Consider the following 49948-nt stretch of genomic DNA (forward strand, 5'->3'; position numbering starts at 1 on the left):
TGAGGGTCATCAGCACTCCGCCGATGCCGCCGAGAAGCACGCCTCACACGGTGAGGGCGAGTCCTGCGGCTGCGGTCACCATCAGAAGGCCGAGACCCACTCTCACGTCTTCGCCGCCGACGGGACCCAGGACGCCGAGCCGGCCGGCAGCGGGCACAAGGGCTTCCTCGGGCGCCTGCTGCACCACTGAGTCCGGTCCCGATGACGCCCTGCCGTCGTCCCCGAGGGGCCGGGGTCGGGGCGTCCCGCCGGTGTCACCGGCGTCAGTCCAGCTGACCACACGAAACATCTGAACACAGGAACCTTCCGGGCGACGTCGACCCCGTCGTCCGGAAGGGGTTCCGAGAGGAATCGTCATGACCGCCACGAGCACTGACGGGCGGACCGCCGACAGGCCTTCCTCCCGCCGGTCCATCGACCTCGACATCCAGGGCATGAGCTGCGCCTCCTGCGCCGCCCGGATCACCAAGAAGCTCAACCGGATCGACGGCGTCAACGCCACCGTCAACTACGCCACCGCCCGGGCCCACGCCCTGGTGCCGGCCGGCACCTCCGCCCAGGATCTCATCGACGTCGTCCAGCGGACCGGCTACGACGCCTCCGTCCCGACCCCCGAGTCGGCCGTCCCCGACCGGGCCGCCGAGCTCAGGGTCCGACTCATCGTCTCCGCGGTGCTGTCGATCCCGGTGATGGTCGTCTCGATGGCCCCGCCCCTGCAGTTCCCGGGCTGGCAGTGGGTCGCCCTGGCCATGACCCTGCCGGTGGTGTTCTGGTGCGGGCTGCCCTTCCATCGCGCCACCTGGGCCAACCTCAAGCACGGCGCCACCAGCATGGACACCCTCATCTCGATGGGATCGCTGGCCGCCCTGGGATGGTCGGTGTGGGCGCTGCTGTTCGGCCATGCCGGGATGATCGGGATGAGGCACGCGGTGCACCTCACCCTCGCCCGGGGCGACGCCGGTTCCACCATCTATCTGGAGGCTGCCTGCGCGCTGGTCACCTTCATCCTGGCCGGCCGGTTCATCGAGGCCCGCAGCCGCCGGGAGGCCGGGTCCGCCCTCACCGCCCTGATGGCGATGGGTGCGAAGTCGGTGCGGATCCTTGGGGCGGACGGCACCGAGACCGAGACGCCGATCTCCGCGCTCGGCGTGGGAAAGCGGTTCGTGGTGCGTCCCGGTGAGAAGGTCGCCGCCGACGGTGTCGTCGTCGAGGGGTCCTCGGCGGTGGACGCCTCCCTGGTGACCGGGGAGTCGGTGCCGATGGAGGTCGGCCCGGGAGACCGGGTGATCGGCGCCACCGTCAACACGTCGGGACGCCTGGTGGTCGAGGCCACCGCCGTCGGATCCGACACCCAGCTCGCCCAGATCGCCCGGCTCGTCGAGCAGGCCCAGGTGGGACGCTCGGCCACCCAGGATCTGGCGGACAAGGTCTCGTCGGTCTTCGTGCCCACCGTCATCTCGCTGGCCGTGGTCGTCCTGGCGATCTGGCTGCTGATCGGCGAGGGGGCGACCGCGGCCTTCACCGCCGCCGTCGCCGTCCTCATCATCGCCTGCCCCTGCGCCCTGGGACTGGCGACGCCGACCGCCCTGCTCGCAGGCACCGGTCGTGGCGCCCGGATGGGCATCGTCATCCGGGGACCCGAGGCGCTGGAACGCGCCCACGGCATCGACACCGTCGTGATGGACAAGACCGGAACCCTCACCACCGGCACGATGAGCGTCGCCCAGCTGCTGGACGCCGGGGGAGCGGTGCTGGAGGCGTCCTCGGCGCAGGGGCGCCCGGCCGCCGAACGGCTGCTGGCGGTCGGCGCCGCACTGGAGTCCGGTTCGGAGCACCCGATCGCCAGAGCGGTACTGGCGGAGGCCTCCCGCATCGGCGTCCGGGTCGCGCCGGTCGACGACTTCACGGCCCTGGCGGGGGCCGGGGTGAGGGCGGTGGTGGACGGCCGCGACGGCCTGGCCGGTCGGCCGCAGCTGCTGCGCGATGCCGGCGTCACGATCCCCGCGGGTCTGGATGACGCGGTCGACAGGTCGGCCGCCCAGGGCAGGACCGTCGTGGTGGTGGCCCTCGGCGGTGAGCTGCTCGGCGCCATCCTGGTCGCCGACACCCTCCGCCAGACCTCATCGGCGGCGATCGGCCGGCTGCACTCCGACGGGATACGCACCGTGCTGCTGACCGGCGACAACGCCGGGGCGGCGCAGTACGTCGCCGACCAGGTCGGCATCGACGAGGTGCACGCCGATGTGAGGCCCGCCGGGAAGCTGTCGGTGATCGAGCAGCTGCGCGGGCAGGGCAGGAAGGTCGCGATGGTCGGCGACGGTGTCAACGACGCCGCGGCCCTGGCCGGGGCCGACCTCGGCGTCTCGATGGGCACCGGGACCGATGTCGCGATCGCCGCCAGTGACATCACCCTCACCCGAGGGGACCTGGGGCTGGCGGTCGATGCCCTCCACCTGTCGAGGGCGACCCTGCGGACGATCCACCAGAACCTGTTCTGGGCCTTCGCCTACAACGTCGTCGCGATCCCGGTGGCGGCCCTGGGCTACCTCAACCCGATGGTGGCGGCGGCGGCGATGGCCTTCTCCTCGGTCTTCGTGGTGACCAACAGCGTCCGCCTCACCCGGTTCCGCATCCGTCACTGAGGCGGACGCTCGCACTCTGTCCGCCACCGTCCTGACGCCCGCTGACGTCTGCTGACTTCTACCGACGATGCTCGCGAAGTTCGACGATGCTCGCGCTATAGCGCGAGCATCGTCGAACTTCGCGAGCATCGTCGCAGGTGTGGGCGCAGGTGTGGGCGCAGGTGTGGCCCCACGGCCGGGCGCGGTGTGGTCCCATGGCCGGGCGCGGTGTGGGGTCAGGTGTCCGGCTAGGGAGGGCTCCGGCGGGCCCGTGACTACGCAATACTGAGGTTTCTCAGGAAAAGTTTGGCTTTCTTCGGCTCTTCATATAGTCTGAAGCGGTCGTTGGTCGACACCGGCCGGCGGACAAGTTCCCAGATACCGCGGACGGGTCACCGTCCTCCCGAAATCGAAGAAGTTGCATGTCAAAAGTTGTTGCCGCAGCCATCGCCGGAGCCCTCACGCTCACGACCGCAGGTGGGCTGACAGTTGCCAAGGTCATGGATCGTGCCGATGTGACGATCTCCGTGGACGGTGTCTCCCAGCAGGTGAAGGTTCGTCCCGGCTCGGTTGACCAGGCGCTCAAGGCGCAGGGCATCTCCGTCGGCTCCCACGACACCGTTCAGCCGGCTCTGGCGACCAAGGTCGCCGACGGCACCTACATCGCCGTCAACTACGGCCGCAAGGTCAACCTCGACGTGGACGGCACCGGCAGCTCCCGCTGGACCACCGCTCGCACCGTTTCGGCCGTGCTTCAGCAGCTGAACCTCGACAACCCCAAGAACATCGTCTCGGTGAGCCGGTCGGCCCAGATCCCCCGCAAGGGTCTGAACCTCGCGGTCTCGGTCGCCCGGGACGTCTCCGTCACCGCTGCCGGCAAGACCACCAAGGTCACCACCCCGGGTACCGTCGCCGACGCCCTCGACGCCGCCGGGGTCAAGTACGACTCCAATGACATCTCCAAGCCCGGCCTGGGCACCGCCCTCACCGAGGGGATGTCCATCGCGTGGACGAAGGTCGACGTCAAGAACTCCACCAAGAATGTCTCGGTCGCCTACTCCAAGACCTCGGTGGACACCTCGAAGCTCACCAAGGGCGACACGAAGATCACCACCCAGGGCGTCGACGGCGTCAACCAGGAGACCTGGGTGATGACCTACCACGACGGCAAGCTGGTCTCCCAGAAGAGGACCGCGGTCAAGAAGGTCAAGGCTCCGGTCACCCAGGTGACCGAGGTCGGCACCAAGGCCCCGGCCCCCAAGCCGAGCTCCTCCTCGTCCAGCTCCAGCTCCAGCTCGAGCTCAAGCTCGTCGGGCGGTAGCCCGGTGACCGGCGGGACGACCTGCACCGCCTCGACCTACGGCGCCAACGATGGCACCGCCGGTGGCCCCACCGCCTCCGGTGAGACCTTCGATCCCTCCCAGTTGACTGCCGCCAGCAAGACGCTGCCGCTCGGGTCGTCGATCCGGGTCACCAACGTCGCCAACGGTCAGACGGTGACGGTGCGGATCAACGACCGCGGGCCGTACGTCGGTGGCCGGTGCCTCGACCTGTCCACCGCTGCGATGAATGCGATCGCTCCCGGAGAGGGCCTGGTCACGGTGCGTTACAGCTCCTGATCCGGATCCCGGGCCCTTGGCCCGGAACCCCTGACACAGCAACACAGCAGCGGGGCCCCACGGAATCCGTGGGGCCCCGCTGCTGCGCGCTGAGGGGAGACCACGGCCCGGGGGAACTGTCTGCGGCCGCGGGGGCCTGCCGCAGACGCAGTTCGGGCCACCCGCGAGGACGGGTGGCCCGAGAGGTCGTCGCTGCGAAGCACGCCTCCGGCAGGTGGCAGCGGCCTGCCGGAGGGCTGCCAGATCAGGCGCCGTAGGTGGCCTTGGCCTTCTCCAGTGCGGAGACGTAGCCGTTGCGCTCGTACTCGGAGCTGGAGGCGTCGGCCGGCACCGCGAGCAGGCCGCGGGCCTGATCCAGGGTGAGACCCTTGCGCTCCAGCCAGGCGGAGACGCCGTCGATGAGGTCGGCGGCGTAGCCGGCCCCGTGACGCACCAGGGAGGAGGTGGTCATCACGACATCGGCTCCGGCCAGCAGGTACTTCAGGACGTCGTCGGCGGTCTCCACGCCGGAGGTCGCGGCCAGTGAGGCCTTGACGCGCCCCGACAGGCTGGCGATCCAGGTGAGCGGGATCCGGGAGTCGGTGGGGTTGCTCAGCCAGACGCCGGGCACCACCTCCAGCTTCTCGGTGTCGATGTCGGGCTGCAGGAAGCGGTTGAAGAGCACCAGGCCGTCGGCGCCAGCGGCGTCCAGCCGGGCGATCATGTTGCCCGGGGCGGAGAAGAACGGGGAGAGCTTGACGGCCACCGGGATGTCGACGGCGTCGCGCACCGCCGAGAGGATCTCGACGTGACGGTCCTCGACCTCGTCGGCGGTGGTGTCCACCGCTCCGGGGACCATGTAGATGTTGCACTCGATGGCGGCCGCACCGGCCTCCTGCATGCGGTGCGCGGTCTCCACCCAGCCGCCTTTGGTGGCGCCGTTGAGGGAGGCGATGACCGGGATGTCGACGGCCTTCGCGGAGGCCTCCAGATGGGCGAGGTACTCGGCGGTGATCCCGCCCTTGTTGCTCTGGACGGTCGGGAAGAAGGACAGCGACTCGGCGAAGGAGTCCATGTACTCCAGCTCGATCTCGGCCTGGCGGGCCTCCTCGTGACGCACCTGCTCCTCGAACAGGGAGTACATCACGATGGCACCCACGCCGGAGTCGGCCAGCGCGCGCACCCCGTCGAGGTTCTGCTGGATGGGTCCGGCCGAGGCGACCAGCGGTGACCGCAGACCGAGGCCGAGGTACTTCGTTGACAGATCGACGCTCATTGACTTGCCTCTCGTAGTGCTGTGTGGTGACGGGGCCCGGCGGTGGGGCGGCTCGGGTGAACCGCCCCACCGCCGGGATCAGGTGAGTTCAGGACCGGTTGGAACCGGCGGCGAACTCCGAGGTGCGGGCGTCGAAGGAGAACCGGTCGGCGCTGCGGGTGGCCATGTCCTCGTACTCGGTCCAGCGGCGCTCCACGGTCCTCTGGTCGAGATCCAGGAACCTCTCGGCGGCCTCCGGATTCGTCTTGTTGAGCATCTTGTAGCGCAGCTCGAGCTTGGTGTACTCGCGCCAGCTGATGTCGGGACGGGGGGAGTCGAGAAGGAAGGGGTTGAGCCCTTCCTCGGTGAGCACCGGGTTGTACCTCATCAGCGGCCAGTGGCCGCAGTGCACGGCCTTGTACTGCTGGTCCAGGCCGTTCTTGAGGTCGTAGCCGTGGGCGATGCAGTGGCTGTAGGCGATGATGATCGAGGGGCCGGGGTAGGCCTCGGCCTCGCGGAAGGCCCGCAGGGTCTGCTGCGGATCGGCGCCCAGGGCCACCCGGGCCACGTACACCGAGCCGTAGGCGATGGCCTGCATCGCCAGGTCCTTCTTGGAGGTCGGCTTGCCGGAGGTGGCGAACTTCGCCACCGCGCCCATCGGCGTCGACTTCGAGGCCTGGCCGCCGGTGTTGGAGTACACCTCGGTGTCCAGGACCAGGACGTTGACGTCGCGGCCGGAGGCCAGCACGTGGTCGACGCCGCTGGAGCCGATGTCGTAGGCCCAGCCGTCACCGCCGATGATCCACACCGAACGGCGCAGCAGGTGGTCGGCGACGCTGATCAGGTCGCGGACCTGCGGGGTCTGCTCCATGTCGGCGAGGATCGCCTGCAGGGTGTGCACCCGCTCCTGCTGGGACTGCAGATCGTGCTCGGTGAGCTGCGGGGCGTTGAGCAGGCCGTCCACCAGCTCGGCGTCGAGCCCCTCGGCGAGCTGACCCAGGCGCACCTTGGCCAGGTTCGTCTGGACATCGGCCGCCAGCCGCATGCCGAGACCGAACTCGGCATTGTCCTCGAACAGCGAGTTGGACCAGGCCGGGCCGCGTCCGTCGGCATTCTTGCCCCACGGGGTGGTCGGCAGGTTGCCGCCGTAGATCGAGGAGCAGCCGGTCGCGTTGGCGATCTCGGCGCGGTCGCCGAAGAGCTGGCTCACGAGCTTGACGTAGGGGGTCTCGCCGCAACCCGAGCAGGCTCCGGAGAACTCGAAGAGAGGCTGCAGGAACTGGGTGCCGCGCACCGAGGCGAAGTCGACCCGGGAGCGGTCGTTGACCGGCAGCGTCTCGAAGAACTCGAGATCGCGGCGCTGCTTGGTCTTGTCGAGGTGCTCGGCGAGGTTGATCGCCCGGCGGTCGGGATGGGCGGCGGGCCGCACCGGGCAGGCCTCCACGCACAGTCCGCAACCGGTGCACTGGTCGGGCACCACCTGCAGGGTGTAGTTCGACTCCGGCAGACCGGCCGCGTTGAGGGTGGCGGTCGGGAATCCGGCCGGCGCCCCCTCCAGGGAGGACTGCGGGTAGTACTTCGAACGGATCACGCCGTGCGGGCAGACGAAGGCGCAGTTGCCGCACTGGATGCACTCCTGCGGGTCCCACTCGGCGATCAGGTCGGAGAGGGTGCGCTGCTCGAACTTCGTGGTGCCGGCCGGGTAGGTGCCGTCGTCGGGAACCGCCGAGACGGGCAGCAGGTTGCCCTGGCCCTCGATCATCCGGGCGGTGACGTCGCGGACGAACTCGGGTGCGTCGGCGGTGACCGGCGGGATCAGCCCGTGCTTGGAGGTGACCTGGCCGGGGACCGTCACCTGGTGGAGATGCTCCAGCGAGGCGTCGACCGCCGCGTGGTTCATCTCGACGATCTTCTGGGACTTCTTGCCGTAGGTCTTCTGGATCGAGTCCTTGATCCGCTTGATCGCCTCATCGCGCGGCAGCACCCCGGAGATCGCGAAGAAGCAGGTCTGCAGGATGGTGTTGGTGCGGTTGCGCAGCCCCACCTTGCGGGCCACCGGCAGGGCGTCGATGGTCCACAGGTTGATCTTCTTGTCGATGATCTGACGCTGCATCGAGTCGGGCAGGTGGTCCCACAGCTCCGAGGCGTCGTAGGGGGCGTTGATGAGGACGGTGGTGCCCTCGTGGGCCATCGTCAGGACGTCGATCGACTCCAGGATGTTGAAGTTGTGGACGCCGATGAACTCGGCCTGGTTGACCAGGTAGGCCGACTCGATCGGGTTGGGGCCGAACCTCAGGTGGGAGGTGGTCCGCGACCCGGACTTGCGGGAGTCGTACTCGAAGTACCCCTGGGCGAAGGTGTCGGGGTCGGACCCGAGGATCTTGATGGTGTTCTTGTTGGCGCCGACGGTGCCGTCCGAACCCATCCCGAAGAACACCGCGCGCAGCGTCTTGGGATCCTCGATGTCCAGGTCCTGCCAGGGCAGCGAGAGGTGGGTGACGTCGTCGTCGATGCCGATGGTGAACCGCGGCCGGGGCTGGTCGAGCTCCAGCTCGTCGACGATGCCGGAGACCATTCCGGGGGTGAACTCCTTGGAGGAGATCCCGTAGCGCCCGCCCGAGACGATCGGCATGGTCTTGCGGTTGCCGCGCGAGACGGCCTCCGACAGGGCGCTGACGACGTCCAGGAAGAGCGGCTCGCCCTCCGAGCCGGGCTCCTTGGTGCGGTCCAGGACGGCGACGGTGCGGGCGGTCTCGGGGATCGCCCTGACCAGCTCGGCGGCCGGGAAGGGACGGAACAGCCGGACCATCACGACACCGAGCTTGTGGCCCTCCTTGTTGAGGTGCTCGATGGTGTGCTGGACGGTCTTGGCTCCCGAACCCATGCAGACGATGACCTGCTCGGCCTGCGGGTCGCCGAAGTAGTCGACGAGGTGGTAGCTGCGGCCGGTGAGCTCGGCGAACTGGTCGAACAGGCCCTGGACGATGCCGGGAACCTTCTCGTAGTACTGGTTGGCCGCCTCGCGGGCCTGGAAGTGGATGTCCGGGTTCTGGGCGGTGCCGCGGATGAACGGGTGGGCCGGCGACAGCGCCCGCTCGCGGTGGGCGTGCACCAGGTCATCGGTGATGAACTGGCGGATGTCGTCGTCGCTGAGGGTCTCCAGCACGTTGAGCTCGTGGGAGGTGCGGAACCCCTCGAAGAAGTGCATGAAGGGGACCCGCGACTGCATCGTCGCGGCGTGCGAGATGAGCGCCAGGTCGTGGCACTCCTGGACGGTGGCCGAGCACAGCATGGCGAAGCCGGTCTGGCGGCAGGCCATCACGTCCTGGTGGTCGCCGAAGATCGACAGGCCCTGGGCGGCCAGCGAACGGGCCGCGACGTGGAAGACCGTGCTGGTGAGCTCACCGGCGATCTTGTACATGTTCGGGATCATCAGCAGCAGGCCCTGGGAGGCCGTGAAGGTGGTGGTGAGGGCGCCTCCCTGGAGGGCTCCGTGGAGGGCTCCGGCGGCACCTCCCTCGGACTGCATCTCCATCACCGTGGGGATGTCTCCCCAGATGTTGACCCGCTTGGCGGAGGACCACTCGTCGGCGGTCTCGGCCATCGGCGAGGAGGGGGTGATGGGATAGATCGAGCAGAGCTCGCTGCAGCGGTAGGCGACCGAGGCAGCTGCCGTGTTGCCGTCGGCGATCGTACGAGTGCGTTCCATGGCTATCTCTTTTCCGCTCAGTTCTCAGGGGTGACGGCGGTACGGGCTTCCGGTCCGTAGACGGCGGGATTGGGTTCGGGACGAACCGCCCATCCGGGGGTGGGGTTGCCCGATCCGGGAATGCTCTCGATCGGGGTCTCCTCGGGGACCATCTCGATGGCGTGCACCGGGCACTGGTCGAAGCAGGTCGCGCAGCCGGTGCACTTGTCGTAGTCGAACTCGTACCGGTGGCCGGGCCCGAGCTTGATGATGGCGTCCTCGGGGCAGGACCCGAAGCAGCCGTCGCACTCGAAGCAGTTGCCGCAGGACAGGCAGCGGCCGGCCTCGAAGTGGGCCTGGCGCTCGTCCAGGCCGCCGACCACCTCGTCGAAGTTGACGCGCTGGGTCGGGTCGAGCTCGGGCTGGTGGCGGCGCAGGTGGTCGCCGAAGTACCAGACGTTGAGGTCGTTGAACTCGGCGATGTTCTTCCGGGGGGCCGGGTAGCTGTCGTCGCGGCGCAGCCACCGGTCGATCTGCCGGGCGGCCCGCTTGCCGTGGCCGGTGCCGACGGTGACGGTGCGCTCGGAGGGGACGGTGTCGCCGCCGGCGAAGACGCCGGGGACATCGGTCATCAGGGTGGAGGGGTTGACGTCGACGACGTCGTCCTTGAACCGCATCCCGGGCAGCTTGTGCAGGAAGCCGGTGTCGGCCTCCTGACCGACGGCCAGGATCACGGTGTCGGCCTCGAGCTTCTCGTAACGGCCGGTGCCGTGCGGCTTGCCGTTCTCGTCGAGCTCCATCACCTCGACGGTGAGGTCGTTGCCGACATCGGTGATGGTGCGCAGCCAGTTCATCTGGACGCCCTCGCGCTCGGCCTCCTCGCGCTCCTCGGCGTGGGCCGGCATCTGGTCTGCGGTGCGCCGGTAGACCACGATGGACTCCTCGGCGCCGAGCCGCTTGGCGACCCGGGCGGCGTCCATCGCCGTGTTGCCGCCGCCGTAGACGGCGACCCGGCGGCCGATCATCGGCTTCTCGCCGGATCCGACCTGGTGCAGGAAGCTCACCGCATCGACCATCCGGGAGGCATCGGTGGTGGGGATGTCGACGCGCTTGGACAGGTGGGCGCCGATCGCTACGAAGACCGCGTCGAAGCGGCCCTGTGCCTTCTCCTCTGCGAGATCGGTGACGTTGTGGTGGAGGACGATCTTGACCCCCAGGTCGACCAGCCGGTCGACCTCGGCGTCGAGGACCTCGCGGGGCAGCCGGTACTCCGGGATGCCGTAGCGCATCATGCCGCCGGCGGCGTCGCCGCCGTCGTGGATCTCGACCTCGTGGCCCATCATCGCCAGGTGGTAGGCGGCCGACAGTCCGGCGGGGCCGGCGCCGATCACCAGCACGCGGTGGCCCGAGCGCAGCGTGGGGCGGTGGAACTTCCAGCCCTTCTCGATGGCCAGGTCGCCGAGGTAGCGCTCCACGGAGTGGATCGACACCGATCCGTCCAGGTCCGCGCGGTTGCAGGCGACCTCACAGGGGTGGTAGCAGACCCGGCCGTGGATGGCGGGGAAGGGGTTGTCGGCGGTGAGCTGACGCCAGGCCTTCTCCTCCTGGTGGGCGGTGACCAGACGCAGCCACTCCTGAATGTTCTCGCCTGCCGGGCAACCGGCGTTGCACGGGGGGAGCATGTCGAGGTAGACGGGACGTCGCGTCCGGACCGGGGCGACCCGCCCGGTGGTGGTTGCCAGATTCGGCAGTGTGGTGAGGTCCTGGGTGGTGACCTGGTGTTCGGGCGGGGTGACCTGGCCCTCGGTGCTGAACGGGGTGTCCGTGCTCATGCCTGACTTCTCCCTTGGATTCGGGTGCCGACTCGCTCGGTGGTGGACAGTGCTGTGACGCGATGCCACGTCCGCGGGCCCAGCGATCCGGGCACGTCGCGTCACAACGTCAACTGACAGCGATGGTAAACCCCGGTGATCGTTTGTTCAGAACCGGGGGCCGCTATTGCGATTATGTTCAGCAGGCGTTGCGTAAATAGTGTGGTAAATGCCACAAGACAGCGCTTTCCCGGGCCTGAACAGGCACCGCGAAATACGAAAGCGGCATTTTCGCTAAACGTGCTGGAATGCGCTTTCCATGGATCGTGCGGGTGCCCGGAGTCGCCTGGTGGTGTTCCGGGAGCGGTGTCGGGCGGGGGCCCGGCGGTGCCGTGCCGCGAAGCGATGGAGGGGGTGCGGTGAGCGGCCCGACGGACGTGCGGCCGGGTCAGTCCAGCAGGATCCGGTAGGCGTGCCGGATGTGCTCCTCGGTGAGCCTGGCGGCCCTCTCGATGTCGCCCTCGCAGATCGCGGTGAGCATCGCGTCGTGCTGGTCGATGAGGGTCTGGCGGACGGTCGGCCAGCTGACCAGGGCGTGCTCGGCGATGCTGATGGGGTCCTGGACGGCGCGCCGGATGGCCACCGTGATGTCGCTCATCAACCGGTTGTCGCCGGCCTCGGCCAGGGCGACGTGGAACTGGGTGTCGAGCTCGTTGAAGGGGTTGGGGTCCAGCGCGGTGCGCATCCGCTGCTGGAGCTCCCGGGCGCGGTCCAGCGGCTCGGGCTCGCGCCGGCGGGCGGCGGCGGCGCAGGCGGCCCGCTCCAGGGCCACCCGGGTCTCGGTGAGATCGGCGAAGGAGACGATGTCGAGGGCCAGCTGCAGGCGAAGGATCCGACCCATCGCGTTGGTGGAGGTGGCCTGCACCCGGGTGCCGTTGCCGCGGCCGGCCCCCGAGACGAGGATCCCCTGGGCCTGGAGCACCCGGATCGCCTCGCGCACCGCTCCCCGGCTCACCCCCAGATGGATGGCGAGGTCCCGCTCGGCGGGAAGCCGGGTGCCGTTGACGTACTCTCCGGCCAGGATCTGGGAGTCGATGTACCCCAGTGCGACGTCGAACCCGCCCTGGGGGCCGGGGTTGTCGGCGGTGGGCTGCTTCGTCGCAGGGCTGGCGGCCGGGGTGGTTCCAGGGTTGGCCGGGGTGGTTCCAGGGTTGGCGGGGGAGGCCGTGCCGGGGCTGGGGCTGGCGCCCGCCTGCGGGGCGGGGCCGGCGGTCGGGCTCGGAGCGTGATCGGCGTCTGAGGTCGCGTCGGGGTTGCCAGGGGTGGCGGGGGATGGAGTCATGGTGCGCCTGTCGTCGAGCGGCCTTGGTCGATCAGATGCCTGGCAAGGGGTGCCGGGTGGGGCCCATTCTCACCCCGATCGGGGCCGATCGGTAACCGGGAGTGTGCGAACTCGGGGGTGTGCCGAGCCGGCTGAATGTTGGTGCAGCATCCATCGGGAGAGTTTGCACGAAAGTCTTGACACCCACTCTGGCTACGACCTACTGTAGTTTTTTGGTAGGACCAGAGGCTTCCCGCGAAGAAAACGGTCCGTTTCCATGACTTAAATAACTCAGCCAACTTGGCGGAACAACGGAGTTTCCATGGTTCTTCTTGTGGTATTCAGACCAGACACCAACCCCTTGGGGCAGCGGTGGCTCTCGGCGCTGGTGGCCTTCGTCCCCGTGCTCGCGATGCTCATCACTCTGGGCGCCCTGAGGTGGAAGGCCCACTGGGCCGGCATCTTCTCCTGGGCGGTGGCCCTGGTCATCGCGGTGGTCGCCTTCAAGATGCCCTTCCTGATGGCGCTGTCGACCAGCGCGGAGGGTTTCCTCTACGGCCTCTTCCCGATCGTGTGGATCCTGATCGCCGCGATCTGGATGTACCAGCTCACAGTGGTCTCGGGCCGATTCGACGATCTGCGCAAGACCTTCTTCCTCATCAGCGACGACCCCCGGGTGCTCGGCATCCTCATCGCCTTCTGCTTCGGCGGTCTGCTGGAGGCCCTGGCCGGCTTCGGCGCCCCGGTGGCCATCGCGGCCGCGATGCTCATCGGCATCGGTTTCGGCAAGCTGCGCGCCGCCATCACCGCCCTGGTGGCCAACACCGTCCCGGTGGCCTTCGGAGCGGTCGGACTTCCGGTGATTCAGGCCGCGGCGACCGCCGGGCCGGTGCCGGGTCTTCCGGTTTCTGCTGTCGCTCCGGTGAGCGCGCGGATCTGCGCCATCCTCTGCCTGGTGGTGCCCTTCCTGATGCTGTCCATCATGGACGGTAAGAAGGGCGTCAAGGAGGTCTGGCCGTTCGGTCTGTTCTGCGGTGTCGTGTTCGGCGCCACCAAGTGGATCGTCGCCTCCACCCCGATGTTCAACCTCACCGAGGTCTTCGCGGCGGTCATCACCGTCGGCCTGGGCATTCTCTTCCTCAAGTTCTGGAAGCCCGTCGGCGGCCATGACGCCGCCCAGCGGATCGGCATCCCGATGGACACCACCCTGGAGACCGACCCGGTCAAGGCCGAGAAGGTCGACACCTCCGACCTCACCGGCAAGCGCATCTTCATGGCTCTGGTGCCCTACATCCTGGCCATCGTGATCTTCGCAATTGCCGCCGTGCCCTCTATCAAGAAGGCCTTGGCCAGCGCCGACGTCAAGATGGCGTGGCCCGGCCTGTCCGGTCTGCAGTCCGCCTCCGGCAAGGCCGCCGGTCACGCCGCGTACACCTGGCCGTGGCTCTCCCAGCCCGGGTTCCTGCTCGCCATCGTGGCGATCCTGGTCGGCCTCATCTACCGGATGAAGCTCGCCGACATTTTCAAGGAGCTGTGGGTCAACGTCAAGAAGATGAAGTTCACCATGCTGACCATCGGCATGGTGGTGGCACTGGCCTATGTCATGGGCGACTCCGGCCAGACCCTGGCCCTGGGCCTGTTCATCGCCGGCGCCGGGGCGATCTACCCCTTCCTCGCACCGCTGCTCGGCTGGATCGGCACCTACGTGACCGGTTCGGACACCTCGGCCAACATCCTCTTCTCCAACCTGCAGTACACCGTCGGTCAGTCGATCGGCCAGGGCTCGTACCTGGGAGTCGATGGCATGACGCACCTGTTGGTGGGTACCGGAGCTGCCGGCGGCGTGGTCGGCAAGATGATCTCTCCGCAGTCGCTGGCCGTCGCGGCCAGCGCGATCGGCCTGGTCGGCTCCGAGTCGGTCATCCTGCGCAAGGTCTTCAAGTACTCGATCTTCCTGATCGTTCTCATGTGCATCCTGGCCGGACTGATGTCCACGCCGGTGCTCTCCTGGATTCTCCCCTGATACCGGTACTAGCTCGGAGGCCCCGTCAATGACTACAACAACAGCTGCCGCGAGCAGCACAGCATCCCTGGCCAAGCCCGGCGACGGTATGACCGTCGGCCTGTTCATCACCTGCATCAACGACGTGATGTTCCCCCAGACCGGTCAGGCGGTCGTCAAGATCCTCGAGCGGCTCGGCTGCTCGGTGGAGTTCCCCAGGGCGCAGACCTGCTGCGGCCAGATGACCACCAACAGCGGCTACTTCGAGGAGTCGATGCCGGCGGTCAAGCAGTACGTCAAGGCCTTCTCGGGCTACGACTACGTGGTCGCCCCGTCCGGCTCCTGCACCGGTGCGGTCCGCGAGCAGCACCCCATGCTGGCCCGCAAGCTCGGCGACGCCGGGCTGATCCGCGAGGTCGACGAGGTGAGCCAGAAGCTCTACGACCTGCCGGAGTTCCTCATCGACATCCTGGGTGTGGAGGACGTCGGCGCCTACTTCCCGCACCGCGTCACCTACCACCCGTCCTGTCACGGGCGCCGCTTCCTCAAGCTCGGCGACAAGCCGGCCCGACTGCTCAGCCACGTCAAGGGCATGACCATCGTGCCGCTGCCGATGGAGGAGCAGTGCTGCGGATTCGGCGGCACCTTCTGCGTCAAGAACTCCGACATGAGTGCCGCGATGGCCTCGGACAAGGTCCGTCACATCCGTGAGACGGACGCCGAGTACGTGGTCGCCGGCGACAACTCCTGTCTGATGAACATCGGCGGGGTGCTGTCCCGCCAGAACTCCGGGGTCAAGGCCATCCACCTGGCCGAGATCCTGGCCAACACCGAGGAGGACTGACGGCATGGGTACCGAACTGCGTCGCATCACCGACGGTAATCACGGCGTCGCGCGGCTGACACCGGCCCCCGACCACGGCGGCACCTTCCTGGGAATGCCCAAGTTCCAGAAGGCCGTCAAGCATGAGCTGGAGCTCAACGTCCAGCGCAAGAACATGCGCAACGCCACCACCACGATCCGCAACAAGCGGGCTCTGCGCGTCTCCGAGTCGCCCGACTGGGAGGAGCTGCGGGAGGCCGCGACCGAGATCAAGAACCGGGTCTCGCGGCATCTCGACTACTACCTGGAGGAGGCCGAGAAGAGCCTCACCGCTCACGGCGTCCACGTCCACTGGGCCCGTGACGGCCAGGAGGCCAACCAGATCGTCGCCGAGATCGCCCAGGCCAAGGGGGTCGACGAGGTCGTCAAGATCAAGTCGATCACCACCCAGGAGACCGACCTCAACGAGTACCTGGAGGAGCAGGGGATCGCAGCCTGGGAGACCGACCTGGCCGAGCTCATCGTGCAGCTCGGACACGACCGGCCCTCCCACATCGTGGTCCCGGCCATCCACCGCAACCGCGCCGAGGTCCGCGAGATCTTCCTGCGGGAGATGAAGAACTACGGGCGTCCGGCCCCCGAGGATGTCTCGGAGAACCCGCCGGAGCTGGCCAATGCGGCCCGCCTCCACCTGCGCGAGAAGTTCCTGCGGGCCAAGATGGCGGTCTCCGGCGGCAACTTCGTGCTCGCCGACACCGGATCCCTGGTGATCGTCGAGTCCGAGGGCAACGGCCGGATGTGCCTCACCCTGCCCGACACCCTGGTGTCGATGGTGGGCATCGAGAAGATCCTGCCCTCCTTCGACGACCTCGAGGTCTTCCTCAAGCTGCTGCCGCGCTCGGCCACCGGCGAGCGGATGAACCCGTACAACTCGGTGTGGAGCGGCGTCACCGACGGCGACGGCCCCCAGGAGCAGCACGTCATCTTCATGGACAACGGCCGCACCGACGTGCTCGCCGACCAGGTGGGACGCGAGGTGCTGCGGTGCATCCGCTGCGCCTCCTGCATCAACACCTGCCCGGTCTACGAGCGGGCCGGCGGTCACGCCTACGGCTCGGTCTACCCCGGCCCGATCGGCATCTCCCTCACCCCGCAGCTGCGCGGCGTCGAGGACGCGGTCGACCGGGCGATGCCCTACGCGTGCTCGCTGTGCGGGGCCTGCAACGAGGTGTGCCCGGTGAAGATCCCCTTCACCGACATCATCCTTCACCTGCGCCACAAGGTGGCCCAGGCCGAGAAGGCCGACCGCTTCGGCGCCGATGCCGAGGGCACCGTCGAGCGCAACCTCATGAAGACCGCAGGATGGATCTTCGGCGACGCCAAGCACTTCGAGGCGGTCCAGGTGGCCACCCGCGGCGCCGGCAAGGTCCTCAAGGGCAAGCCTCTCGGACCGATCCCGGTCCCGGTGGCCGAGCGCTGGTTGAAGTACCGCGACGTTCAGGCGCCGCCGGCAGACACCTTCCGCAGCTGGTGGAAGAAGAACCGACAGGAGGGCAAGTGATGAGTGCCCAGCAGACCACGATGAGCGCGAGGGACACCGCGGCACGCACCGAGATCCTGGCCAGGATCCGCCGGGCGACCGCTGACATCACCGACAAGGATCCCGAGACCGACTCCCCCATCCAGTGGGAGTACGGCCGCGGGATCGAGATGGACGACGTCGTGAGCACCTTCGTCCAGAAGGTCATCGACTACTCCGCCACCGTCGTGCGGGTGGCTCCGCCGGACGTGCCGCAGGCCGTCGTCGAGGGTCTGCGGGCCACCGGCGCGCGGATGAGCGCGGTGGTCCCGACCGGGCTGGACGCCGACTGGATCTACGCGATGCGGGCGGCCGGTCTGGAGGCCCGGGTGGACGAGCCGGCGCTGAGCAAGGAGGTGCTCAACGACACCGAGGCGGTGGTGACCGCCGCCGCCTGCGGTATCGCGGACACCGGCACCATCGTGCTGACCCACATCGCCGATCAGGGACGCCGTGCGATCACCCTGGTGCCCGACCGCCACGTGTGCGTGGTGCGGGCCTCCCAGGTGGTCTCCGATGTGCCCGAGGCGACCCAGATCGTCAAGCCCGCGGTCAAGGAGGGTCACCCGTTGACCTGGATCTCGGGAGGCTCGGCGACCAGCGACATCGAGCTGTCCCGGGTGGACGGGGTGCACGGACCGCGCAAGCTGTACGTCATCGTCGTCGACGACATCTGAGTCTCACCGCGGCTCGCCGCGAATGATCCTGGTGCTCGAGGGGGGCGCCGTTCCGGTCCAGGCCGGGGCGGCGCCCCCCTCATGCGTGCTCAGGTCGAGGGTGTGCGTGCGAGCGTGGTGGGCCGGGCGAGTTCAGGCTTTGTCTGGTGAGCAGCCAGGCGTGTTCAGTCCGTGCCCGGTAGGCCGAACCCGTCAGTCGATCTTCCAGACCCGGTCGCAGCGGTCCATCACCGAGGTGTCGTGGGTGATGACGAGCATCGCAGCATCCTGGCTGCCGGCCCACAGGTCGTCGATCAGGGCCGCCGAGGTCTCGCTGTCCAGATGCTCGGTGGGCTCGTCGAGGATGAGCAGCGGCGGGGCGATCCCGGGCTCGGCGGCGTCCCGGTGGATCACCAGCACCCGGGCCAGGGCCAGCCGCTGGGCCTCGCCCCCCGACAGGGTGGCGCCGTCCTCCCCGACGATCCGGTCGGGGTCCATTGCCAGACCGGCGTGGGCCAGCGCCTCGGCGACCTCCCGGTCGGTGGCGTCCCGGTCGCCGATCCGGACATTCTCGGCGATCGTGGTGGCGAAGACGTGGGCGTCCTGGGCCAGGTAGCGCACCCTCCCGGTGGTCGTCACGGTCCCCGCCAGTGGCGGGATGAGACCCATCACGGTGGCGGCCAGGGTGGTCTTGCCGATCCCGGAGGGGCCCACCACCGCGACCCTCTCGCCGGCCTCGATGTCCAGGTCCAGGCCCGCCAGGACCGGCGGGTGACCGGGCCAGCCGATCGTCAGGCCGCCGACGTGCAGGCCGGGAAGCTCCCCGGCGCGCACGTGCTCGCCGTCCACCCGTGCCTTCGTGGAGTCGCCGGTGCCGACCGGCGGGGTGTCCAGCACCTCGACGATCCGGTCCAGGGACTCGGTGGCGCGGGTGTGCGCCTGGGCGGCGGCGGTGAAGTTCGCGAAGACCTCGTGGAGGGCCAGCGGGGTGAGCACCAGGACGGCCAGGATGCGGCCTCCCAGCTCCCCGTCGGCCACCGCCTGGCCGCCGATCAGCAGGGCCCCGATCACCGCGACCCCGGCCGCCAAGACCTGTCCGGCGCTGGCCAGGCCGCGCGCCCGGGCGGCCCGGCGCTCGGCGTCGCGCAGCCTGGAGTCGACCTCCAGGGTCCGGTCCAGGGCGTCCCGGTCGGCCCCCAGGGCGACCAGATCGGGGGCCAGGTGGGCCAGTTCGCGGGTCCGGTCGGCCAGTTCGCCGCGCAGCGGGGTGATCTCCCGGTCGGCGCGCAGCGAGACCCGCTGGGTGAGCCAGGGCATCAGCACCCCGGAGATCAGGGCCGAGCCGAGCAGCACCGCGGCCGAACCGATCGAGAACCGGCCCAGCAGCACCGTGGTCCCGATGATCACCAGGCTGGCCGAGCAGGCCGGGACGACCACCCGCACCACGAGGTCCAGCACCGCCTCGACGTCGGCGGTGGCGCGCACCAGCAGATCGCCGTGACGGCGTCCCAGCAGGGTGGTGCCCGACAGATGCCGGTAGACCCGCATCCTCAGGGCGCTCTGCATCCGCAGCGCCAGGTCGTGACCGACCAGCCTCTCCACGTAGCGGAACGCGCCGCGCGAGATGCCGAAGAACCGGACGCCGACCGCGGCGGCCTCCAGGTAGAGCACCGGCGGCAGTTCGGCGGCCCGCGACAGCAGCCAGCCGGCCACCCCCATCAGGGCCACCGAGGCCCCCGAGGCGCAGGCCGACAGCAGGATCGAGCCGAGCAGTCGGCGTCGTCCGGCGGGCACGTCGCCCAGCAGCAGCCGCAGCAGGCGCCAGGCGGGACGCCGGATCAGATCCGGGTGCGTCGTCATGAGCTCACCACCGACTCGAGGGTGACCACCCGGTCGGCGTCCTGGAGGACCTGGGGCCGGTGGCTCACCACCAGCACGGAGTAGCCGAGGCTGCGCAGGGTGGCCAGCACATCGGCCTCGGTGACGTCGTCGAGTCCGGCGGTGGGCTCGTCGAGGACCATCATGCCGGCGCCGCCGTGCTCGACCCGCAGCAGGGCCCGGGCCATCGCCACCCGGCGACGCTCCCCGGCCGACAGGCCCTCGGCGTCGTCGTCGATCTCCTTGTTGAGGGGCAGCGAGCGGCCGCCGCAGCGGTCCAGGCAGTCGCGCAGGACCTCCGGGGGAAGAGTCTTCACAGGTGCGGTGTGCGAGGGCAGGGCGGCGGATCCGGCGGTGCCCAGCAGCAGGTTGTCGGCGATGGTGCCGCGCAGCAGCCCGGGGACCTGCGGCACATAGGCAAGACGGCGTCGCCAGGCCCGCCAGGTGTCCGGGTCGGCGCCGGTGAGATCGAGGTCGCCGATGAGGATCCGGCCCTCGTCGGGGGCCAGGAAGCCGAGCAGGCAGTCCAGGGCGGTGGTCTTCCCAGCTCCCGAGTGGCCGGCCAGGGCGACCAGCTCGCCCGGGGCGACCGCCAGGGACAGCCCGGACAGGGCGGGGGAGGGGGCACCGGGATAGCGGTAGGTCAGTCCGTCCAGGACCAGCCTCGCCTCGCGCGGGGAGGGGACCTCGATGGGCCGGCCGGATCCCCCGGCAGCACGCGATCGACCCGACGCGCTCGGCAGGTTCGAGGGGGTCTGGGACCTCTCGATGACCGAGAAGGCCGCCTCGGCGGCCGCCATCCCGTCGGCGGAGTCGTGGTAGCGGGCCCCCACCTCGCGGACCGGCAGGTAGACCTCGGGGGTGAGGATGAGGATGAACAGGGCGGTGCGCAGATCCATCCCGCCGGCGGCGACCCGGAAGCCGATCGTCACCGCCACCAGGGCCACCGACAGGGTGGCCAGCAGCTCCAGGACGAAGGAGGACAGGAAGCTGATCCGCAGGGTGCGCATCGTCTCGGTCCGGTTGGCGCCCTCGGTGCGCCGCAGCCCCTTGAGCTGGGCCCGGGCGCGCCCGAAGACCTGCAGGGTGACCAGACCCGACATGAGGTCGGAGAAGTGGTTCGCCAGCCGGGTCTGGACCTGCAGCCGGCGAGTCATCGCCGTCTCGGTGCGCCATCCGATGAGGGCCATGAAGACCGGGATGAGCGGGATCGTCACCGCGATGATGATGACGCTGGTGAGGCTCTGGAAGCCGATCGCGGTCGCCAGCACCACCGGGACGATGCAGGCCAGCACCAGCTGCGGCAGGTACTTCGAGTAGAACCCGTCCAGGGCGTCCAGCCCGGTGGTGACCAGGGTGATGAGGGTGGCCGAGGAGACCGAGGAGTCGGTCGGCCGGGCCAGTCGGGCGCCCAGCAGGTCACCGCGCAGCTGCGACTTCACCGCGGCCGCGGCCCGGTGGGAGAGCCATTCGGTGGCCCAGGAGGTGACCGCCCGACCGGCGAAGACCGCGGCCAGCAGCAGGCACCAGCCGGCCAGCCCGTCGGTGCGGTGGGTGGTGAAGACCGAGGAGATGGAACGCGCCAGCAGCCACGCCTGGCACAGCACCAGGGCGGCCGTGACCACCCCCGTCGCGCAGAGCGCGATGAGGAAGGGCACGGTCGCCCTGGCCCGGCGCAGGAGCCGGGGATCGATGGGACCCGCCACGCGATATCAGGCCGCCGCGGTGCGCAGCATCAGTGCGCCCCGGCCGGGATGGACTCCCGGGAGATCCGCTTGCGGAACACCCAGTAGGACCAGATCTGGTAGGCCAGCACGACCGGCACCATCACGGCGGCGGCGATCGTCATGATCTTCAGCGTGTAGGGGCTGGAGGAGGCGATCCACATGTCGAAGGGGACGCCGACCGGGCGGAACCCGATGTTGCCCCACATCTTGACGAACATCGCGGCCATCATGAGGGCGATCGCCAGTCCGTTGAACAGGAAGGCGAAGCCGTCGCGCCGGCGTCCCGAGCAGACGGTCGCGATCACCACGAGCAGCACCGCCAGCAGCGAGACGATCCAGGTGATCAGGTGGGCTGTGCCGTTGGCCGGGGCGTACATCGTGTTGAACATGACGGCCCAGACGGCCATCACGATCGCGGCGGCCCAGCCCAGCCGGGTGGCGTAGCGGCCGGCCCGGTAGTGCATCCGACCGGTCGTCTTGAGGGCCACGAAGCCGGCCCCGTGGGCGCAGAACAGCACGACGAAGAGGATCCCGCCGATGAGGGCGAAGGGGGTGAACAGACCCCAGAAGGAGGTGGTCACCAGGGGGGCGTCGCCGTTGAGGGTCGGGAGGGGGCCCAGGGCGATTCCGCGGACGAAGTTCGCGAACCCGACGCCGAGCACCAGGGTCGGCAGGAAGGAGCCGATGGTGGCCATCCAGTCGAAGGAGTTGCGCCACTTGGAGGACGGGTGCTTGGACCGGTACTCGAAGGCGACACCTCGGATGATGAGGCCCAGGACCACCAGCAGCATCGGGAGGTAGAGGCCCGAGAAGAGGGTCGCATACCAGCCGGGGAAGGCGGCGAAGGTGGCTCCGCCGGCGGTGATGAGCCAGACCTCGTTGGCGTCCCAGGTGGGGCCGATGGTGTTGACCATCACCCGCTTGTCGGTCTCGTCCTTGCCGAGGAAGGGCAGCAGCATGGCGACGCCGAAGTCGAATCCCTCCAGGAAGAAGAATCCGATCCACAGCACGGCGATGAGGATGAACCACACCGGAGTGAGCGTGGAGTGGGCGATCTCGAGAATGGGGAACATGAACAACACCCCTCAGTAGGCGAAGGACAAGGGGGCGTCCTCGTCCTTATCGGTGGTGGCCGGGGTGACATCGGGCAGACCCTTGCGGATCGCCTTGAAGAACAGGCCGACCTCGACGACCGCCAGGGCCCCGTAGATCAGCGTGTAGACGGCGACCGAGGTGAACACCGATGCGGCGGAGACCCCGGGGGAGACCGCCTCGGTGGTGGGCAGCACGCCGGCGACGATCCAGGGCTGGCGACCCATCTCGGTGAACAACCAGCCGAAGGAGTTGGCGAACAGCGGGCACAGCGGTACCAGCACCAGGACCAGGGTGAGCCATCTCATGTGTCTCGGGTTTCGATCCCGGGCCAGCCAGATCAGCATCACCAGCCCGGCGGCCATCGCGATCATCCCGAGGGTGATCATGATCCGGAAGCTCCAGTAGGTCACCGGGATGTTGGGCTGCAGCTTGATGCCGTTCTTGGCGATGTGGCCGCGCAGCACCTCCGCGTAGCTGGACTGCAGGGAGGTCTGGGTGCCATCCTTGCGACGGTAGGTGTACTCGTTGAGGTCGACGTTCTTGAGGTTGTTGATCCCCTCGATCGTGCTGCCCCACTTGCCGTTGCCGAGGAAGCCGAGCAGCCCCGGAATCTTGATGGCGAAGATCTCCTGGGACCCGTCGAGCTTGCCGATGGTCAGCAGGGAGAAGTCGCTGGTCTTGTAGTAGGCGCCCTCGGCCGAGGCCATCTTCATCGGCTGGACGTCGGTCATCACCTTGCCCTGGTAGTCGGCGGAGATCATGGTGACCGCTCCGGCGGCGATGAGCACCCAGGCGCCGAACTTCGTCGCCCAGCGCCAGGTGCGGGCGTCCTCGACCTCTCCGGCGTCGGTGATCGCGGTGGTGCGCCGTCCGTTGGCGACCTTGGAGAGGTGCCAGAAGGCGGTGGCCGCGATGATCGCGCCGGCGACGACGTAGCAGGCCGACAGCTGGTGGAGCAGGGTGGCCTTGAGCACCGGGTTGGTGAGGACGGCACCGAAGTCGGTGAGCTCGGCCCGGCGGGTCTGCGGGTTGTAGCTGGCGCCGACCGGGTTCTGCATCCAGGAGTTGGCGGCCAGGATGAAGACCGCCGAGATCATGGTGCCGAAGGCGGTGAGGTAGATGGTCGCCAGGTGGACCTTCTTCGGCAGGCGGTCCCAGCCGAAGATCCACAGCCCGATGAAGGTCGACTCCAGGAAGAAGGCGATGAGCGCCTCAAGGGCCAGCGGGGCGCCGAAGATGTCGCCGACGAAGCGGGAGTACTCCGACCAGTTCATCCCGAACTGGAACTCCTGGACGATGCCGGTCACGACACCGAGTGCGAAGTTGATGAGGAACAGGTTCCCGTAGAACTTCGTGAGTTTGAGGTAGCGGTCATTCGAGGTCTTGACCCAGATCGTCTGCATGACGGCGACCAGCATCGACAGCGCGATGGTGATCGGGACGAAGAAGAAGTGGTAGATCGTCGTGATCCCGAATTGCCATCGAGCGATCAGTTGGGCGTCCATGGGGCCGAACCTACTACCACAGGTCGTAAAACGTCCACACGGAGCCGTACTGGAATCGTACTGGTGACGGGGCCGCGTGCCTCGTCGGGGGTGCCTGTTTCGCCATCAGGGGAATGGTGTACGGCACCGGCTCCCGGGGCCGCTGGCTGGCCGCGAGGATACTACAAGTTGTCGTATCAGGGGCGGCGGATGGCTACACTGTGGCCCATGGCCGTACTGGGAGATCTTGAGCACCGCATCATGGAGGTGCTGTGGAACGCCGATGGGCCGATGTCGGTCCGCGACGTCCACGACGTGCTCCTCGCCGACGGCAAGATCGCCTACACCACCGTGATGACGGTCCTCGACCGGCTCGCCAAGAAGAACGTGGTCTCCCGCCACCAGGAGTCGCGGGCCTGGATCTACCGTCCGGCACGGTCGAAGGCCCAGTTCATGGCGGGCGAGCTCGGCCAGGTGCTCAACGAGGCCGGTTCGGACCGCTGCGAGGTGCTGGCCGCCCTGGTGCCCACCCTGGACCCCAGCGAGCTCGGGGCGCTGGCCAGCGCCCTGGACCGGGCCGCCAGCAGTTTCCGCTCCGGACGTCGGGGCCCCGTCCCGGCCGGCAGCCCGGCGTCCCCCGACGAGGACGCCGCCCTGGTCGAGGAGTCGGGGAAGGGTGCCGACGAGAGCACTGCCCCGGTGGTCGCTGCTGGGCTCGAGGGTGGTGCTGTGCTCGAGGGTGGTGCTGTGCCCGAGGCCGGTCGCGTGCCGGTGGTCGGTGCTGAACCGGTGGACGTGGACCGTGGCTGACCATGGGGACCGCAGGGCTTGAGTCGATCGCGGCGCTGATCAGGCGCGCCTGGTTCGGGCTGACCCCCCACGAGGCGGTTGCCGTCCACGACGTCCTGTTGAGGGCCACCGACGCCGAGATCCTGGCGGACCCGTTCCTCATCTACGGCCGCATCATCGGCCACTACCTGGCGGTGCGCGCCGACCTGGGAGGCGATCAGCACGGCCCCCTGATGGCCAGTGCGGGTCTGGTCGAGTACTGCCTCAATGCGGTGACGACCTCCCACGACATCGACGAGGTCATCGGCTACGGGACGATCCTCATCGTCGGCACCCGGATCCGCGGCGATCTGGCCGAGGCCGACCGGCTCGGCGAACTCGTCCAGCGCCGGGTCCGCGAGGTCCAGGACCGGGCGGCTCGCCTTCCGGACCAGGACGAGGTGCTGCGTCCTGGCCAGCTGGAGATGCAGCGCGGACTCACCTTGACCCTGATGGGCGAGCTCGGGGCCGCGATGAGGTGCTACGACCAGGCCTGGTCGAGTCGCGGGGAGTCTCCCTATCGACATTTCGCCGGGGCGAACGCGGCCGCGAACGCCGCGATGCTGGCGGCCTTCGAGGGCCACTACGAGCTCGCCGAGACCTGGCTGGCCCGGGTCGGGGGGTACCGGGACCGGGTCCTGTGGTCCTCCCATCTCACCTACCTGGGGGAGTACCTCGCCCGCGCCCTGCTGGCCGCCGACAGCCTGGATCCCGAGGCGGCGTCGGCGGCCTGCCGCGACGCCGGGGACGGCAGCCAGGCGGTGGAGCTGTGGCCCTTCGTCGCGGCCGCCGGCTGCGCGGTCGACCTGGCCTTCTCCGATTCTTTCCGGGCCTATGAGAGGTTGCGGTCGGCGGCCTTCGCCCACGGCCACGAGTTGGCCCACAGCACCGCTGCCGGAGGCCTGCTGCAGCGGGCCTACCTGGACTGCCTCATCGCGATGGGGGACGGCGCGCGGGTGCTCCATCTGGTGGGGCAGGAGGAGCCTCCGCCGCGCACGCTGGTGCCGATCGTGCGGGTCCATCTGCTGAGCGGGAGCAACGAGGTCGCCGCGCGGGTGGCCATCCGGGCCGTCCGACGCGATGACATCTCACTGCGCGACCAGCGCGAACTGGCCCTGGTGAGATCGGTCGCGCTGATGCGGATGAATCGGGTGGCCGAGGCGCGGCAGTGCTTCTCCGCCCTGCACGCCTGCCGGACGAGGTACTCCGCCGGCGCGGCGTCCCGGATCTCGCCGAGCGCACTGGCCCAGCTGCGCGATCTGTGCGGCCCCGGCCCGTCCCGCGAGCCGGCGCGAGAACTCCCGCTGCCCTTGGAGACGGTGAACCTCACCCGCGCCGAGACCCAGGTGCTGCGACTTCTGGCCCGCGGGTGCACGGTCGCCCAGGTCTCCGCGGAGACCTTCACCTCGGTGAACACGGTGAAGACCCACGTCCGCTCGATCTATCGCAAGCTCGGCGTCAACAAGCGGACCGAGGCCCTGTGGCGGGCCGACGAGCTGGGACTGCTCGGATCCGACTGAGGAACGGCGTCACAGCGTCCGGTAGCGGCCCCGGATGTGGTGCAGCGGGGCCGCGTCGTCGGCGATCTCCAGGTGGTCCAGCGTTCCGGTCACCTCGAGCAGCCAGCCCAGCGGGCGGGTGTCCTCGACCCGGACCCCGGCCCAGGTGTGCCCGGCCAGCCGCGGTCCCCACTGCGAGTCCAGCCACCGGCCCCTGCGGAAGGGGCCGCCGAGGCTGGGCAGGGCGCCGGCGAAGGTCTCGGAGATCTCCTCGTCGGGGCCGTTGAGAAGGGTGATCGCCAGCCGGCCGGTGGTGGGGATGAGCTCGGCCAGGTCGGAGTCCACATTGATCAGCCCCGCCACCCGCCACGGGTCCCCCGGCACCGTCATGAGGGAGGAGACGGTGAGGCCGGCGGCCTCACCGTCCGGATTACTGGACTCCAGCTCCCCGGCGGTCCAGACGGTGACCCGGGAGCCCAGTCGGCCGCGCAGCTGGCGGGCCGGCTCGTTGACCGGGTCAGCGAAGGGGTTGGTCGAGTGGATGCTCATCGGGCCGAGGTGAGGGACTCGCGCAGGTCGGCGTCGGGGACGCTGGTGAACCGCGAGCGCAGCCGGGCCCCGCGCAGGTAGCCGACCAGGGACAGCGCGACGATGAACCCGATGGTGCCCAGGGTGAGCGCCTCGAAGGCGCCGTAGGAGACCCCGGAGGCCTGGGAGAAGTCGTGGGGCAGGCCGAGCAGCGCCTCCAGGGTGCCGGGGAAGACCGTCACCCAGGAACCGAGGGCGACCAGGGCGGTGGTGATGACGCACATGCCCACGAAGACCCAGTTCGGGCCAGGAACCCGGAAGGGGCGCTCGGCATCGGGGAAGCGGGTCCGCAGCCGTGCGGCGGCCGGGATGATGAGCAGGTAGCTGAACAGGTAGGTGGTGATGGCCACCCCGAGCACCACGTTGAACAGCGAGGCCGAGGAGCCGGTGAGCTGCATGGCGGCCAGCATGAAGGCCGTCGAGACGGTGCCCGACAGCAGGTTGACCCGCACCGGGGTGCCCAGGGTGGGGTGGAAGTGCCCGAAGAACCCGCCGAAGAAGGAGCCGTCGGCGGCGGCCATCGCCTGCATCCGGTCGGACATGATCATCCAGGCGGCGCCCTGGCCCACATTGGCGCCCATGAACAGGGCGACGGCCAGGGTCATCATGGCCCCGGAGGCCGGGCCGTAGACCGAGAAGACGGTGGACACGGCGGTGAGCAGCCCGGAGACGCCGTCGATCATGGTCGGCGGGATGACCAGCAGGATGGTGAGCACCGGGATGAGGTAGAAGATGCCGGCCATCGCCGAGGAGCGCAGCACCGAGACCGAGACGTCGTGCTGGGCGTTGTGCATCTCCCCCGAGGCGCTGGAGGAGCCCTCGAAGCCGAGGAAGGCGAAGAGCAGCAGCGGGGTGAGGGTGACGAACCCGGACAGGGTGGGGGAGAAGCCGGACATCGGCAGGTGCTGGACGCCGTGCCGGGTGGCGTAGAAGGCGGCGGTGAGGATGAACAGGGCCAGGAAGGCGATCTTGAGGAAGGCCCCCGCGGTGGGGATCCACTTGGCCTTCTTGAGCGAGAGGATCGCGGCCAGCACCGTCAGCCAGATGAAGACCAGCTTGAAGAGGTAGTCGGGGGTCGACCCGGGGGCGAAGTGGACGACGTGGTTGCGGGCCGCCTCGGCGTTGAGGAAGGCCATCGACCCGCCGACCCAGACGGGCTGGGTGATCCAGGTGAGGGCCGAGGCAACGGCGGCCGCCGGGCGCCCGAAGGCTTTGCGGGTCCACAGGTAGACCCCGCCCTCGCCGACGAAGGCCGATCCGGTCTCGGCGAAGATCAGCGCGTAGGGGACCAGGAAGACGACGATCAGGATGACCAGCCAGGTGAAGGTCTGCGGACCCTGGGCCGACACCGAGCCGAGCATCTCCAGGCCGACCACCGCCGAGACGATGAGGAAGACGATGTCGAACCGGCTGAGGGTTCGTTGCAGGACCTTCGTCTGGTCCTGCGCCATCTCGGTGTCGGTGTGTGCGGTGACCTCGCGGGTCCTGACCTCGGCCATGGGTCTCATTTCAGTAAGAGGACGTGACGCCTCGACTGGGGGCAGGCCGGGACGGGGACCTCGCCGGAGGTTCCGGGCGAACAGTCTAGACGCGCCCCGCCGGTGGCCCGCCGGGGGTGAGACCGGTGGTCAGCGGGCCGTCTCGGGTGCTGGGGTGCGCTGCCGGCCCGGTGCAGGTGCTGCTCTGGTGGTCGTGCACCGCCGGTCAGCCGCCGGTCAGCCGCCGGTCAGGCGTGGAGACGCCGTGTGCGGGCGGCCTGCTGGAGCACCAGCGGGCGCAGGGAGGCGATGACGCACAGCGTCCAGGTGCCCAGCAGGACGATCCAGGTCAGGGTGCTGGCGAGCGAGTAGCCCGCCAGGTCGGACCCCTTCGACAGATTGAGGGCGCCCAGCGAGAGGGTCCCGATCGGGAAGGTGAGGGCCCACCAGCCCGGCGAGAAGGGCATTCCGTTGCGCACCCCGTGGAGGGTGACGCTGATCGCGAGGAGGACCAGCGGGACGGCGATCGACAGCATGAGGTAGCCGTAGCCGTCGGCGACGGCCTGGGCGGCAGGCACCGATTCCGGGGTGAGGAACCGTCCGCTCTGGGCGGCGATGGCCTGGGCCGCGGCGGTCGACTGGCCGACCACCCCCAGCGGGATCCACGCCGAGATCGACAGCGGGACAGGGATCGGCTCGATCCGCAGATGGTGGTGGTAGGCGGCGGTGAAGATCACGATCCCCAGCGTCAGGGAGCACACGAAGCAGGCGATCAGGAAGGCCAGCAGGCCCAGGGACAGCAGCGGGGAGGAGATCTGGGCGACGAAGGGGGCCCCGGAGGTGGCCGAGACCATCGGGGGCACGATCGCCAGACCCCAGGCCGGACGGGGCTCCTTCGGGCGGTGCCTCAGCAGCCCGACGGCGAACCCGAAGGTGCTGAGGAAACCGATCAGGGTGCCGATGACCCACAGCGTCCGGTCGGCGGTCCAGGCCGCGCTGGCCAGGGCCGGGCTCCAGGCCGGCAGCACGGTCCCGGTCGCCGATCCGACGGCGAGGATGCCCATCGCCACCATTCCCCAGGCAGAGGAGCCGACCCCGCTCACCGAGTCCCGCCAGACCTGCGCGCTGCGGCGCACCCTGAGCAGGAAGAGGGTGGCGAAGGACACCATCAGCAGCCATCCGGCGACCAGTAGGCACCGGGCCAGGACGGCGCCGGGGGTCGAGGTGCCGATGTGGAGCTGGGTGAGGGTCGACAGGATCCCGGTACCCATCACCGCACCCCACCACGGCGGACCCATCGGGACCAGGGCCGGGGCGGGCAGGGGCTCCACCGCGATGGGATCAGAGGGAGTCGTGGCGACCGAGGGGGACGGGTGGCGGGTGGTGACCATATGTCTCACCCTGCTCCTGGCTCCGCCGCTCCGGTAGCCGCCACCTGCCCATGGGGGCATATCATTCGCGCATGTCCCGATGGCCCGATCTGAGCGCCCTCGAGGTGCTGGTCGCGGTGGTCGACCACGGCAGCCTGTCGGCGGCCGCCCGCGCCCTGCGGATCGCCCAGCCCAATGCGAGCCGATCGGTGACCAGGCTGGAGCACAGCCTGGGACTGCCCCTGCTGCGCCGCTCCACGACCGGATCGGCGCCCACCCCCGAGGGACTCCTGGTGGTCGAGTGGGCCCGCACCCTGCTGGGTTCGGCCGACGACCTGCTGTCCAATGCCCGGACCCTCAGCCACCGGGGTGCCGGGACGATCGCCGTCTCGGCGAGCCAGACGATCTCCGAGCACCTCCTGCCGGGATGGCTGGCGGCCTTCCGGGCCCTCAGCCGCGAGGTGCGGGTCACCCTGCGGGTCACCAACACCGCCGCGGTGCTCGAGGACCTGCTGGTGGGCGGGTGCGACCTCGGGTTCATCGAGGGGCCGATCCCCCGGGGCGCCGCCCACCTGGCCACGGTCGGCCAGGACGAGCTGGTCCTGGTGGTCTCGCCCGGCCACCCCTGGGCCCGCGGACACCGGGCGGTGGGCCCCGAGGATCTGCACGACGGCGTGCTGGTCACCCGGGAGTCCGGCTCGGGCACCCGACGGGTCCTCGACGACGCGCTCGGCCGACCGGTCACCCCCCAGCTGGAGCTGGGCAGCAATGCGGCGGTGCGGGTCGCCGTGCTGTCGGGGGCCGGCCCGGCGGTGCTGAGCAGGCTGGCGGTCGCCGAGGCGATCGCCGGCGGATCACTGGTCGAGATCCCGATCGACGGGGTGAGGCTGAGACGTCGCCTGTGCGCGGCCTGGACCGGGCCGCAGGCCCTGGGCGGGCCGGCCGGGGCACTGGTGAGGATCGCCACCGAGCATCGGGGATCGCGGGTGCAGCCCGGCAAGGGCTGGCAGGATTGAGGACGGACCGGCCCGGGGCCGGCCGCGCCGTCACAGGAGAGGCACATCATGGAGTTCGACTTCGCCACCGCCGGGAGAATCGTCTTCGGACCGGGCCGATTCGCGGCCCTTCCCGCCATCGTCTCGGGGTTCGGCCCCCGGGTGATGATCGTGGCCGGCGGGCACGCCGCCAACCTCCCCGGACTCGACCTGCTGGGATCCGAGCGCCTGGTGGTGCGCACCAGCGGCGAGCCCTCCATCCCCCAGGTCAGCCAGGCGGTCGACTCCGCCCGGCAGTTCAAGCCCGACGTCATCGTGGCGGTGGGCGGCGGCTCGGCCATCGACACCGCGAAGTCGGTTGGCGTGCTGTCGCGCAACTCGGGCGACATCCTCGACCACATCGAGGTGGTCGGGCGCGGGATGGCCCTCAAACCGGAGACGATCCCGGTGGTCGCCTGCCCCACCACCTCTGGGGCCGGCGCCGAGGTCACCGCCAACTCACCGATCATCTCCCCCGAGCACGGGGTGAAGGCCAGTCTCAGGTCACCGGCGATGCTGCCGGCGATCGCTCTGGTCGACCCGGAGCTGACGGTGAGCGGTCCGGCCGCGGTGACGGCGTCCTCCGGATTCGACGCCCTCACCCAGTGCATCGAGCCCTTCGTCTCGGTGAAGGCCAATGTGCTCACCGACCAGATCGCCGCCGAGGGGATGCGCCGGGCCGCCTCCGGGCTGCGCCGCGCCTGGACCGACGGCGCCGACATCGAGGCGCGCACCGACATGAGCCTGTGCTCGCTGTTCGGCGGGCTGAGCCTGGCCAATGCCAAACTCGGCGCGGTGCACGGCCTGGCCGCCCCGATCGGCGGGGTGACCGGCGGCGCCCACGGCGAGATCTGCGCGGCGATGCTGGCGGCGGCGACGAGGGTCAATGTGCAGTCGATGATCCGGCGCGACTTCGACAACCCGGCACTGGCCCGCTACGACACCGTCGCGAAGCTGCTGACCGGCCGACCCGAGGCGCGGGCCGCCGACGGGGTCGAGTGGCTGGCCCGGATCGTGGCCGACCTGCGGGTGCCCGGCCTGGCGGCCCTGGGACTGAGGCGCTCCCAGGTCGACGAGGCGGCCGAGGCGGCGATGAGGGCCTCCAGCATGAAGGGCAACCCGATCGTGCTGACCCACGACGAGGTGGCCGAGATCATCGAGACCTCGATGTGACCTCGGGCCGTCCTGTCCCTGCCCGTCCTGCCCCGACGGCCCTCAGCGGGCCGGCTCGGCGGCGTCCTCCTCGATCGCGGCGTTGAACTGGGTCTGGTAGAGGTCGTAGTAGGCCCCTTGGGCCTCCAGCAGTTCGGCGTGACTGCCCTGCTCGATGATCGCGCCGTGCTCCATCACCAGGATGAGGTCGGCGTCGCGGATCGTGGAGAGCCGGTGGGCGATGACGAAACTGGTCCGTCCCGACCGCAGATTGTTCATCGCCTGCTGGACCAGCACCTCGGTGCGGGTGTCCACCGAGCTGGTCGCCTCATCGAGGATGAGCAGGTCGGGGGCGGCCAGGAAGGCCCGGGCGATGGTGATGAGCTGCTTCTCGCCGACCGAGACGTTGGACCCCTCCTCGTCGATGACGGTGTCGTAGCCGTCGGGCAGGGAGTGCACGAAACGGTCCACATAGGCGGCCCGGGCGGCGTCCAGGATCTCCTCCTCGGAGGCGTCGGGGCGCCCGTAGGCGATGTTGTCGCGGATCGTCCCGGAGAACAGCCAGGTGTCCTGGAGGACCATCCCGATCCGGGAGCGCAGCTGCTCCCTGGGGACGGTGCGGATGTCGGTGCCGTCCAGGGTGATCCGGCCGCCGTCGATCTCGTAGAACCGCATCAGCAGGTTCACCAAGGTCGTCTTTCCGGCCCCGGTCGGCCCGACGATGGCCACCGTCTGGCCCGGCTCGGCGACCAGGGACAGGTCGGTGATGAGCGGCTTGTCGGGGGAGTAGGAGAAGTCGACGTGCTCGAAGCAGACCCGGCCCCGGGTCGGGGGCAGGACGCCGTCGGCCTCGGCCGACAGCTCCGAAGCGTCGAGGACCTCGAAGACCCGCTCGGCCGAGGCCACCCCCGACTGCAGCAGGTTCGCCATCGAGGCGATCTGGGTGATCGGCTGGGTGAACATCCGCGAGTACTGGATGAAGGCCTGGACGTCGCCCAGTGGCATCTGGCCGCTGGCCACCCGCAGGCAGCCCACCAGGACCACCACGGCGTAGTTGATGTTGCCGATCAGGAACATCACCGGCTGGATCATCCCGGAGATGAACTGGGCCTTGAAACCGGCCTGGTAGAGCTCCTGGTTGCGCTCGTGGAAGGTGGCCGCGACGGCCTTCTGGCGTCCGAAGACCTTCACCAGGGAGTGACCGGTGTAGGCCTCCTCGACCTCGGAGTTGAGGTCGCCGGTGGATCGCCAGACGTGGGCGAACTGCACCTGGGAGCGCTTACCGATGAGCGCCGAGACCACCCCGGCGATCGGGATGACGACGATGCTGATGACGGCCAGCAGGGGGGAGACCCAGAACATCATCACGATGACGCCGATCACCATCAGCGCCGCGTTGAGCAGCTGCTGGAGGGTCTGCTGGAGGGTCTGGGAGATGTTGTCGATGTCATTGGACATCCGGCTCATCAGCTCGCCGTGCGGCTGTTTGTCGAAGTAGCTCAGCGGCAGCCGGTCCAGCTTCGCCGAGAACCGCTTGCGCAGCCGGTAGATGGAGTGCTGGACGGCGGTGTTGAGCAGGAATCCCTGCAGGAAGGACAGCACGGCCGAGACGACGTAGAGGGACAGCGCGAAGATCATCACGACGCCGAGCCGGTGGATGTCGATGCCGTGGCCCACCACGATGTCGTGGTACTGGCGCAGCAGGTCGATGACCCGCGACATCTGGTCGGCCTGGCCGCTGGACTGGAGCATCGCGATGAACTGGTCGCTGGTCATCCCGGCAGCCTGGGGGACCCGCGCCCCCAGCTGGTGGCCGATGACACCGGCGAAGATGATGTCGGTGGCGTGGCCGAGCACCTTGGGGCCGATCACGTTGAGTCCGACCGAGACGGCGGCGACCACCACCACGACGGCGAGCACCGTCCGGGAGATCGCCAGCTCGTGGAGCAGGCGGCGCAGCGAGGGGCCGAAGTTCACGGCCTTCTCGGCCACCCGTCCGCCACTCATCGGGCCGTGCGAGGCGCGGCCGCTGCGGGAGGACTCCCGGGCGATCCGGGCCCTTTCCTGGTCCGACATCGCCGGCTTCTTCCCGGCGACCGGTGATTCCTGACTCATGCTGCTGCCTCCTCGGCGGAGAGCTGGGAGTTGACGATCTCGACATAGGTGGGGCAGCTCTCCAGGAGCTCCTCGTGGCGGCCCCGGCCGACCAGCCGGCCGTCCTCGATGACCAGGATCTGGTCGGCGCCGCGGATGGTGGAGACCCGCTGGGCGACGATGAGGATCGCGGCCTCGGAGACCGTCTGGGCCAGGGCGGCGCGCAGCCGGGAGTCGGTGCCGACGTCCAGGGCCGAGAAGGAGTCGTCGAAGACGTAGATGTCGGGCTTCTTCACCAGGGCGCGGGCGATCGACAGCCGCTGACGCTGTCCGCCGGAGACATTGGTGCCTCCCTGGGAGATCGTCGAGTCCAGCCCGTCGGACATCTCGGAGACGAAGTCGGCGGCCTGGGCGGTCCGCAGGGCCTCCCACAGCGCCTCGTCGTCGGCGTCGGGATCGCCTTGGCGCAGGTTCGAGGCGACCGTCCCGCTGAACAGGTAGGACTTCTGGGGCACCAGTCCGATGGCCCCCCAGAGGGTCTCCGGGTCGAGCTCGCGGACGTCGACCCCGTCGACCAGGACCTGGCCGCCGGTGACGTCGAAGAGCCGGGGGATGAGGTCGACCAGGGTGGTCTTGCCGGAGCCGGTGGAGCCGATCACCGCAGTGGTGGTGCCCCTCTCGACGCTGAAGGAGATGTCGGAGAGCACCGGGGAGGTGGCCCCGGGGTAGCTGAACTCGACGTCGCGGAACTCGAGGTGTCCGCGCTCGGGGAGCTCGGTGACCGGGTGCTGCGGGGCCGCCACCGAGGAGTGGGTGTCCAGCACCTCGGTGATCCGGGTGGCGCAGACCGAGGCGCGCGGCCACATGATGATCATCATCGTGGCCATCATCACGGAGAACAGGATCTGGATGAGGTAGGTGGTGAAGGAGGTCAGCGCGCCGATCTGCAGCAGTCCGGAGTCGATCCGCGGGGCGGCGAACCAGAACACGCCGATCTGGGAGAGGTTCATCACCAGCATCACGATCGGGAACATCGCGGCCATCAGCCGTCCGACGGCCACCTGGATCCGCATCAGCTGGCCGTTGGTGCGGTCGAACCGGTGGGCCTCGTAGGACTCGCGGACGAAGGCGCGGACCACCCGGATGCCGGTGATCTGCTCGCGGGTGACGCGGTTGAGGTCGTCGATGCGCTTCTGCAGGCGGCCGAACAGCGGGCCCATGTTGGCCACCACGACGCCGACGCAGATGGCCAGCAGAACCACCGCGGCGACGATGATCCAGGACAGCCAGACATCGGCGCGCAGCGCCATGACGACGCCGACGATCATCGTGATCGGGGCCCCGACGATGATCGCCAGGGTCATGAAGACGAGCATCTGGACCTGCTGGACGTCGTTGGTGGTACGGGTGATGAGGGAGGGGGCGCCGAACCGGTTGACCTCCCGGGCGGAGAAGGACAGCGTCCGGGTGAAGACGGCGTCGCGGATGTCGCGGCCCATCCCCATCGCGGTGAGGGAGGCGAAGTAGACCGCGATGATCTGGCAGACGGCCTGACAGGCGGAGACGGCCAGCATCAGCGCCGAGCGGGACTTCACATAGCCGGTGTCGAGGGCGACCACCCCCTTGTCGATGATGTCGGCATTGATGGTCGGCAGGGTCAGTGCGGCGACCTGGGCGCCGGCCTGCAGGACGAGGATGACGACGAGCTGGGGCCAGTACCGCCGCAGATGGTGGCTGACGAGTTTCACGAGCACGGCGACTCCTGACAGGTACGGGATTCAAGGGTGGGGTCCGCATCGGCGATGCCGTTGAGCAGGATGTCGGCGAGCTCGGCGGCGGAGAACCGGTGGGGGGAGATGGCGATCGGGCGGGCGTTGATGGTGACCGCCGAGAGGAGGACCGCGCAGGCCTGGTCGGCCGGGACGCGCAGCTGGTCGGCGTAGGGCGCCATCAGGCGGCCCAGGGAGGAGGTCACCGCGGAGTACCAGGCGCGGATGCCGGCGTGCGGGTCGTCGTCCCGGCCGTTGTGGGGGCCCGGGCCGTGGGTTCGGGTGCGGTCCTCGCCCGGTGGGCGCATCCGGTGCGGGTGCAGGGCGGTCATCACCGCGGTGATGGTGCCCAGCTGGGAGGCCATCAGCTCCAGGGCGGCCTCGACCCGCGGCCGCAGTCCCAGATTCTCGGGCAGGGCGTCGATCCCGGCGCACAGGTCGGTGGGGTCCAGGACGTCGTCGATGACCGCCTGGAGGAGGTCGTCCTTGGTGGCGAAGTGGCGGAAGATGGTGCCCTCGGCGATGCCGGCCGCCCGGGCCACCTCGCGGGTGGTGAAGGCGACGCCCGTGCTCACGAGCAGGCGGCGGGCCGCCTCGACGATCGAGAGGCTGCGTTTCTGGGCGGACATCGCCCGGGCACGAGGGGACACGTCGGAGAATGATATGTGAGTGAGTGCTCACTCACAAGAGCGGGGCGGTGCTCCGCGCACCGGATCTGAGCGCGCGGTCGGGGCCGTGACAGCGCAGAACGGAGCGGAGAACGGAGTGCAGGACCGGCGTTGGACACCACGGGGTCGGCACCGGGCCCATAGAGTGAGGCCATGGCGAGTGACGACCTGGGACCCCTGACCGATCGGCTCTTCGAGGCGGTGCTCTTCGACTCCGACGGAACCCTCATCGACTCCACCCCGGTGGTCGCCCGGTCCTGGGCGAGATGGTCGCACAAGTACCGGATCGGCGATTCCGACGTCCGCCACGGGGTGCCCGTCATCGAGATCGTCGACGAGCTCATCGACCCGCCGCTGCGCCCCCAGGCGCTGGCCGACATCCGCAGCTACGAGCTGAACGACGTCGAGGGGGTGGTGGCGATGCCCGGGGCGGTCGAGGCGCTGAGGGCCCTGGACGCCGACACCTCGGCCATCGCGACCTCCTGCGACCGCGACCTGATGGAGGTCCGGCTCGCCGCCAGCGCCATCCCGGCGCCACCGGTGGTGGTGACCCGCACCGACGTCGAGCACGGCAAGCCCGCCCCCGATGCGTGGCTGGAGGCCGCCCGCCGGATCGGGGCCGACCCCCGGCGATGCCTGGTGGTGGAGGACTCCCAGGTCGGGGTGAACGCCGCCCGGGCCGCCGGGTGCGCCACCCTGGGGCTGCGCACCACCACCGCCGAGGGCCCCGAGGCCGACGCCCGGGTCCAGGACCTGTCGCGGGTCCGGTTCCACAAGGATCCCGACGGGGTCCGCATCTCGCTGCGCTGATCGGGACGCCCTCTGGCCGATTGCTTCCTGGACTCGGGGGGTTGAGTGCTCAGAGCGTCGCTCCCGGGCGACCTCGCAGTGCCGTGGTCGCGGACCCGGCGGACCGTTCACCTGAGGATGGTCGTCCCCGAGGTCCCGTCGAGAAGGTGGCCCAGGTCGGACAGCCGCCCGATGACCGCCCGCCCGTCGTGCTTGCGGACGAAGTCGCAGCCGGCCTGCACCTTGGGGCCCATCGACCCGGCGGCGAAGTCCATCTGCTCCAGTTCGCCGACCGTGGCGACCCTCAGGGGCCTCTCCTGCGGCGTCCCCCAGTCGACCATCACGGCGTCGGCGTCGGTGGCCATCACGAGCACATCGGCCTTGAGTTCGGAGGCGAACAGCGCGGAGCTGGCGTCCTTGTCGAGGACGGCCTCCACCCCGACATAGCTGCCCTTGGAGTCCCGGGCGATCGGGATCCCGCCGCCGCCGGTGCAGATGACGATGTGCCCGGCGTCCAGCAGTCGTCTGGTGGAGTCGACCTGGATGATGCGGCGGGGGCGCGGGCTGGGCACCACCCGGCGCGGGTGCCCGCCGTCGGAGGCGAAGATCCAGCCGTGCTCGGCGGCCAGCTGCTCGGCCTCCGTGTCGGTGTAGACCGGACCGACGAACTTCGTCGGGTGCTGGAAGGCCGGGTCGTCCATCGAGACCTCGGCCAGGGTGAGCACCGTGGTCACCAGACGCTGGGCGGCCCCGCTGCGGATCGTCTCCCCCTCGCGGCGGGCCTCGGCGCGCTGCTGCTTGGTGAGGGCTCTGGACCGCCGGGTCATCTCATTGCGCAGCTCGGTCTCGATGAGGTAGCCGATCATCCCCTGGGTCTCGGCGCCGAGCACGTCGAGGGGCAGCGGCTGGTTGCCGTCGGGATCGCGCTGCAGGGCGAGCATCCCCACCTGGGGGCCGTTGCCGTGGGTGATCACCAGCTCGTTGTCGACCGCGGCGTCCAGCAGCGGGCCGCAGGCCTGGCGGATCTGTGCCCGCTGGTCGGCGACCGTGTTGGGGCGCCCACGGGGTGCGATGGCGTTTCCGCCGACGCCGATGACGATTCTCATTGCTGGTCCCTCCCGGACTCGGATGGTTCAGATGATCTCTGCTGGTGGGCCAGACGGCGGGTCAGGGCGGCGACCCCGGCCATCAGGTCGGCCCCGGAGCTGTGGCCGGTGTGGGCCAGCCGGGCCACCGCGGCTGCGATGCGAGGCTGCCCGGCCGAGAGAGCTCCATGATCGGCGGACAGGCCGGTGTGCTCGGCCAGATCAGCGCGGCCGGTGGGAGCAGTGTCGGCGATAAGAGCGTCGAGCAGGTCCAGCACGGTGGCCGAGAAGTCCCCTCCGACGGCCAGCCGGAGGTGGCACAGCGAGGTCTCGGTGGTGAGGCCGGCCGCCCGCGGGCTGGTGAGGATCTCGGTGAACCGGCCGATCACGCGGGTCCCGAGACCGGCGGTGCGGGCGGTCGCGATGAGCCCGATGAGGGCGTCGTCCCCCGAGGGGGTGAGCCCGATCCCCAGTCCGCACAGCCCCTCGAGGGCCTCGGCGTCCTGGTCGCCCCAGATCGCCTCGGCGGCCCGCTCCAGCCGCGGGACGCCGAACCGGCGCCCGTCGGCGGTGTCGAACCAGGAGGCAGGCGCCGAGAAGACGGCGGGGGTGCCGTGGGTCGTGATCCGGCTGGCGACGACGGCCGCCCCGGCGGTCTCCAGGGCGACCGGTGTCCCGATCCCCTCGGGCCGCAGATCCGCCAGCCGGTCGGCGGGGATCCGCGCCTGGGCGACCGAGTCGACGGGGACATCGGAGAGGCTGACGATCAGCGGGACGCCGTGCGGATCCTGGCATCGGATGCTCACCGAGTGGGCGAAGACGCCGACCACAGTGCCGGCCGGTGTCGTGCGGGCCCGTCCCGACCCGTGGTCCGACCCATCGGCGGTGCGCCCCGTCGAGCAGCGGGCCACCGGCGCCGAGACCTCGCAGGCCCGCAGACCGACCGGCGCCGACACCGGGGAGACCGGTGAGGCCGAGGAGACGGGGGAGGCCGGAGGAAGGCCCACCGGGACGGTCATGCCACGTCGATCCCGTAGACCTGCGCCAGGGCCTCGACCGCGGAGGTGAAGCATCCCAGCGGTGCCCGGACCGTGCCGGCGCCGATCTGACCGACTCCCGGGTGGATGGAGGCGATGCCAGAGTTGATGATCGGGGTGATCCCGGTCTGCACCACGAGCCGGATGTCGATGCCGATCGGCGCCCCCTGGAATCCCCAGGTCGGGATCGGCATGGCCGGGTTGTGGCCGGTGACGATCTCGGCCATCTCCTCGGTGGTCGCCAGGGCGTCCTCGAACCCGCCGGTGCCCAGGAACCGCGTCACCCCGGGGGCCGCGACGATGCTCATCCCGCCCAGCCCGAGGGTCTCCATGATCGCGGAGTCGCCCATGTCGGGGCAGGCCTGGGACTGGTCGTAGCCGGTGAAGAACAACCCGGTGGGGGTGTTGACCGGGGCGGTGAACCAGCGGTCGCCCAGCCCGGAGACCCGGATGCCGAACTCGTAGCCGTTGCGGGCCATCGCCGTCACCACCGAGCCGGCGCGGATCGCCCGCGCGGCGTCCGCACTGGCCTTCGAGGCGGCCATCGCGATGTTGAGGAAGAACTGGTCGGTGCGCCCCAGGAAGTCGGTGACCTCGGCGACCACCTCGCTCGGCAGATCGGCCCGGGCCAGCAGCGGGGCCATGTCCTTGGCGAACAGGGCGGAGGCCGCGATATTGCGCTGGTGCATCTCGTCGCCCATCGTGAGGGCGCGCGCCATCACCGGACCCAGCGGGTAGCCGCCCCCGTCGCCGGTGACGCGCAGCGCCGCCGACAGGGCGGGACCGAGCACGTCGCGCATCCAGGCGAGCCGCTCGAGCACCTCGGCGTCGTAGCCGCCGAACCGCAGCACCTTGCCGATGCCCTCGTTGAGGGTGGAGAAGGAGGTGTTGCCGTAGACGGCGTTGACCACCTTCATGACGGCCATGTGGGCGCTGGTGATGCCGCCCATCGGGCCGACCGCGCCGACCTCGTGGCAGGGGATGAGGCGGACCTGGTGCGAGACGATCTCGCGCGCCCCCTCCTCGGTGGTGGCCCAGCCCTCGAACAGCGCCGCCCCGATGCAGGCTCCCTGGATGGTCTGGGGCATGTGGGCGAAGTCGATCGGCGGGCCGGCGTGCAGCAGCACCTTCTCGCCGGTGTCCAGCGCGGGGATCAGGGTGTGGGCCTGGGCGACGTCGACCAGGGTCGGCTGTCCGGAGACCATCACGTCGACCACCGCGCGGTTGGCGTCGTTGATGGTGGCGAAGTCGTCGATGGTGCGGGAGATGTCGGTGGAATTCATCGGTGGCCTTTCAGCGGGCGAGGAGACGTTCGACGATGCGTGCCAGGCGGGCGTCGCCGCCGGCGGGCGGGGCCCAGGACCACTGGACCACCGGGACGTGGAGGCCGGCGAGCTCCTCGGCGAAACCGGCCAGGCCCACATTGATCACCTTCGGGCCGGCCAGCAGGCCGGCGATCCCGGCCGGGGCGGGGGAGGGGGAGGCCGGTGCCGGCTGCCCGATCCGGGCGGCCAGGGCGGCGGCGTGCCGGGCGGCGGCGGCATTGCTGGGCAGCACCCGGGCGCCGGCCTCGGTGAGGGCGGCCACCTGCTCGGTCAGCCCCTGCTCGTCCCGGGCGGTGCCGCACACCGAGGCGACCACCCGGACCTGACGGCCCTCCGCCCGGGCCTTCTCCAGACCCTCGCGGATCGGTCCGGCGATCGCACCGGCCGGGTCGGCGGCCGAACCGTGGCCGAGGACGACGTCCAGCAGCAGGACGGCGGTGGCCGGGTCGGCCAGCGTCGTGACGATCTTCTCGGCGCGCAGCGCCGGGTCGATCATCGGGTGGGGGCGTCCCTGGGTGAAGACATCGTCGCCCAGGTCGATGATCCGGTGCGGTCCGGCCGACAGCACGACGCCCGGGTCCCCGGCGCCCAGGGGGACGTCCAGGTCGAGGGCGTCGCGGATGATGACGGCGGCCTCGTCGGCCAGGGTGCCTCCGGTGTACAGCCCGATCAGCCCTGCGGCGGGGGCCCCATCGCCACCGGGAGACGGGGTGAAGGAGGAGACGCCGACCAGTTCGACGGCGCGGGCGGCGGCCTCGGCCAGAGTCGTGGTGGCGGTGACATTGCCGTGCCGTCCGGCGTCGCGGGGGCCGTCGACGAACATCGTGACCACCGGCTTCGACAGCCCCTGGGCGAGGGTGTCGATGCGGGCCCGCACGGCCGGGGCCGGGGGCTTGCTCACCAGCACGATGACGTCGGTGGCCGGATCGGCGTCCAGCGCGGCCAGCGCCTGGGTCGCGGTGCGCCCGCCCACCTGGTCGGACAGGTCGCGCCCGCCCAGCCCGATCGCGTGGCTGATCCCGGCGCCGAGCCGGTCGACCTGGGTCATCACCTCCTGGGTGCCGGTGCCAGAGGCGCCGACGACACCCACCGAGCCGGCGGTGCACAGATTCGCGAAGGCCAGCGGGACGCCGTTGAAGGCCGAGGTGCCGCAGTCGGGTCCCATCACCAGCAGGCCGGCCTCACCGGCCCGGGTCTTGAGATCGACCTCGTCGGCCAGGGTGACGTTGTCGCTGAACAGCATGACGTTGAGGCCGGCGTCCAGCAGGTGCCGCGCCTCGGCCGCCGCATAGGCCCCGGGAACCGAGACCAGGGCCAGGTTCGCGTCGGGCAGCGCGGTGCGGGCGCGCACCAGACTGTGCGCCCGCCGCATCGAGGAGCCCGAGGCCGCCGAGGCCTGGGCGGCGAGCAGCTCATCGGCCCGGGAGACCGCGTCCCTGCAGACCTCGGCGTCCTCGGCGACGATCCCGATCACCAGATCGGCGGGGGTGGCCGCCGCCAGTTCGGGGGCCTCGAAGCCGGTGTCGGTGAGGATTCCCTTGTTGGCCGGGGTGCCCATCATGGCCGAGGCCCGGTCGACTCCCGGCAGGTCGGACAGGGCCCGGCTGAGCACCATGAGTGCCACCGAGTCCTGGTAGTGGTTCTTCTGCACGACGACGGTGAGCAATACGACCTCCTGGGGGAATGACCCGGCTGGCGCCGACACCCGGATGGTATACCGAAATGGTTCGTGTCGGGTAGAGTCCGGGCCATGGAGAGTCTTCGCGACAAGGTCGTCTCGCAGCTGCGCGAGCAGATCCTCAGCAACGACCTGGAGCCGGGAACCCGGTTGCGCGAGAGGACCCTCTCCGACCTCTTCGGGGTCTCCCGGGTACCGGTGCGCGAGGCGCTGATGGTGCTGGAGGCCGACCTGCTGGTGACCTCCTCGCGGCGGGCCGACGGCTCGGAGGGGGCCGGGGTGGAGGTCACCCGGTTCGACCGCAACGACGTGGCCGAACTCTTCGACGCGCGCGAGGCCCTGGAGCCGCTGGTCGCCCGGCTGGCGGCCCGACATCGCAGCGAGGCCCAGCTCGAGGCCCTCCGCGATCAGCTCGAGACGGCCCGGAGGGCCGCCGAGACCGGCGACAACAGGGCCGGGGCGCTCGCCAACACGGCCTATCACGGGATCCTCGTCCAGGCCTGCGGGTCGGGTCTGCTGGCGGCGGTGATGGCCCCCCTGCAGACCCGCATCGAGAGGCTCTTCCGGCGCACCATCGTGGGGCGCGCCCCCGAACTGGCCGAGGACCACACCCGGATGCTGGCGGCCCTGGAGGACCGTCAGGCCGAGACCGCAGAGCTGCTGGCCCGACTCCACGTGGTCTCCACCCGGGCCCCGAGCCTGGCGCTGTTCACCGAACAGGACGAGGGGCAGGACGCGGGGCGGGCCGATGACTGAGCGCCGGACCCCGGGGGCCGGCACGGGCCGCCGCCGGGAGCGGGCCCGGGCCCTCGCGGCCGGTGCGCCGCACTCCCGGATCCACGTCGTCGGGTATACCGAAGAGTCGTTCTCTCCCAAGGAGCTCCACTGATGGACACCGCCCAGATCCTGCTCATGGTGGTGGCCGGCGCCGGTGCCGGGCTCATCAACACGGTCGTCGGCTCCGGATCGCTGATCACCTACCCGGTGATGGTGATGCTCGGGGTGCCGCCGGTGGCCGCCAACATCAGCAACACCGTCGGTCTGGTGCCCGGGTCGGTGGCCGGCTCCTGGGGGTACCGCCGCGAGCTCGGCCGGCTGCGCCCCCTGCTGCTGAGGCTCGGTGCCGCATCGGTGGCCGGGGCGCTGATCGGCGCCTTCCTGCTCACCCGGTTGCCGGCGGTGACCTTCTCCTACGCGGTGCCCTTCCTCATCCTGGGCGCCGCTCTGCTGGTGGCCTTCCAGCCCCGGATCGCGGCCGCGATGACGCCGGTGGAGGGCACCCGGTGGCGTCCCCTGCTGGTCGTGGTGTTCCTGGCCGGGATCTACGGGGGCTACTTCTCGGCCGCCCAGGGGATCATCCTGCTCGGGGTCCTGGGGCTCTACCTGTCGGCCGACCTGCAGGAGCAGAACGCGCTGAAGAATCTGCTGCAGACCCTGGTCAACATCGTCGCCGCCGTCTTCTTCATCGTCACCGGCGGGGTCTGGTGGCCCTTCGCCGGCTGCGTGGCGGTCGGCTCGGTGATCGGGGCGCTGGCCGGAGCCTGGGTGGCGCGGCGCCTTCCGGCCGGCTTCTTCAGAGTCTTCATCGTCGTGTTCGGGGTGGCGATGGCGGTGTACATGGGGTGGCGGGCGTTCTGAGCCCGATCGTCACGGGCTACGGGTGCTCGATCTCGTCGAGTTGGCGGTACCCCTCGGTGATCAGACCCACCCGCCGCTCCCCCTGGGCGCCGGCGATCGAGCTGGCCTCGTTGGCGATCATCGCCACCAGGCTCATCGCCGCGGCGTAGGAGCTGAACGGCCCCGAGGCGTCCAGCGAGCAGGGCAGCAGATGGGTCACCAGGTCGGCGTAGCGCAGTGCGGAGTTGTCGGCGATGAGGATGATGTCGGCCCGACTCTCCACGCACAGGTTCAGCAGCGCGTCGAACCCCGAGGTGCGTCGCCGCAGCCCCACCAGCACCACCGTGTCGCCGGGGCCGACCCCCACCATGTCCTCGGCGACCGTCTGGCCGGGAAGGGGCAGCAGTCGGGTCCTCGGGCGCAGCTGGGCCAGCTGTTCGCGCAGGTGCATCGCCACCGGGTAGGAGTTGCGGTAGCCGATGACGACCAGGTCGCCGGCCCCCATGATGCTCAGCACCGCCGCCTCCAGCCGGCCGTCGGCCAGCCGTCCGAGGTGGGAGATGTTGCGGGTCTCCTGGGCCAGATGGGCCTCCACCCCCTGTGAGGGGCCGATCGGCACGCCGCCGGCGTGGCGCGCCTCGTCCCTCAACTCCCCGAAGCTGCCGTATCCCAGACGCCGGTAGAGCCTGCTGAGGGTCGGCCGGGAGACCCCCGACAGCTCCGACAGGTCGGCCGAGGAGTAGGTGGCCAGGTCGTCGAGATGCTCCAGGATCGTCGTGGCGGCACGGCGCTCCTGGCCGGTGAGCTCCGGGAAGGCGGTGGTGATCCGCGCCTCGATCGGGCTGGACCCCACCGCGGTGGTGGCCTGCCCGGTGTCCTCCTCGTCCACTGCGGTCACGATGATCCCTCCGGTTCTCAGCTGCGGTCCTGCCTGGCTCAGTTCTGATACTGGTCGGCCAGTGCCCAGACTGCCGCCTCGTAGGCGTCCAGCGCCACCGCGACGTCGTCGGTCAGCACCGACTCGTCGGGGGCGTGGCTGATCCCGTCGTGGCAGCGGATGAACATCATGGCGATGTCGCACATCTCGGCGACCGCCATCGCGTCGTGTCCGGCCCGCGACCAGATCCGCATCGGCTCCGCGGTGGTTCCGGTGGCCTGCTGGATCCCGGTCTCCACGGCCCTCATCAGCTGCGGTGCGCAGGTCACCGAGCGCGCCTCGTGGATCTGGTTGATGTCGACGCCCAGCCCGCGGCGGGTCGCCATCTCGTCCAGGGCGGCCCGGATGAGCTGCCAGGCGTCGTCGCGACGCTGGTCGGTCTCGGCGCGCAGGTCCAGGCTGAACACGGCGGTGCCGGGGACGACGTTGACGCCGCCGGGCTCCACGCTCATCTGCCCGACGGTGGCGATGACGTCGCGCTCCTTGCCGATCCGCTCGATCTCCACGACGATCTCGGAGGCCCCGACCAGGGCGTCCTTGCGGCGGGAGTAGGGGGTGCCGCCGGCGTGCCGGGCCTCCCCGGTGACGGTGATCTCGAAGCGGCGGGCCCCGGCGATCGAGGTGACCACTCCCAGCGGAAGGTCGGCCTCCTCGAGCAGGGAGCCCTGTTCGATGTGGGCCTCCAGGTATCCCACCACGCCCTTCGGGCCGTCGTCCTGGTGGCGCCGGGCGGCGTCCTGGATCCTCGCGGGGTCGAGTCCGAAGGTGCCGAAGGCCTCGGCCAGGCTGACGCCGTCGGCGTCGCGCAGCTCCCAGAGGTCGTCGGTCCAGGTGCCGGCCAGGGCCCGGGAGCACAGCAGGGTGGCGCCGAAGCGCACCCCCTCCTCCTCGTGGAAGGCGTAGGTCTCCAGGGCGAAGGGCAGCCTGCGGTCGCTGGCGGCGATCCGGCGGGCCACCTCGATGGCCAGCAGGACGCCGAGGGGGCCGTCATAGCGTCCGGCGTCCGGGACGGTGTCGAGGTGGGATCCGAGGATGAGGGCCGGCAGGCCGGGACACTCTCCCTCCAGTCGTCCGATCCGCGAGCCCGAGGCGTCGCGCCAGGTGCGCAGCCCGGCCTCGGTCATCCAGCCGGCGGCCAGGGCGTCGACCTCGGCGTGCTCGGGGCTGAGGTAGACCCGCTCGATGCCGCCCTCCATCGAGGAGTGGGTGCCGAGCTCGTCGCAGTGCTCCATGATGCGGGCGGCGGCCGAAGCGGTGGTCTCGGTCCGGTGCTGACCGGCAGTCTGTGTGACGCTCATGCCGGCTGCTCCTCGTTCGTCTTGCTCTGGTCGTAGTAGGCCATCGCGGCCTCGACCCCGCTGCCGGTGGTGGCGTGGCCGAACCGGTGGAGCTCGGCCTCCAGAGCGGCCAGCGTGGTGAGGACGGCGTCGCGACGGGCGTTGTAGCCCATCACGCCGACCCTCCACACGACGCCGGTGAGCGGCCCGAAGGAGGTGCCGATCTCCACGGCGAAGTCGGTGAGCAGGGCGGCGCGCAGGTCGTCGCCGGGCACCCCGTCGGGGATCTTCACCCCGATGACGTTGTTCATCCGGTAGTGCTGGTCGCCGAAGAGCTCCAGGCCCAGGCCCTGCAGGCCGGCCGCCATCGCGGCACCGTTGAGGCGGTGGCGCTCGACGGTCTGTGCGATGCCCTCGGCGTCGATGAGCCGGGCGCACTCGCGTGCGGCGTAGAGCATCGGGCCGGACTCGGTGTGGTGGTTGAGGCGCATCGGGCCCCAGTAGTCCATCAGCATCGCCAGGTCGAGGTAGTTGGACCTGATCCGCTCCCCGACGCCGGCGGAGCCGTCGGTGATGCCGGCCTCCAGGTGGCGGCGTCCCTCGATGACCTCGCGTGCCCGCTCGGAGATGGTGATGGGCGCCGAGCCGGAGGGTCCGCCCAGGCACTTCTGCAGACCGGCGCTCACGACGTCGAGCTCCCAGTCGTCGACGAGCAGGGTGTTGCCGGCGATGGAGGCGGTGACGTCCACGTAGCACAGCGCACCGTAGCGGTGGCACAGCTGACCCAGACCCTCCAGGGGCTGGTTCATGGTGGTGGCGGTGTCGCCCTGGACGGTGGCGAACAGCACCGGGCGGTGGATGCGCAGCGCCTCCTCGATCTCGGAGGCGGTGAAGACGGTGCCCCAGGGGCGCTCGATGGTGATGACCGTGGCGCCGACCCGCTCGCAGATCTCCTTGAGGAGCAGACCGAAGCGGCCCATCACCGCGATGAGGACCTTCTGGCCCGGTGCCACCAGGGAGACCAGGGCGGCCTCGATGGCTGCCCTGGAGGTGCCGTCGACGAGGAAGGTCTGCTCATTGGTGGTGTTGAACACCGACCGGTAGAGCGCCATCGTCTCGTTCATGGTGTCGGTCATCCACGGGTCGAACTGGCCGGTGAGGGCCGAGGCTATCGCCCGGGTCACGCGCGGGTCGGCGTTGATCGGGCCCGGGCCCATCAGCAGCCGGGTGGGAGGGTTGAGCTGGTCGAGGCCGGCAGCGGTGGTGTGCGCTGGTGCAGTGCCAGTTGCTGTGGTGTCTGTTGTCGTGGTGCTTGTTGTGGTGTCGGTTGTCGTGGTGGACATCTGATCCCTCCTGAACGGGGACGGTCGGAAGTAAGTGGTGCGGCTGGGGTCGTGCTGCGATCGGCTGGTCAGCGCCGGAAGATCTCCCGGCCGAAGGGCCGGGTCTGGCCGGTCACGACCGGTTCCAGCGGCATCCCGCGCAGCCAGACCTTGCTGATCGTGCCGTCGAAGGTGTGGCCGTGCCAGGCCGAGATCGGGTTGCGGTGCTTGAGGGTCCCGGCGTCGATGGTCTGAGGAGTGGGCGACCAGACCGCCAGGTCGGCGTCGCGTCCGGTGGCGATCCCGCCCTTGCCGGGGATCCCCATGACGCGGGCCGGACCCTGCGACATCCACTCGGTCACCCGGTCCAGGGAGACGCCGTGGCGGGGGGCGGCGTCGAGCATCGCCGTGTATCCGACCTGGACGCCGGCCACCCCGCCCCAGGCGGTCGACAGGTCCCCGCCGCCCGAGTACTTGTTGTCGCGGGTGGTGGGGGAGTGGTCGGTGACGACGATGTCGATGAGACCCTCGATCAGGCCCTGCCACAGCGCGTCCTGGTTGCCCTGGTCGCGGATCGGAGGGCAGCACTTGTACTCGGGGGTGCCGTCGGGGATCTGCTCGGCGGCCAGGCAGAGGTAGTGCGGGCAGGTCTCGACGGTCAGCGGCAGGCCCTCGGCCCTGGCTGCGGCGACCAGGTCGAGCCCCTTGGCGCTCGACAGGTGGAGCAGGTGGACCCGGGCCCCGGTGTCGCGCATGGTGTCGATGACGAGCTTGATGGCGGTCGTCTCGGCGGCGTCGGGACGGCTGAGCAGGAAGTCCTGATAGGCCTTCGAGTGCGGGGAGGGGGCGTGCTCGATGCACTGCGCGTCCTCCGCGTGGACGATCAGCAGGCCGTTGAACCCGGCGATCTCGGTCATCGCCCGGTGGAGCTGGGCGGGATCCAGCGGCTGGAACTCGTCGACCCCGCTGGGCAGGGTGAAGCACTTGAACCCGAAGACGCCCTCCTCCCACAGCGCCTGGAGATGGCCGAGATTCCCGGGAACCGCGCCGCCCCAGTAGCCCAGGTCGACCGAGAGCTGCCTGGCGGCGGCCTGACGCTTGGTGGCCAGCGCCTCGGGGGAGATGGTCGGCGGGAGAGAGTTGAGCGGCATGTCCAGAACGGTGGTGACGCCGCCGGCGGCGGCCGCCCGGGTCCCGGTGGCGAACCCCTCCCACTCGGTGCGGCCGGGCTCGTTGAGGTGGACGTGGGTGTCGACCCCGCCTGGCAGGAGCACCGACGCCGGGTCGATGACGATGTCGGCGCCGGGGGTCTCGGACTCGGTGAGGGCGGTGATGACGCCGTCCTGGACGGTGAGGGTCACCGGCCCGGTCGCACCGTTGTGGACGGCTCGCGCCGCCGAGATGGTGAGCGGGGACGATGAGCTGGACGGGACTGTGGACGAATCTGCCATGGAAACCTCCGAGGCTGCCGGGCGTCGATGCGCCCGAAGGACCTACCGCTTGAACTGGGGATGAAACTACCGCTGGTCTGTGAAATCTGTGTTTCAGTCCCTTTGGGGGCGCTCCCGGGGCGCTCCCGGGGCGCTCCCAGGGCGCTCCCGGGGCCTCTCTACCGCGGATGCGCTGCGGGCGAGAACCGGAACGCGGGCGAAACACGACTGCAACAGGTGCGGGTGGTGATGTCATCCACATGAAACAGAGATTTGTAAGTCTCATGCATGCGAAACATCTGTTCCGAACCTCGTGATGTTCGCACCGGGATCACCTGAACGGCGACTCTGGCGGGGTCCACCCAGCACGGTACAGAGGTCCGAGGCTCCACTGCCCGAAAGCACCCGAACCTCTTCGGGGTCGGCAGCAGCCACACATCGGCGCATGGAAGGTGTCACATGAGGTACCTGAAGAGCATGACAGTCCAGATAGTCGTGGCTTCTGTCGCGGGCATCCTGTTCGGTCTGGTGGTGGGAGACTGGGCCAAGAATGTCAAGTTCATCGGCGACATCTTCATCCAGTTGATTCAGATGGCGATGGTTCCTCTGGTGATGACGTCAGTCATCGCGGCCACTGGCGCAATGAGTGGCAAGGGAGCTGGGAAGCTGGCCGGGCGCACCTTCAGTTGGGATCTCGGCCTAGCGATCGTCGCTGCAATCTTCGGATGGTTCCTGGCTGAATTGTTCAGACCAGGCGTGGGAATGGTCTACCACGGCACTTTGGACTCCTCCATCAAGAGCCCCGCTGCTCAGGCGACAGGGTGGCAGGCAACCATTCTAGGTTTCGTCTCCAAGAACATCGTCTTCTCGATGTCGGCCGGTGACATGGTGCCCATCATCGTCTTCTCGCTGCTCTTCGGGTTGGCGCTCAACGGTTACGTTGCCAAGACGGGCAAGAGAGAGGTACTCACGCTCTTCCAGCAGCTTCAGCAGGTAGTCCTCGGCCTGATCCGCTTGGTGATGTACATCGCCCCGATCGGCGTGTTTGCCCTGCTTGCAGACCTGACAGGGGAGGTCGGGTTCGGTGTCGTGACGACTGCCCTGAAGTACCTAGTGGTTCGCTTCTGAAGTCTTTTTTGGGTTGGCTTTCTTGAGGATCTGGTCGGCGGTCTTGGTCCAGACGAACGGATGTGAGCGGTCGTTCCAGCCATCTGTGAAGGCGCGGATCCTGGCGTTGAGCTCCTTGACGGACCTGAAGACGCCGCGGCGGATGGCCTGGCGTTCGACGATGCCGAACCAGACCTCGACGAGGTTCATCCAGGACGCGTGGGTTGGGGTGAAGTGGACGTGGATCCGCGGGTTGGCCTCGAGCCAGGTGCGGACCTCGACGGTCTTGTGGGCGGCGTAGTTGTCCATCACCAGGTGCAGCTCGC

37 protein-coding genes and 1 pseudogene are annotated in these 49948 nt (G+C 69.8%); 15 read left to right on the plus strand and 23 right to left on the minus strand.

The genetic code is table 11. From position 1 onward, the window contains the following. The 3 genes and pseudogenes from H590_RS18675 to H590_RS0110815 form a co-directional block, all read left to right on the plus strand. A pseudogene (locus tag H590_RS18675) lies at positions 1-190 on the plus strand (hypothetical protein); the annotation flags it as partial. A 166-nt stretch (positions 191-356) separates the two neighbouring features. Beyond that, positions 357-2642 carry a heavy metal translocating P-type ATPase gene (locus H590_RS0110810; RefSeq protein WP_028703570.1) on the plus strand — a complete coding sequence of 762 codons (2286 nt, stop codon included), beginning with the start codon at positions 357-359 and terminating at the stop codon, positions 2640-2642. A 401-nt stretch (positions 2643-3043) separates the two neighbouring features. After that, positions 3044-4240: a septal ring lytic transglycosylase RlpA family protein gene (locus H590_RS0110815; RefSeq protein ID WP_028703571.1), complete on the plus strand. Its 1197-nt coding sequence runs from the start codon at positions 3044-3046 to the stop codon at positions 4238-4240. 244 nt (positions 4241-4484) lie between these two features. On the opposite strand, the gene H590_RS0110820 is transcribed toward H590_RS0110815, so the two are convergent. From H590_RS0110820 to H590_RS0110835, 4 genes are all read right to left on the minus strand, one after another. Beyond that, entirely contained in the window at positions 4485-5495 is a 1011-nt protein-coding gene (locus tag H590_RS0110820; RefSeq protein WP_028703572.1) for a dihydroorotate dehydrogenase-like protein, read from the minus strand. An 88-nt stretch (positions 5496-5583) separates the two neighbouring features. Next, positions 5584-9183, minus strand: coding sequence for a pyruvate:ferredoxin (flavodoxin) oxidoreductase (nifJ, locus tag H590_RS0110825; protein WP_028703573.1), 3600 nt, complete (start codon positions 9181-9183; stop codon positions 5584-5586). A 17-nt stretch (positions 9184-9200) separates the two neighbouring features. Next, on the minus strand, positions 9201-10994 hold the full coding sequence (locus H590_RS16225; RefSeq protein WP_051238531.1) for an NAD(P)-binding protein: 1794 nt from the start codon (positions 10992-10994) through the stop codon (positions 9201-9203). Positions 10995-11421: 427 nt separating this feature from the next. Continuing rightward, on the minus strand, positions 11422-12078 hold the full coding sequence (locus tag H590_RS0110835) for a FadR/GntR family transcriptional regulator (RefSeq protein WP_028703574.1): 657 nt from the start codon (positions 12076-12078) through the stop codon (positions 11422-11424). Positions 12079-12616: 538 nt separating this feature from the next. On the opposite strand from H590_RS0110835, the gene H590_RS0110840 reads away from it, so the two are divergent. From H590_RS0110840 to H590_RS0110855, 4 genes are read left to right on the plus strand one after another with little or no spacing between them, the layout of a single operon-like run. Then, entirely contained in the window at positions 12617-14317 is a 1701-nt protein-coding gene (locus tag H590_RS0110840; protein ID WP_028703575.1) for an L-lactate permease, read from the plus strand. A 28-nt stretch (positions 14318-14345) separates the two neighbouring features. Continuing rightward, on the plus strand, positions 14346-15140 hold the full coding sequence (locus H590_RS0110845; protein WP_028703576.1) for a (Fe-S)-binding protein: 795 nt from the start codon (positions 14346-14348) through the stop codon (positions 15138-15140). A 4-nt stretch (positions 15141-15144) separates the two neighbouring features. Next, on the plus strand, positions 15145-16680 hold the full coding sequence (locus tag H590_RS0110850) for a LutB/LldF family L-lactate oxidation iron-sulfur protein (protein WP_028703577.1): 1536 nt from the start codon (positions 15145-15147) through the stop codon (positions 16678-16680). Beyond that, positions 16680-17375 carry a LutC/YkgG family protein gene (locus H590_RS0110855; RefSeq protein ID WP_036982059.1) on the plus strand — a complete coding sequence of 232 codons (696 nt, stop codon included), beginning with the start codon at positions 16680-16682 and terminating at the stop codon, positions 17373-17375. Before H590_RS0110850 ends, H590_RS0110855 begins: the two co-directional genes overlap by 1 nt. A 192-nt stretch (positions 17376-17567) precedes the next feature. On the opposite strand, the gene cydC is transcribed toward H590_RS0110855, so the two are convergent. The 4 genes from cydC to H590_RS0110875 form a co-directional block, all read right to left on the minus strand. Next, positions 17568-19214: a thiol reductant ABC exporter subunit CydC gene (gene cydC / locus H590_RS0110860; protein ID WP_051238533.1), complete on the minus strand. Its 1647-nt coding sequence runs from the start codon at positions 19212-19214 to the stop codon at positions 17568-17570. Beyond that, the gene (cydD, locus tag H590_RS0110865) at positions 19211-20878 is read right to left on the minus strand and encodes a thiol reductant ABC exporter subunit CydD (protein WP_036982068.1); all 1668 of its coding nucleotides are present in this window, start codon (positions 20876-20878) and stop codon (positions 19211-19213) included. The genes cydC and cydD overlap by 4 nt, the downstream gene beginning before the upstream one ends. An 89-nt stretch (positions 20879-20967) precedes the next feature. Continuing rightward, positions 20968-22032, minus strand: a complete 1065-nt coding sequence (gene cydB, locus H590_RS0110870) for a cytochrome d ubiquinol oxidase subunit II (protein ID WP_028703581.1) — start codon at positions 22030-22032, stop codon at positions 20968-20970. 12 nt (positions 22033-22044) lie between these two features. Beyond that, positions 22045-23559: a cytochrome ubiquinol oxidase subunit I gene (locus tag H590_RS0110875; RefSeq protein WP_028703582.1), complete on the minus strand. Its 1515-nt coding sequence runs from the start codon at positions 23557-23559 to the stop codon at positions 22045-22047. A gap of 207 nt (positions 23560-23766) precedes the next feature. Here H590_RS0110875 and H590_RS17675 point away from each other — a divergent pair, with 207 nt between their 5' ends. Both H590_RS17675 and H590_RS0110885 read left to right on the plus strand, forming a co-directional pair. Further along, on the plus strand, positions 23767-24348 hold the full coding sequence (locus H590_RS17675) for a BlaI/MecI/CopY family transcriptional regulator (protein ID WP_084149462.1): 582 nt from the start codon (positions 23767-23769) through the stop codon (positions 24346-24348). A 2-nt stretch (positions 24349-24350) separates the two neighbouring features. Further along, the gene (locus H590_RS0110885; protein ID WP_028703583.1) at positions 24351-25886 is read left to right on the plus strand and encodes a helix-turn-helix transcriptional regulator; all 1536 of its coding nucleotides are present in this window, start codon (positions 24351-24353) and stop codon (positions 25884-25886) included. A 9-nt stretch (positions 25887-25895) separates the two neighbouring features. On the opposite strand, the gene H590_RS0110890 is transcribed toward H590_RS0110885, so the two are convergent. The 3 genes from H590_RS0110890 to H590_RS0110900 all read right to left on the minus strand — a co-directional run bounded on the left by H590_RS0110890 (position 25896) and on the right by H590_RS0110900 (position 29322). Continuing rightward, positions 25896-26414 carry a flavin reductase family protein gene (locus H590_RS0110890; RefSeq protein ID WP_028703584.1) on the minus strand — a complete coding sequence of 173 codons (519 nt, stop codon included), beginning with the start codon at positions 26412-26414 and terminating at the stop codon, positions 25896-25898. Continuing rightward, positions 26411-27952: an APC family permease gene (locus H590_RS16235; RefSeq protein ID WP_051238534.1), complete on the minus strand. Its 1542-nt coding sequence runs from the start codon at positions 27950-27952 to the stop codon at positions 26411-26413. The genes H590_RS0110890 and H590_RS16235 overlap by 4 nt, the downstream gene beginning before the upstream one ends. 227 nt (positions 27953-28179) lie before the next feature. Then, positions 28180-29322, minus strand: coding sequence for a TDT family transporter (locus tag H590_RS0110900; protein ID WP_036982060.1), 1143 nt, complete (start codon positions 29320-29322; stop codon positions 28180-28182). 71 nt (positions 29323-29393) lie between these two features. On the opposite strand from H590_RS0110900, the gene H590_RS0110905 reads away from it, so the two are divergent. Together H590_RS0110905 and H590_RS0110910 are read left to right on the plus strand one after the other, a co-directional pair. Continuing rightward, on the plus strand, positions 29394-30317 hold the full coding sequence (locus tag H590_RS0110905; protein ID WP_028703586.1) for a LysR family transcriptional regulator: 924 nt from the start codon (positions 29394-29396) through the stop codon (positions 30315-30317). Between the two features lie 48 nt (positions 30318-30365). Beyond that, a complete protein-coding gene (locus H590_RS0110910) occupies positions 30366-31508 on the plus strand; it encodes an iron-containing alcohol dehydrogenase (RefSeq protein WP_028703587.1) in 1143 nt (380 codons plus the stop codon). Between the two features lie 42 nt (positions 31509-31550). Here H590_RS0110910 and H590_RS0110915 read toward each other — a convergent pair whose 3' ends face one another. The 3 genes from H590_RS0110915 to H590_RS17425 are packed head-to-tail and all read right to left on the minus strand — an operon-like array spanning position 31551 to position 36000. Next, complete coding sequence (locus H590_RS0110915; RefSeq protein ID WP_036982071.1) at positions 31551-33602, minus strand: ABC transporter ATP-binding protein; 2052 nt, start codon at positions 33600-33602, stop codon at positions 31551-31553. After that, a complete protein-coding gene (locus H590_RS0110920) occupies positions 33599-35335 on the minus strand; it encodes an ABC transporter ATP-binding protein (protein WP_028703589.1) in 1737 nt (578 codons plus the stop codon). Before H590_RS0110920 ends, H590_RS0110915 begins: the two co-directional genes overlap by 4 nt. Beyond that, positions 35326-36000, minus strand: coding sequence for a TetR/AcrR family transcriptional regulator (locus H590_RS17425; RefSeq protein WP_126412677.1), 675 nt, complete (start codon positions 35998-36000; stop codon positions 35326-35328). The genes H590_RS0110920 and H590_RS17425 overlap by 10 nt, the downstream gene beginning before the upstream one ends. A gap of 171 nt (positions 36001-36171) precedes the next feature. Here H590_RS17425 and H590_RS0110930 point away from each other — a divergent pair, with 171 nt between their 5' ends. Next, positions 36172-36828, plus strand: coding sequence for an HAD family hydrolase (locus H590_RS0110930; protein ID WP_036982062.1), 657 nt, complete (start codon positions 36172-36174; stop codon positions 36826-36828). A gap of 107 nt (positions 36829-36935) precedes the next feature. On the opposite strand, the gene H590_RS0110935 is transcribed toward H590_RS0110930, so the two are convergent. From H590_RS0110935 to fdrA, 4 genes are read right to left on the minus strand one after another with little or no spacing between them, the layout of a single operon-like run. Then, positions 36936-37913: an amino acid kinase family protein gene (locus H590_RS0110935; RefSeq protein ID WP_028703591.1), complete on the minus strand. Its 978-nt coding sequence runs from the start codon at positions 37911-37913 to the stop codon at positions 36936-36938. Then, a complete protein-coding gene (locus H590_RS0110940) occupies positions 37910-38911 on the minus strand; it encodes an oxamate carbamoyltransferase subunit AllH family protein (protein WP_028703592.1) in 1002 nt (333 codons plus the stop codon). Before H590_RS0110940 ends, H590_RS0110935 begins: the two co-directional genes overlap by 4 nt. Continuing rightward, a complete protein-coding gene (locus H590_RS0110945; RefSeq protein WP_051238536.1) occupies positions 38908-40212 on the minus strand; it encodes a YlbE family protein in 1305 nt (434 codons plus the stop codon). Before H590_RS0110945 ends, H590_RS0110940 begins: the two co-directional genes overlap by 4 nt. A gap of 10 nt (positions 40213-40222) precedes the next feature. Beyond that, entirely contained in the window at positions 40223-41920 is a 1698-nt protein-coding gene (gene fdrA / locus H590_RS0110950; protein WP_028703594.1) for an acyl-CoA synthetase FdrA, read from the minus strand. 84 nt (positions 41921-42004) lie between these two features. Here fdrA and H590_RS16245 point away from each other — a divergent pair, with 84 nt between their 5' ends. Next, complete coding sequence (locus H590_RS16245; protein WP_051238537.1) at positions 42005-42688, plus strand: GntR family transcriptional regulator; 684 nt, start codon at positions 42005-42007, stop codon at positions 42686-42688. A 132-nt stretch (positions 42689-42820) separates the two neighbouring features. Continuing rightward, positions 42821-43570: a sulfite exporter TauE/SafE family protein gene (locus H590_RS0110965; RefSeq protein ID WP_028703595.1), complete on the plus strand. Its 750-nt coding sequence runs from the start codon at positions 42821-42823 to the stop codon at positions 43568-43570. A 16-nt stretch (positions 43571-43586) separates the two neighbouring features. Here the strand turns inward: H590_RS0110965 and H590_RS0110970 are convergent, their stop codons facing one another. The 4 genes from H590_RS0110970 to allB form a co-directional block, all read right to left on the minus strand. After that, a complete protein-coding gene (locus H590_RS0110970) occupies positions 43587-44447 on the minus strand; it encodes a MurR/RpiR family transcriptional regulator (protein ID WP_028703596.1) in 861 nt (286 codons plus the stop codon). 38 nt (positions 44448-44485) lie between these two features. Then, positions 44486-45784 (minus strand): allantoate amidohydrolase, encoded by a 1299-nt coding sequence (locus H590_RS0110975; RefSeq protein WP_051238538.1) that lies wholly within the window; start codon positions 45782-45784, stop codon positions 44486-44488. Further along, a complete protein-coding gene (locus tag H590_RS0110980; RefSeq protein WP_169338800.1) occupies positions 45781-47106 on the minus strand; it encodes a pyridoxal-phosphate-dependent aminotransferase family protein in 1326 nt (441 codons plus the stop codon). The genes H590_RS0110975 and H590_RS0110980 overlap by 4 nt, the downstream gene beginning before the upstream one ends. A gap of 68 nt (positions 47107-47174) precedes the next feature. Next, positions 47175-48536 (minus strand): allantoinase AllB, encoded by a 1362-nt coding sequence (allB, locus tag H590_RS0110985; protein WP_051238539.1) that lies wholly within the window; start codon positions 48534-48536, stop codon positions 47175-47177. Positions 48537-48974: 438 nt separating this feature from the next. Here allB and H590_RS16250 point away from each other — a divergent pair, with 438 nt between their 5' ends. Beyond that, entirely contained in the window at positions 48975-49643 is a 669-nt protein-coding gene (locus tag H590_RS16250; protein ID WP_051238540.1) for a dicarboxylate/amino acid:cation symporter, read from the plus strand. On the opposite strand, the gene H590_RS0110995 is transcribed toward H590_RS16250, so the two are convergent. Beyond that, on the minus strand, positions 49626-49948 hold a 323-nt coding region (locus H590_RS0110995; protein ID WP_028703600.1), incomplete at its 5' end, for an IS630 family transposase. The two genes, H590_RS16250 and H590_RS0110995, sit on opposite strands and share 18 nt — an antisense overlap.

Source organism: Acidipropionibacterium jensenii DSM 20535 (assembly GCF_000425285.1).
GTDB classification, from domain to species: Bacteria; Actinomycetota; Actinomycetes; order Propionibacteriales; family Propionibacteriaceae; genus Acidipropionibacterium; species Acidipropionibacterium jensenii.

Coding starts and splice junctions, on each gene's coding strand:
- H590_RS0110980 (WP_169338800.1), bottom strand. CDS start 47,106: ATGTCCACCACGACAACCGACACCACAACAAGCACCACGACAACAGAC.
- cydC (WP_051238533.1), bottom strand. CDS start 19,214: ATGACGACGCACCCGGATCTGATCCGGCGTCCCGCCTGGCGCCTGCTG.
- H590_RS0110810 (WP_028703570.1), top strand. CDS start 357: ATGACCGCCACGAGCACTGACGGGCGGACCGCCGACAGGCCTTCCTCC.
- H590_RS0110820 (WP_028703572.1), bottom strand. CDS start 5,495: ATGAGCGTCGATCTGTCAACGAAGTACCTCGGCCTCGGTCTGCGGTCA.
- H590_RS17675 (WP_084149462.1), top strand. CDS start 23,767: ATGGCCGTACTGGGAGATCTTGAGCACCGCATCATGGAGGTGCTGTGG.
- H590_RS0110935 (WP_028703591.1), bottom strand. CDS start 37,913: ATGAGAATCGTCATCGGCGTCGGCGGAAACGCCATCGCACCCCGTGGG.
- H590_RS0110890 (WP_028703584.1), bottom strand. CDS start 26,414: ATGAGCATCCACTCGACCAACCCCTTCGCTGACCCGGTCAACGAGCCG.
- H590_RS0110845 (WP_028703576.1), top strand. CDS start 14,346: ATGACTACAACAACAGCTGCCGCGAGCAGCACAGCATCCCTGGCCAAG.
- H590_RS0110875 (WP_028703582.1), bottom strand. CDS start 23,559: ATGGACGCCCAACTGATCGCTCGATGGCAATTCGGGATCACGACGATC.
- H590_RS16225 (WP_051238531.1), bottom strand. CDS start 10,994: ATGAGCACGGACACCCCGTTCAGCACCGAGGGCCAGGTCACCCCGCCC.
- H590_RS16245 (WP_051238537.1), top strand. CDS start 42,005: ATGGAGAGTCTTCGCGACAAGGTCGTCTCGCAGCTGCGCGAGCAGATC.
- cydB (WP_028703581.1), bottom strand. CDS start 22,032: ATGTTCCCCATTCTCGAGATCGCCCACTCCACGCTCACTCCGGTGTGG.
- H590_RS0110905 (WP_028703586.1), top strand. CDS start 29,394: ATGTCCCGATGGCCCGATCTGAGCGCCCTCGAGGTGCTGGTCGCGGTG.
- nifJ (WP_028703573.1), bottom strand. CDS start 9,183: ATGGAACGCACTCGTACGATCGCCGACGGCAACACGGCAGCTGCCTCG.
- H590_RS0110915 (WP_036982071.1), bottom strand. CDS start 33,602: ATGAGTCAGGAATCACCGGTCGCCGGGAAGAAGCCGGCGATGTCGGAC.
- H590_RS0110945 (WP_051238536.1), bottom strand. CDS start 40,212: ATGAATTCCACCGACATCTCCCGCACCATCGACGACTTCGCCACCATC.
- H590_RS0110975 (WP_051238538.1), bottom strand. CDS start 45,784: ATGAGCGTCACACAGACTGCCGGTCAGCACCGGACCGAGACCACCGCT.
- H590_RS0110910 (WP_028703587.1), top strand. CDS start 30,366: ATGGAGTTCGACTTCGCCACCGCCGGGAGAATCGTCTTCGGACCGGGC.
- H590_RS16250 (WP_051238540.1), top strand. CDS start 48,975: ATGAGGTACCTGAAGAGCATGACAGTCCAGATAGTCGTGGCTTCTGTC.
- H590_RS0110815 (WP_028703571.1), top strand. CDS start 3,044: ATGTCAAAAGTTGTTGCCGCAGCCATCGCCGGAGCCCTCACGCTCACG.
- H590_RS0110965 (WP_028703595.1), top strand. CDS start 42,821: ATGGACACCGCCCAGATCCTGCTCATGGTGGTGGCCGGCGCCGGTGCC.
- H590_RS0110940 (WP_028703592.1), bottom strand. CDS start 38,911: ATGACCGTCCCGGTGGGCCTTCCTCCGGCCTCCCCCGTCTCCTCGGCC.
- allB (WP_051238539.1), bottom strand. CDS start 48,536: ATGGCAGATTCGTCCACAGTCCCGTCCAGCTCATCGTCCCCGCTCACC.
- H590_RS0110840 (WP_028703575.1), top strand. CDS start 12,617: ATGGTTCTTCTTGTGGTATTCAGACCAGACACCAACCCCTTGGGGCAG.
- H590_RS0110885 (WP_028703583.1), top strand. CDS start 24,351: ATGGGGACCGCAGGGCTTGAGTCGATCGCGGCGCTGATCAGGCGCGCC.
- H590_RS0110930 (WP_036982062.1), top strand. CDS start 36,172: ATGGCGAGTGACGACCTGGGACCCCTGACCGATCGGCTCTTCGAGGCG.
- H590_RS0110900 (WP_036982060.1), bottom strand. CDS start 29,322: ATGGTCACCACCCGCCACCCGTCCCCCTCGGTCGCCACGACTCCCTCT.
- H590_RS0110850 (WP_028703577.1), top strand. CDS start 15,145: ATGGGTACCGAACTGCGTCGCATCACCGACGGTAATCACGGCGTCGCG.
- H590_RS16235 (WP_051238534.1), bottom strand. CDS start 27,952: ATGGCCGAGGTCAGGACCCGCGAGGTCACCGCACACACCGACACCGAG.
- H590_RS0110855 (WP_036982059.1), top strand. CDS start 16,680: ATGAGTGCCCAGCAGACCACGATGAGCGCGAGGGACACCGCGGCACGC.